This is a genomic window from Streptomyces sp. NPDC013455 (assembly GCF_040632975.1).
Lineage (GTDB): Bacteria > Actinomycetota > Actinomycetes > Streptomycetales > Streptomycetaceae > Streptomyces.
Genome location: NZ_JBEYCX010000013.1, coordinates 1 through 57671, shown reverse-complemented (window position 1 = coordinate 57671; position 57671 = coordinate 1). Strand labels below are relative to the sequence as shown.

The window sequence follows — 57671 nt, the reverse complement described above, 5'->3', positions numbered from 1 at the left end:
TGTCGCGCTCCACGCACCAGACGTGATGTTCCGTCAGATGCGTGATCCGGCCGGCCGCGCGATACCGGTCGAGGCCGGACCGCAGCCGCTCCCAGGTGCGCCACTGGTGGTGCAGGGTCCGGGGCCGCCGGGCGCCGAGCGCGTCGGCGGGCTGCCGGTAGAACTGTCCGCCCGCCTGGCCGGCCGCGTCGACGAGGGTCACGTGCACGCCACGGGCGGCCGCCGCCAGGGCCGCGGCCAGCCCCGCGGGGCCGGCGCCGACGACGGCGAGGCGCGGCCGCTCAGCCATGGTCCCCTCCCACGCCCTCCGGCCGTACGCCACGGTGTCCCGTGTCCTCCGGCCGTACGCCCCCGTGTCCCGTGTCCTCCGGCTGCACGCGGCTGTGTCCCGTGTCCTCCGGCCGTACGTCGCCGTACCCCGTCCCCTCCTGCGTGCGGATCGCGTCGCCCGCGTGGACCGGGACCAGGCAGGCGCGCTGGTTCGGGCGGCCGTTGACGGTGACCAGGCAGTCGAAGCACACGCCGATCCCGCAGAAGACCCCGCGGGGCCGGCCCGTGCCGCGGGTGCCGCGCCAGGCCGTCACGCCCGCCGCCCACAGGGCCGCCGCGACGGTCTGCCCGGGCAGCGCCGTCAGGGGCCGGCCGTCGAAGGTGACGGTGACCGCCGGGCCCGGCCGGGCCCGTGCCAACTCGAGGGGATTCACGGCGCGTCGCCTCCGTCGGTGTCGAACCGTTCCGGCCGGAACGGTGTGAGGGCCGGCTCCGGGGTCTTCCCGGTGAGGGCGTGGGCGATCAACTGCCCGGTGGCGGGAGCGAGTCCGATCCCGGCGCCCTCGTGCCCGCAGGCGTGGAACAGGCCGGGCGCCCGCGGGTCGGGGCCGATGGCCGGCAGGTGGTCGGGCAGGTACGGCCGGAAGCCCGCGTACGTCCGCAGCGCGCGGACCCGTTCCAGGAACGGGAACAGCCCGACCGCCCCGGCGGCGAGCGCCCGTACCGCGGGCAGCGACACCGTGCGGTCGAAGCCGACGCGTTCCCGGGTCGCGCCGATCAGCACCGGACCGGCGGCCGTGCCCTCGACGACCGGGGAGCTGCGCAGCGCGGCCGAGTCGCTGGCCACGTCGGCCACGTAGTCGGCCGCGTAGACCTTGTGCCGGACCATCCGCGGCAGCGGCTCGGTGACCAGGACGAAGCCGCGCCGGGGGAGGACCGGCAGCCGGACGCCCGCGAGCGCGGCGAGCTCGCCTCCCCAGGTGCCGGCCGCGTTCACCACGGCCGGTGCGTGCACGTCGCCCCGGTCGGTGCGGACGCCGTACACCGTGCCGTCCGCCCGGCGCAGCACGCCCGTCACCGTGCGCCCCGCATGGAACCGGGCGCCGGAGGCGCGGACCAGGTGGGCGGCGGCCAGCGCGGGCATCACCTGGGCGTCCTGGGGGTAGTGCACCCCGCCCGCCATGCCGGGTGCCAGGTGCGGTTCGAGTCCGGCCAGTTCGTCCGCGCCGACCGGTACGGCCGTGACGCCGGCGGTGCGCTGGCGCGCGGCGAAGCCGCGCAGCGCGGCCAGGGTCTCCGCGGTGGCGGCGACCACGAGGCCGCCCTTGGGTTCGTACTCGATCGCGGCGCCCAGCTCGCGTGCCAGCTCGGCCCACAACCGGGCCGACCGCAGGGCGAGTTCGAGTTCCGGGCTCGGTGCCTTGTCGGAGACGAGCAGGTTGCCCTCGCCGGCGCCGGTGGTGCCGCCGGCCACCGGGCCGCGGTCCACCAGCCGTACGTCGAGTCCGGCGCGCGCGGCGTACAACGCGCAGGCGGCGCCCACCATTCCGGCCCCGACGACCACGACATCGCAGGTCGGTCGCTTCGTCACGGCCAGTACTATGTCACATGTTTCTGTCGCTGAGGAGACCCCGATCTCCAGGCGTGGACGCCCCCTTGACGTCGCAGGAAGGCGGATCGACACTCGGGACGGGAATCCTAGTGAACAGGTAGGGAATCATGGCGCGCCGCGAAACGGGCACCGGCCGGGCCGGCCGGACGCCGTCGCGCGCACCCCTGCTCACCTCCCGCCGGCACATCGACCTCCAGCGCGTGTGCAGCGCCATCAGCCGCCACCGCTGAGCCGGGCGCCCGCACGCCCGCCGACCGGCCGGCCCCGCGCCGGTGCGCCCGTCACCACGCCCACGACCCGGGGAGACCCATGTCCCTCACTCCGCTCGCCGCCGCCCCGTCCGCCCGCCGCGCCGCCCCCGTCTTCCGCGGCCGCATCGGCGGGGACCCGCGCGGCGGCCACTACGCCGTGCCGCACCGCTACCGGCTCCACCTGTCGACCGCCTGCCCCGACGGACTGCGCCTCGCCGTCGGGCACAGCCTGCTCGGCCTGGACACCAGCTGTCCGGTCACCCTGCTGCCCGCCGTCCCGGACTGTCCCGGCGGCGGCCACGCGGCACTGCGCCCGCTGTACGAGGCCAGCGCCCACCACTACACCGGCCCCGCGCTCGCGCCCGTCCTCGCCGACGACTGGTCCGGACGCATCGTCAGCACCCACACCCCCGACATCCTCCGCGACCTGGACCGGTTCCGGCCGGGCGGCCGCGCCCGGCTGTACCCCGACGGACTGGAGTCCGTGATCGACGCCGTCGAGCGGATGTGCGCCGAGGGCATCGAGGAGGCCGCGCAGCGCGCCGGGCGGGCCGGCGCCGACGCCGGCGAACGGGCCGCCGCGCTCGACACCCTGTTCGACACCCTGGGCCGGCTGGAGCGGCGCCTGGGCGGGGAACGGTACCTGGCCGACGACCGGCTGACCGCCGCCGACATCGAGCTCTGGGTGACCCTCGTGCAGCTCGACACCGTCCACCGCTGCCACCTCGACGCCTCCGCCGTGCACCGCATCGCCGGCCACCGCGCCCTGTGGGCCTACGCCCGCCGCCTGGCCGCCCACCCCGCCTTCGGCCGCCACCTCGACCTCGACGGCATCGCCCGCCGCCACCACGGCAGCTGCCGGGGACTGGAGGCCGCCGGAGCCGCCGTCCAGATCCTGGACTGGGCGGAACACGCGGCGGACACCCCGGACGCTCCACGCAGGTGAGAGCCCGTCCGCACCGTCCAGCCACCGGACGGCCGTTGACATTCGGACGGGCAACTGCCTTACTTACGGCCCAGAACGGTCATGAGCGTCAGCGCCAAGCCCTGGCTCGCTGACCGGCAACCCTCGCATCGCGGTGGGGTGCCCCAGGTGACGACCGGACCGGACGACGATCTCGGTAAGCGCGCGGCCCCACGCGGCCGGAACGACGACAGGTGACGCCATGTACGCAGCTCCCAGGACGGCCGCGAGCCGCCCCCAGGGCTGCGTACCGTCGTACGCCGGTCTCCTCGTCGCCGACCGCGCCGTCGATCTGCTCCGCGTGAACAGCGCACTGTGTACCGCACCGGGCTCCGCCCGCTGCCGGGGCTGACGCCTCCGCCCCCTCGCGTTCCCGCCGCACACCGTCGGTGTGCCGTGCCGTGCCGTAGCCCGCCAGACCCCGGTTCCGCGCCCGCCCGTGCGCCGCCTCGTGCCGTAGTGCCGTCGCGGCCCACGCCCGTCCGGCCGCGGCCCCGGGTGTCCGACTCCGCCGGAGCCCGCCATGAGCGACCCCTCAGGCGCCGCCGTCTCCCTCGCCGAGGCGCCGGCCCCGACCGACCCACCCGCGAAGGACTCCGGAGTCCCGCGGATCAGGCCACTGCGCCGGCCCGGCCGGTGGATCGTCACCGCCGCCGTCCTCGTGCTGCTCGCACAGATCCTGCACGGCCTGGTCACCAACCCCTTCTACCAGTGGCACCGCTTCCGCTACTGGTTCCTGCGCCCGGCCGTCCTCGACGGCCTCCTCGTCACCCTCGAAGTCGCCGCGCTCAGCGCCGTACTGGGGCTGCTCGGCGGCATCCTGCTGGCACTCGGCCGGCTCTCCGGGAGCCCGGTGCTGCGCGCGGTCAGCTGGACCTACACCTGGCTGTTCCGTTCGGTCCCGCTGATCGTGGTGCTGATCTTCCTGTACAACTTCGGCGCCCTGTACAAGACGGTGAGCCTGGGCGTGCCCTTCGGCCCGGCCTTCGTCACCTTCGACGAGTCGCGGCTGGCCACCGACATGACGATCGCCGTCATCGGCCTCAGCCTCAACGAGGCCGCGTACGCGGCGGAGGTCGTCCGCGCCGGCATCCTCTCCGTCGACCAGGGCCAGCACGAGGCGGCCGCGGCCCTCGGACTGCCCAGGGGCCGCCAGTTCCGCAGGATCGTCTTCCCGCAGGCCCTCAGGTCCATCACCCCGAACTACGTCAACCAGCTGATCGGCCTCGTCAAGAGCACGTCCCTGGTCTTCTACGTCTCTCTGCTCGACCTGTTCGGCACCGTGCAGGCCATGGGCAACACCTACCCCGGTGACGTGGTGCCGCTGCTGATGGTCGCCACCGTCTGGTACCTGATCCTCACCAGCGCCGTGTCGGCCGTGCAGTACCACGTCGAGCGCCACCAGGCCCGGGGCGCCACCGGCACCCCGCCGCCGACCCCGCTGCGCAAGGCCCGGGCCGGTCTGGCCGGACTGCGGGACCGGCTGCGCCGGGAGGCCGCCGTATGACCACCGCACCGACCCGCGCGCACCGCGGCCGCCGACGGCTGCCCTGACCCGCACCACCGCCCACGCCCCGGCGCCACCCTGTACGCCCCCACGACAGCACCCCCAAGCCCCCCACGGCAGCACCCCGCCCCCCACGGCAGCACCCCCAAGCCCCCCACGGCAGCACCCCCAAGCCCCCCACGGCAGCACTCCCACCACCCAGCAGAGCGAGACGAGGACAGCAACGCCATGCCTACCCACTTCCCCCGACGCAGCCTGATCCGCGGCATCTCGGCGGCGACCGCCGTCGCCGCCCTCGCCACCGGGCTCGCCGCCTGCGGGGGCGACGGCGAGGCCGCCACCACGACCCGCACCCCCGGCACGGTGACCGTGGGGCAGCTGTCCAACGGGGCCGCGAAAGAGACCGAGCTGAAGGTCTCCGAGGTCAAGTCCATCAGCGCCCGGCTGCCCGCCTCCGTCCGCGAGAGCGGCAAGCTCGTCATCGGCGTCGGAGCCCTGCCCTCGGGGTCCGCGCCGCTGAACTTCGTGGGCAGCGACCAGAAGACCCTCACCGGGTCCGAACCCGACTTCGGACGCCTGGTCGCCGCGGTGCTCGGCCTCGAACCCGAGATCCGCAACTCCACGTGGGAGAACCTCTTCGTCGGCCTCGACAGCGGCAAGGTCGACGTGGCCTTCTCCAACGTCACCGACACCGAGGAGCGCAAGAAGAAGTACGAGTTCGCCTCCTACCGCAAGGACGACCTGGCCTTCGAGGTGCTGAAGCAGAGCAGCTGGAACTTCGACGGCGACTACGAGAACCTCGCCGGCAAGACCGTCTCCGTGGGCTCCGGCACCAACCAGGAGAAGATCCTCCTGGAGTGGAAGGCCAAGCTCGCCCGGGAGGGCAAGAAGCTCACCGTCAAGTACTTCCCGGACCAGAACTCCACCAGCCTGGCGCTGAACAGCGGCAAGATCGACGCCTACTTCGGCCCGAACCCCGCGGTCGCCTACCGCGCGCGGCTCACCGCCAAGACGCCCCACCCGACCCGCGGCGCGGGCACCGTCTCCGGCGCCGGCGAAACACTCCAGGGCCTGATCGCGGCCACCGCCAAGAAGGACAGCGGACTCGCCGAACCGCTCGCCGACGCCATCAACCACCTCATCGAACACGGCCAGTACGCCAAGTGGCTGGCCGCCTACGGCCTCTCCTCCGAGGCCGTGACGAAGTCGGAGGTCAACCCGCCCGGGCTGCCCCTGACCAACTCCTGACCCACCGCGCGCGGTTAAGGTGCGGGCGCCGGGAACATCCGGCGCCCGGCGGGCGTTGTGGGTCGTGACGAGATGCGCCAGGCGGCCGCCGACCGGACCGCCGCGCCCGGCGGAGGGAGGTGTGCGGCCGTGACCCGAGTGCCCCCGCGGACCTGCCCGCCGCGCCCGCGGCCCTACCGCTCCGTCCGTCTGCACTCCCGGCCGCACATCGACCTCCAGCGCGTGTCCGCCGCGCTCTGTCGCCCCTGATCCCCCCACCCGGCCTCCCGGCCCGGGTCTCCTCCCACCGCGCTCGCACCGCGCCGACCCCCCGTGCCGCGAGCCGGTGTCTCTCGTACGGACATCAAGGAAGGCACCGACGTGTCCTCGACTCCCCTCACCCCCCTGCACCTCGCCGTCGCCCTGGACGGCACCGGCTGGCACCCGGCGTCCTGGCGCGAGCCGGCCGCCCGCCCCCGCGACCTGTTCACCGCCGGATACTGGACCGACCTGATCACCGAGGCCGAACGCGGCCTGCTCGACTTCGTCACCATCGAGGACGGCCTCGGCCCGCAGTCCTCACAGCCGCTGGCGCCCGACGAACGCACCGACCAGGTCCGCGGCCGGCTCGACGCGGTCCTCGTCGCCTCCCGCGTCGCCCCCCTCACCCGCCACATAGGACTGATCCCGACCGTGGTGGCCACACACACCGAGCCGTTCCACATCTCCAAGGCGATCGCCACCCTCGACTACGTGAGCGGCGGACGCGCGGGCCTGCGGGTGCAGACCACCTTCCGCCCGGACGAGGCCGCCCACTTCGGCCGGCGCACCATTGCCCGGATCGACCCCTCCGGCGGCCCGGACGCGCAGGCACTGATCACCGAACTGTTCGACGAGGCCGCCGACTACGTGGAAGTGGTGCGCCGGCTGTGGGACAGCTGGGAGGACGACGCCGAGATCCGGGACGCGGCGACCGGCCGCTTCGTCGACCGGGACAAACTGCACTACATCGACTTCGAGGGCCGCTTCTTCAGCGTCAAGGGCCCCTCCATCACCCCCCGGCCGCCGCAGGGCCAGCCGCTGGTCACCGCCCTCGCCCACCGGAGCGAGCCGTACCGGCTCGTGGCCCGCCAGGCGGACATCGGCTACGTCACCCCGCAGGACGCGGCGCAGGCCCGGGCGATCGTCGACGGGATCCGCGCCGAGCAGGAGGAGGCCGGCCGCGCCGGGGAGACCCTGCACGTCTTCGGCGACCTCGTCGTCTTCCTCGACGACAGCCGGGCCGCGGCGGCGGCCCGCCGGGACCGCCTCGACGCCCTGGCGGGCGAGCCCTACACCAGCGACGCCCGGATCTTCACCGGTACGGCCGCGGAACTCGCGGACCTGCTGGAGGAGTGGGCGGCCGGTGGCCTGACCGGCTTCCGGCTGCGGCCCGCGGTCGCCGGCCACGACCTGCCGGGGATCACCCGGGACCTGGTGCCGGAACTCCAGCGCCGCCACCGCTTCCGCAAGGCGTACGAGGCCGGCACCCTGCGCGGCCTCCTCGGCCTCGCCCGCCCCGCCAACCGCTACTCCGCAGCCGTCGCCTGAGCCGGGAGGACCGCACCCCCATGAGCAAGCCGCTGAAGCAGATCCACCTGGCCGCCCACTTCCCCGGCGTCAACAACACCACCGTGTGGAGCGACCCGGCCGCCGGCAGCCACATCGAGTTCAGCTCCTTCGCGCACTTCGCGCGGACCGCCGAACGCGCCAAGTTCGACTTCCTGTTCCTCGCCGAGGGACTCAGGCTGCGCGAACAGGGCGGCAAGATCTACGACCTGGACGTGGTCGGCCGCCCCGACACCTTCACCGTGCTGGCCGCGCTCGCCGCCGTCACCGACCGGCTCGGGCTGACCGGCACCATCAACTCCACGTTCAACGAGCCGTACGAGGTGGCCCGCCAGTTCGCCAGCCTCGACCACCTCTCCGGCGGCCGGTCCGCGTGGAACGTCGTCACCTCCTGGGACGCCTTCACCGGCGAGAACTTCCGCCGCGGCGGCTTCCTGCCGCAGGAGGAGCGCTACTCCCGCGCCCAGGAGTTCCTCGCCACCGCCAACGAACTGTTCGACTCCTGGCGCGGCGACGAGATCATCGCCGACCAGGCCACCGGCACCTTCCTCCGGGACGCCCGGGCCGGTGCCTTCGTGCACCGGGGGCGGCACTTCGACATCCACGGCCGGTTCAACGTCCCGCGCTCCCCGCAGGGCCGGCCGGTCGTCTTCCAGGCAGGCGACTCCGAGGAAGGCCGCGAGTTCGCCGCCTCCAGCGCCGACGCGATCTTCAGCCGGTACGCCACGCTGAAGGAAGGCCGGGCCTTCTACACGGACGTCAAGTCCCGTCTCGCCGCGTACGGCCGCCGCCCCGACCAGCTCCTCATCCTGCCCGCGGCCACCTTCGTCCTCGGCGACACCGACCAGGAGGCCGCCGAACTCGCCCACGAGGTCCGCCGGCAGCAGGTCAGCGGTGCCACCGCCATCAAGCACCTGGAGTTCGTCTGGAACCGCGACCTGTCGGCGTACGACCCGGAGGGACCGCTGCCCGACGTCGACCCGGTGGTCGCCGACGAGCACATCTCCCGGGGCCGCGCCCAGGTGCGGATGTACCGCGACCCGGTCGCCATCGCCCGCGAGTGGCGGCAGCTCGCCGAGGCGAACAAGTGGTCCATCCGCGACCTGGTCATCAACACCGGCAACCGGCAGACCTTCGTCGGCGCCCCGGCCACGGTCGCCCGGACCATCAACGAGTTCGTGCAGGCCGACGCCTCCGACGGCTTCATCCTCGTCCCGCACATCACCCCCGGCGGACTCGACGCGTTCGCCGACACGGTGGTGCCGCTGCTCCAGGAGCGGGGCGTCTTCCGCGCCGACTACGAGGGCACGACCCTCCGCGACCACCTGGGCCTCGCCCACCCCGACGCCGGCACCACGGCCGAGCGGGCCGCCTCGTGAACCGCCCCGCCCACCCCCTCGGCACGCACCCGCCGGACCCCGCCACCGGCGTGCCGGCCCGGCCCCGGCCGGCACCGGCTCCCGCCGGGCAACCGCCGCGGGCCACGCCCTGAGCGGGGCACGACGGCGTGGGCGTGGACGTCACCTCCCCCGTAGGTGACGTCCACGCCCGCTCCCCCGGTGCCGGACCGTGGTGCTGCGCCGTCCGTGTGCCGTCACCAGCACATGACCGCCGTCTCCCCCGACCCCCACGTGGAGTACAGGCGTATCCGGACGGCATAGCGGCGGCCCTTCACGAGCCGGACCCGGACGGCGGCGTTGTCCGGCGTGCCGCCGTCGTCCCGGCCGGCGAGGAAGCGCGGCTCCCCTCCGCGCTCCTCGAAGACCACCAGCACGGTGTCGGCGTCGCCGAAGGTGCCCACGGTGTAGTCGCGGGTCTCCGGCGGCTCGACGGTGAAATCGGCCTGCCCGCCCGGCCCGAGGCAGAGCGGCGCGGACCGGAACGGCACCAGCGCGTCCGGCGCGTCCGGCCGGGCGGGCGGGTACCAGCGGAGCACGAACTCCTTGTCGGCCGGGGAGAGGGTGCCGGGCGGGCGCAGCCCCCCGCGGTACTGCTCCGGCTCCAGCACCAGCCCCGGTCCGATGGGCAGCGTCATGACCGACTGCGGATCCCACACCGAGCCGTCCGCCTCACAGGCGTCCAGCCGGCGCAGGACGTTCGTGTCCGTCGTCTCCCGGCTCCAGAAGTTCGGCGGGCCCGCCAGCTCGGCGTACACGGCCTCGTCGTCCCAGTGGAGCCCGGCGTACGGGCTCTGGTGCTCGTGCACCATGCCGAGCGCGTGCCCGATCTGGTGCAGGACCGACCCGCGCTCCGCGGGCGCGGTCACGTCCCAGCCGAGGTTCATGGTGCGCTCGCCCCGGCCGACCGACAGCGCGTCCCGGCCGACCGCCGACCAGGACCCGGCACCGGACTGGAACCCGACCCGCAGCTCCGCCTCGTGACGGTCGCCGACCTCGGCGAAGGTGATGCCGATGCCGAGGTCCTGCCACTCGCGGAAGCATCCGCGGACCACGTCCCGCTGCTCCTCGCAGCCGGCCCACGGCACCCGGCGCAGCTCCCCGGTCCCGGGGACCGGGATGACCGAGGCGTCGGAGCGGGCGTCGAGGAAGCAGTAGTGCAGCACGGTGCCGTTGACCCACATCCGCCGCCCGGCGAGCAGCGCGCCCAGCCGCTCGGCCGTCAGTCCCGGTGCGGAGCACGGGACCGGCTGCCGCGGTAGCGAGCAGAGGCGTCGGGTCATGCGGCCAGCGTGCCCGCCCCCCGTGGCAGGACGCCTGAGTCGGGGGCTACTCAAGTCGCCCTGTATCAGATGTGAGTACGCGCGCTCATGATGGTGTGACGACTTACGAACAGGACGCGAAGACCCTGGAGCTGCCCTGGCCGTTCACCGGCCGGACGGACGAACTGGAGCTGGTGCGCGGCGCCCTGGCCGGCGGCCGCCCCGGCATCGTGGTCACCGGCCCGGCGGGCCACGGCAAGACCCGGCTGATCACGGAGGCCGTCCGGGGCACGGACCACGCCCGGGTGACCGGCACGCCCGAGGCCCGGGACCTGCCCCTCGCCGCCTTCGCGCACCTGCTCCCCGACACCGCCTCGCTGCACCGCGCGGTCCGGATCCTGTCCGGCCTGCGGCTCCTCGTCGTGGACGACGCCCAGCTGCTGGACGAGACCTCCGCCGCGCTGGTCCACCAGCTCGCCGTGCACGGGCGCACCCGCCTGGTCGTGGCCGTGGCGGACGGCGTGCCGGCCCCCGGCGCGGTCTCCCGGCTGTGGAGCGGCGAGCTGCTGCCCCGGCTGGCCCTCGATCCGCTGCCCCGCGAGGACACCGCCCAGCTGCTCGCCGGCGCCGGCCTGGAACCGCTCACCGTACGCCGGCTGTACCAGGCGTGCCGGGGCGACCTGCGGCTGCTGCGCGACCTGGTCACCGCGCTCACCGGGTCCGGCCGGCTGACCCCCGTCCCGGGCACCGGCGAGCGGGCCTGGCGCGGTGCGCTGCCGGTCACCCCGGCCGTCCGTGAGCGGCTCGCCCCCGTCCTGGAGCGGTCCGGCTCCGGCGAACGCGAGGTCCTCGAACGCCTCGCCTTCGCCGAGCCGCTGCCGCTGGCGCCGGACGGGCTGCCGCTGGACGTCCTGGAACGCCTGGAAGCGGACGGTCTGGTCCAGGCCGACGAACAGGGCGCGGTCACGCTCGCCCACCCCCTGCACGGAGCCGCGCTGCGCGCCACCACCGGCCGGCTGCGCGCCCGGCGCCTGGCCCGCCCCGCCGGGGCGCACCTGCCCGCCCTGGCCGCCGAACAGCGCGCACTGGAGCTGCGGATGGAGCGGCTCGACGTCCGTCCGGTGCCGGCACCGGTGGGGGAGTGGCTGGTCGCGGAGGGCGGAGTGCTGCCGGCCGGGTACGCCGCGGTCCGCGCCCGGTTCGCGCGCCTGCGGGGGGAGCTGCGGGAGGCGGCGGCCTGGGCCCGGGAGGGGCTGCGGGAGAACCCGGCGGACGCCGGATGCCGCACCGAACTCCGCGCGTCCCGAGGGGAACCGGACGACGAGGCCGAGCCGGACGGCGTCCACGCGCGCTACACCGCGGTACGTCTCGGCGCGCCCCAGCGGGCCGTCGGACTGCTGCCGGCCGGCAGTGTGTTCGCCCGGCACGCGGAGGCGCTGGCCCGCGGGGATGGGGCCGCGCTGGACCGGGCGGCGCAGGCCCTGGCCGAGCAGGGCTTCCTGCTGTACGCGGCGGAGGCCCACGCGCAGGCCGTACGGGCGCACCGCGATCCGCGGGCCGCGCGCCGCTCGCGGACCCGGGCGCTGGCGCTCGCCCGGCGCTGCGAGGGCGCCCGTACGCCCGCCCTGGCCGGACTGGTCCTCGGCGAACTCACCGTCCGCCAGCGGCAGATCGTCACGCTCGCGGCCGCGGGGCTGAGCAACCGCGAGATCGCCGAGCGGCTGACGCTGTCGGTACGGACCGTCGGCAACCACCTCTACAGCGCGTACACCCGGCTCGGCACGGGCGACCGGGGGGCGCTGCCCTGGCTGGTGGAGGTGCCCGAGCGGGAGACGGCCTAGGGGGCGTCTCGCCGATCATCCCGGGCTCCCGGCGCGGAGTGCTTGCGGCCAGGCAGCGGACGGGCCGTTCCTCCCGGCGCCGGCGATGCCCGACGGCTCGGTCGCACGGGTGGCGGCTGACGGGGTGTCGGGCCGCCGTGGTGGCGTGACCGACGGCTGAGCGGGTGGATGGCGGGGAACGTAGTCCTGTGACGGTAAGTTACAGAGGTTGACTCTTCGTGAATATCCGGGTGGGACTGACTGAGGAAGCTGACGATGTGGCCACTGGCCGGACAAGGTACCTCTCCTGGTCGCGACACAGGAGGCCGGATGCGGAGCGGCGCGGCATCACGGCGAACACCGGTGGTGAGGGCTGCCGTGGCGCTCGCCCTGGCGGGTGTGCTCTACAACAGCTGGGTGCTCGAGCTGGCGTTGCCCACCGGCATCGACCCGCGCCACGCGTACGTCAGCGAGCTCTACGCGGCGGGCCAGCCGTTCCGCGCGCTCTTCGGCACGGTCGAGGTCCTCTGCGCCGTGCTGGTGGGCGTGGGGGCATGGCGGACGCGCACGCTCGCGGCGGGCTCGCGCGCCGAGGCCGCAGGCTGGTGGGCGCTGGTGGCTTTCGCGGCATGGTCGGTTGCGGACGTGGCCGTGCCGATGGGGTGCGCGCCGTCCGTGGACGTCGGCTGCCGGGCCGTTCACCCCTGGCACACGGTGACCAGCGCGTTGGTCCACTTCAGCCTGTTCGCCTCCATGGGGCTGCTCATCGTGGCGGCCAGGACGGGGCGTGAAGGGCTGCGGCCGGTCCGGCGGTGGGGGCCGTGGCTGCTGGCCGGCGCCCTGGTGAGCGCGCTGTGCACGGTGGGTGCGCTGCTCGGTCTGCCCGGGTGGCATGGTGCGGCGCAGCGGGTTCACCTCCTCCTGGTCGGCGTGTGGCTCACGCTGCTGGCCGGATCGGGACGAGACAGGCCCGGGCGCGCGCTGCGGGCCGGCGAGCCTGCCGGCTGATGGCCGGTGTGCTGGAGGGACTCGCTGCCGCCTCCGCCGCCACCGTCTGTTTCGGCGTGGCATCGGTCGTCCAGGCCCGTGGTGCGCGTGCGGATCAGCACGGGCGGGGCCGTGGTCTGAGGCTGGCGGCCAGGCTGGTGCGGTCCTGGCCGTTCCTTGCCGGCGCGGGCCTGGACGTGGTCGGTTTCGCATTCAGTGTGCTCGCTCTTCGCAGTCTGGCGTTGTTCGTCGTACAGGCGGTGACCAACGCCAGCCTCGCCGTGACGGCCCTGGCGGCGGTCTGGCTGCTCGGCATCAGGATGCGCGCCCGGGACAGCGCGGCGGTCGCCACCGTGGTCGTCGGCCTCGTTCTGCTCGCCTTCGGGGCGGGGCGTGAGGGCGCTACGTCCGCAAGCCTGTCCTTCGACCTGGTGCTGCTGGCCGCACCGCTGGCCGCGCTGGCACTCACCGCGCTCGCCGCCCGCCTGCACGGCGACGGGGCAGCGGTGGTCCTCGGTGCCCTCTCCGGCATCGGATTCGGCGTCACCAGCCTGGCGGTCCGGGTGATGGACACCTCGAGCGCCGGAGCGCTCCTCACCGACGTGGCGACATACGCCCTGATCCTCGGGGGACTCGGCGGATACATCAGCTACGCACTGGCGCTGCACCACGGATCGGTGACCGCGGCAACCGCCTCCGGCACGCTGGTGGAGGTCTTCGTCCCCGGCCTGGTCGGCATTCTGCTCCTGCACGATGAACCCCGGGCCGGATACGGCTGGCTGGCCCTGACCGGGGTCGTCGTCGCGACCGCCGGCACCATCGCCCTCTCCCGATTCGGTGAGGTCCGCCCCTGACCAGCCCGCAGCCGCCCATCTCCCGGCCGGGCCGAGGCGGACCGGCCGGCGGCGCCGGCGTGCTGCGAACGACCGGCGGCCGGATGCGTCAGGCCGCGCCGAAGGCCGCGAACGCCCAGCCCGTCGCCTGGTGCACCGCGTCCCCGGGCAGGGACGCGCGGGCGTCGAGGAGGGCCTCGGCCAGGGAGAGACCCGCGTCCAGGCCCTTGTGCAGGGCGAGCATCAGCGGCACCACGGCCGCGTCGTTGACCGGCGCGCTGCTCGCCACCACGCCGGCCGTGCCCAGCGGCAGCAACGCCGTGACCAGCCCGAGGAGTTCGTCGGCGCCCACCGAGGCGAGGCGGGCCGTGTCGCAGCTGGACAGGATGATCCGGTACGGGCTGCGGGCCAGGCGCTCGAAGTCGTGCACGATCAGCGGGCCGTCGGCCATCCGCAGCGCGGAGAACAGCGGGCTGTCCGCGCGGAACGTGCCGTGCGCCGCGAGGTGCGCGAGGCCCGCGCCGTCCAGCTCCGCCAGCACCCGGGGGACCTGGGCGTCGTCGCCCTCCAGCACCGTCGCCGAGCCGTACCGGCCGGCCAGTTCGGGCACCTCGGCGCCGCCCGTCGCCAGCCCGGGGCCGCGCACCAGCACGGGCCGGCCGTCCGGCGGCGGCGCCGTCTCCCGGGCGCGCAGCCAGCTGCCCGCCGACGGCGACACGCTGAGCACCCGCTCCCGCAGCGCCGGCAGCAGCGCCCACGGCACCTGGTGCAGCGCCCCCGGGGGAACGATCACCACCGGGCCGGAGCCCAGCTGCGGTACCGCCCCGGCCAGCAGCAGCTCCTGGAGCCGCCGCCCGGCCGCCTCCACCAGCGGCAGCCGCGCCTCGGCCCCCGGGTGTGCGAGCCGGCGCAGCCCGGCCTGGACGTGCTGCGCCTCGGCGACCGCCTCCGCCAGCGGCCCGCCGACGAACCGCCGCACCTTCCCCCGCCCGCACAGCAGGACGTGCACCCGGCCGTCGACCACGGCCAGCTCCACCAGCCGTCCGTCACCCAGCCGGTCCAGCAGCCGGGTCACGTCGAACCGGTCCCCGGCGTCGGCGGCGGCCCCGCCCATGTGCCGGGTGCGGGAGCGGATCTCCCGCTCCAGGCGCCGCTGTTCGCGCTCCAGCGCCGGCACCGGGCGGCCCCCCATCCGGGCGGCCTCCGCGCGGGCCGCGATCTCCCGGTAGGCGGTCAGCCCGCTGAGCAGCGCCGGATCCTCGGGCGGACGGGTCGGCGGCGCGCACAGCACGGTCGCCCGCCACCGCTCGCTCCACCCCAGCAGCCGCCGCGGACTGCCCTGGGCGAGGCTCACCTCCTGCGCCAGCGCGGCCAGTTCGGCGCCCTGCGCGGTCGCGTGGGCGCGCAGCTCCGAGGCGCCCAGGGTCATCCGGTGGTCGTCCAGCACGTCCAGGCCACGCCGGCACGCCTCCAGCACCCCCCGCCGGGAACCGGCCGCCCGCGCCCGCAGCGCCTGTGCCACCCAGCCCGTCATCCGGGCCGGCGGCGGCCCGCCGTGCCGGCTGCGGGCCGCCACCGCCAGATGCCGTTCCGCGTCCGCCCGCCAGCCCAGCGCCAGCGCGATCCGGCCCGCCAGCAGCGCGGCCTGCGGCGCGGCCGGCGAGCCGAAGGCGGCCAGCCGCTCGGCGACCCGCGCCGCGTCCGCGACCATCCGCCCCGACCGGCGCCCGGCGGCCACCCGCGCCTCGATGAGGACCAGCCGGGCGTGCGTCTCCCACCAGCCGCGGCGCTGCGCGGCGAACAGCCGTACGGCGACGGCGGCGCGCGCGATGGCGGTGTGCGCGTCCCCGGCCGAGCGGGCGGCCCACGAGGCGGCGAGCAGCAGCTCGGCCTTCCGGGTGGACTGCCCGCCGATCCGGTCCAGCAGCGCGATCGCCGCGTCCGCCTCGGCCAGCGCCTCCGGGGCGAGCCCCGCCGCCATCAGCACCTCGCAGCGCCGGATCGACAGGTTGTACGTGGGGGTGCCCAGCTTGGCGTAGCGCTCCTCGGCCTCGTCCAGCAGCCGCAGCGCGGCCGGTATGTCCCCGGACCGGAACGCGGCCAGGCCCCGGCTCTCCACCGCGTCGGCCTTGTCGTGCTCCTGGCCGGTGGTGTCCCACAGCCGTTCCGCGGCCGTGAAGTCCGCGGCGGCCCGGTCCACCGCGCCCAGCGCCAGGTGCACGGTGGCCCGCAGGGTCAGCGCCCGTGCGGTCCAGATGTCGTCGGTGACCTGCCGCAGCACCGGCAGCGCCCGCCGTACGTCCTCCAGCGCCTCCCGGTGGTGCCCCAGCACCCACCACACGTAGGCCCGCCGGTACAGCACCCGCGCCCGGGTGTGCCCGCTGCCCCGGGCGACCCCGCGCTCGAAGGAGGCGAGGCCCTGCCGGGTGCGCCCCGCGTGCACCAGTGCGACCCCCAGCGTCGCGAGCACATCGGCCTCCCGGTCGGCCGACTCGGCGCGCGCGGCCAGGTCCCGGGCCCGCCGCAGATGCCGCAGCGCGATCCGCAGATCGCCGAAGTCCCGCTGCCAGATGCCGAGCACCTGGTGGGCGACGCTCGCGTGCACCGGCGACGGACCGGTTCGCAGGACGTGTTCCGCGCGTGCCCGCGCCTCGCCCGGATCGGCGAACACCATGGGCAGCAGTTCGAGAACCGACTCGCTTCCCGCTGTCACGTCTCGCATGGTAGTGGCCTGCTGTATCAGACGGTGACCCCACGGCTCTCACTGTCGAGCACCGTCTTGAGGGGGAGGACTCGACATGGCACCACAGCGATTCCACGAGCAGTTCCACCACATCCAGCGCGCGCTGCCGGACGTCCCGCTCACCATGGGACCGGACGACTCCGCCGGGCTCCTGTACGAGAAGGGGGTCGTCCTCGTCCGGGACGGCGAGGAGGCCCGGTTCGTCGAGGACACCGTGCGCACCCACTTCACCGAGACCGCCGGTCTCGTCCCCGACCACGTCCGCCGCCTCGGCCCGCAGGCGGGCCGCACCGGTTTCACCCGCATCCGGGTCGGTGACCCGGCGGAGGGCGAGGACACCGTGCCGCACGCCCTGGGCGCCGTGCGCGCGGCGGAGGGCCGCCAGGGCCGCCGGCTGGCCGGCCGCAACCACGTGATGCACATCGCGGTCAACGCCTGCCCCGGTGACGAGCCGGTGCCCGCCGCGCGCACCGAGCCCGCCAACCCGGCACCCGCCGAGGAGAGTTACGACCCGGCCGGCGCGGTCGCCGTCCTCGTGATCGACACCGGTCTGGTGCACGACCACCTCTCCTACCCGCTGCTCGCGCACACCACGGGCGACGCCCAGCTGACCGAGACCGACGGCGAGGGCGTGCTCCACCAGTACGTCGGCCACGGCACGTTCATCGCCGGCGTCCTCGCCGCCGTCGCGCCCAACACCGACATCACCGTCCGGGGCACGCTCAACGACGCCGGTGCCGTCCTGGAGTCCGACTTCGCCACCCGGCTCTTCGAGGCCGTCGACCGAGACGGCTGGCCGGACGTCATCAGCCTCTCCGCCGGCACCCCCAGCGAGCACACCGACGGCCTGATCGGCCTCGACGGGTTCATGGCCGAACTGCGCGACCAGCGCACCCTGCTGGTGGCCGCCGCCGGCAACAACGGCAGCGACGTGCCGTTCTGGCCCGCTGCCTACGCGTCCCTGCCCGAGTACGCCGACAGCGTGCTGTCGGTCGGCGCCCTGCGCTCCGACGGCGAGGCGGGGGCCTGCTTCACCAACCACGGCCCCTGGGTGCGCGTCCACGCCCCCGGGGAGCGCCTCATCAGCGCCCTGACCGGCTTCGCCGTCCCGGTGCCGTACGTCTACCAGCACTCCACCTACGACACCTGCCGGTTCGGTGCCGACTACGCCTGCACCTGCCAGTACCCGCGCCACACCGGTGTGCTGAGCGAGGGCCGCGAGCCGACCGGCGGCAAGCCGGACCAGGTCATGTTCGACGGTCTCGCGCAGTGGAGCGGCACCTCCTTCGCCACCCCGGTCGTCGCGGGACTCGTCGCCGCCCGGATGACGGCGCACGGGGAGCGTGACCCGCGCACGGCCGCTGCCCGGTTGCTCGCGGCCGCCACCGACCGGGTCGACGTGCGCGGGGCGCACGTCCCGGCGCTACGGCCGCCGACCTGGCGCCCCGTCCCGGCCGCGATCCCGGCTCTGCCCGCATGAGGGCCGGAACCCTCCGCTCCGCGGCGTACGATGACGTGCCGTACACAAGGGGTGGAGCCGTGGACCGAACAGAGGTCGGCGCGTTGGTCCAGTCCGCCGTCGACGGGGACGCCGCGGCCTGGAAGGCGCTTGTGGAAGGTATGAGTCCGCTGGTGTGGTCGGTGGTGCGCGCACACCGGCTGTCGGAGGCCGACGGGCACGAGGTCTTCCAGACCGTGTGGTTCCGCTTCGCTCAGCACCTGGGCCGGATCCGGGAACCCGACAAGGCCGGTTCCTGGCTGGCCAGTACGGCCCGGCACGAGTGCCTGAAAGTGCTCAAGAGCCTGGCGCGGCTGACCCTGACCGACGATCCGCGGGTGCTGGACCGGGCCAGCGAGGACCGCACGCCGGAAGAGACGCTGATCGAGTCGGAGGACGCGGCGGACCGGGCCGAGCGGCTGCGCCGGCTCTGGCAGGAGCTGGACGCACTGGGCGAGCGCTGCCGGCAGCTGCTGCGCGTGCTGATGGCCTCGCCCCCGCCCAGCTACGGGGAGATCTCGGCCGCGCTCGGTATCGCGGTCGGCAGTATCGGCCCGCTGCGCCAGCGCTGTCTGCGCCGGCTGCGGGCCCGGATGGACGCACGAGGTGCGGTGTGAACGGCGACGACAACCGGTTCCCGGAACCGGACGCGGACGACGGCGCGTTCGCGGACACGCTGCTGGAGGAGGAGCTGCGCCAGGCCGCGGCCGTCCTGGACCCGGTGCCCGCCGAGCTGCTCCAGACGGCCCTGGACGCCTTCGCGCTGCACGACCTGGAGGCCCGGCTCGCCGAGCTGACCTTCGACTCGCTCGTGGACGCGCTGCCGGTCCGCGGAGTCATGGACCCGCCCCGGATGCTGACGTTCCGCGCGGGCGAGGTGAGCGTCGACGTGGAGGTCACCCCGGACGGGCTGATCGGCCAGGTGCTGCCGCCCCAGTCGGCGCGGATCGAGGTGCTCGGCGGCCCGCAGACCGCCCGCCCGGTCACCGCCGACACCCTCGGCCGGTTCACCAGCGACATACCGCCGGCCGGCCCGTTCGCGCTGCGGCTGCGCACCGGCGCCGAGGTGATCGTCACGGAGTGGCTGCGCGCCTGAGTCCCCGCGGCGGGTGAGCGACCCGGCTCGCCCGCCCGGGCGCCGGCCACCGGACTCGCCACAGGGGGCACCGGTCGGGCCGGGACTTTCGCCGGACGGCTGCGAGTCGCCGGTCAGGCCGGGGGCGCTTCCGCCGGACGGCTACAGGGCGTCGATCAGGGCGGCCAGGGCGGTGGCGAGGCGTTCCAGGCCCGGCCCGGCCGGTCCGCCCGGCTCCGTCATGTAGGTGTCCCGGCGGATCTCCACCATCAGGGCGCCGACCCGGGCGTCCGTGCCGTGGAACTCCAGCGGTACGTACGTCCCGGCGAACGGGCTGTCCAGGCCAGTCCCCCCGCAGCCGGCGAACGCCACGCGGGCGGCCTCGGTCAGTTCCGGCGGGGTGTGGAAGGCGTCCGTGCCCAGGCACACCGGCGGGCGCGGCCCGGCGCCGTGCAGCTCGTAGGGGAGCGGCGCGGCCGGGTAGGAGTGCACGTCGATGACGACGGCCCGCCCGGTCGCGGCCAGCCGCCCGGCCACCGCCTGGGTCATGGCCGCCGCGTACGGCCGGAAGAAGCGGTCGAGCAGCGGCTCCGGGTCGGTGTCCGCGGGCCGCAGCTCGCGCCGGTGCGTGGTCCGCGTGTACACGGCGCCCATGCCGGCGGCCAGCATCTCCTCCCGCTCGTCCGGGAACCGCTCCGGGTCCACCACCAGCCGCGACAGCCGGTTCACGAACCGCCAGGGCCGCAGACCGGCCAGCGCGGCGGCCCGCTCGGCGAGCTCGGCGGTGTGCGCGTCGGTGATGTGGTCCAGCTCCCGCTCCAGCTCGGCGTCGTCCAGCACGATGCCGGCCCGCACCTCCCGCGGGACGGCCCGCGACGAGTGCGGCACGTGCAGCAGCACGGGCGAGTCGGCGGCGCCGGGGAGGAGTTCGAACGACGGGACGGTGGAGGTCACGGGCTGCTCCAGGGGCGTTGTCAGTGGCGTGGTGCACCATCGACGTGTCGGATCGGCAACGGGCCGGCCGGCACCGGGCGAGGGGCGGCGAGGGGTGGACACGGGCATGCCGATCGGCAACACCCAGGTGGCGGGGTACGCGTTCCTGGCGGCGCTGTACGAGGACGGCTACTACCCGGACCGGGCGCTGGACAAGGGCCGGGCGGTCCTGCTCGCCCTGTGCGAGCGCATCGAGGCGGAGCGGCCCGCGGATCTAGGGGCGCTGTACCGGCTGACGCATGCCGCCACCGAGGAGTTCAACGCGCTGGAGGAGGACTTCGAGGAGGCCGGCAGCGAGATCGAGACCGTGGCCCGCGAGGAGATAGCCGGCGATTTCCGGTTCGTCGCGCGGGCCTACGGCTTCCCGGACGCCGACGTGGAGGAACTGATCGCCCCCCGGGAGTGGTGAGCCGGTGAGCGCCGTACGGGGGGCCGTACGACGGCCCCGCCCCGGCCGGGCAGTGCCGACCGGGGCGGGGACCTCAGGGCCGTCGGGCCGCGGGCGTCAGCTCAGGGACGCGAGCGCCTCGTTCCAGGTGGCCGACGGGCGCATGATCGCGTCCGCCTTGGCCTTGTCGACCTGGTAGTAGCCGCCGATGTCGGCCGGCTTGCCCTGGACGGCGATCAGCTCGTCCACGATCTTCTGCTCGTTCGCGGCGAGCGTCTCGGCGAGCGGGGCGAACGCCTTGGCCAGGTCGGCGTCCTCGGTCTGCCCGGCCAGCTCCTGCGCCCAGTACAGGGAGAGGTAGAAGTGGCTGCCGCGGTTGTCGATGCCGCCGACGCGACGGGTCGGGGACTTGTCCTCGTTGAGGAAGGTCGCCGTGGCGCGGTCCAGGGTGTCGGCGAGCACCTTGGCACGGGCGTTGCCGGTGGCCTGCGCGTACTGCTCGAAGGACGGCACCAGGGCGAAGAACTCGCCGAGGGAGTCCCAGCGCAGGTAGTCCTCCTTGACCAGCTGCTGGACGTGCTTCGGCGCGGAGCCGCCGGCGCCCGTCTCGAACAGGCCGCCGCCCGCCATCAGTGGGACGACCGACAGCATCTTGGCGCTGGTGCCGAGCTCCAGGATGGGGAAGAGGTCGGTCAGGTAGTCGCGCAGCACGTTGCCGGTCACCGAGATGGTGTTCTCGCCGCGGCGGATGCGCTCCACCGACAGCTTGGTGGCCTCCACCGGGGACAGGATCCGGATGTCCAGGCCCTCGGTGTCGTGCTCCGGCAGGTACTGCCGGACCTTGGCGATCAGGTTGGCGTCGTGGGCGCGGCCCTCGTCCAGCCAGAACACGGCCGGGTCGCCGGTGGCGCGGGCGCGGGTGACGGCCAGCTTGACCCAGTCGCGGATCGGGGCGTCCTTGGTCTGGCAGGCGCGGAAGATGTCGCCCTGCCCGACCGGCTGCTCGATCAGGGCGTTGCCGGCCTGGTCGACCAGGCGGACCGTGCCCGCGGCCGGGATCTCGAAGGTCTTGTCGTGGGAGCCGTACTCCTCGGCCTTCTGCGCCATCAGGCCGACGTTCGGGACCGAGCCCATGGTCGAGGGGTCGTAGGCGCCGTTGGCCCGGCAGTCCTCGATGACGGCCTGGTAGACACCGGCGTAGGAGGAGTCCGGGATGACGGCGAGGGCGTCGTGCTCCTGGCCGTCCGGGCCCCACATGTGGCCGGAGGTGCGGATCATCGCCGGCATGGACGCGTCGATGATGACGTCCGACGGCACGTGCAGGTTGGTGATGCCCTTGTCGGAGTCCACCATGGCGAGGGCCGGGCCCTCGGCGATCTCGGCGTCGAAGGAGGCCTTGATCTCGGCGCCCTCGGGGAGGCTCTCCAGGCCCTTCAGGATGCCGCCGAGGCCGTCGTTCGGGGTGAGGCCGGCCGCCTTGAGGGTCTCGCCGTACTTCGCGAACGTCTTCGGGAAGAAGGCGCGCACCACGTGGCCGAAGATGATCGGGTCGGAGACCTTCATCATCGTGGCCTTCAGGTGCACGGAGAACAGGACGCCCTCCTCCTTGGCGCGGGCGACCTGCGCGGCGAGGAAGGCGTTCAGCTCGGCGACGCGCATGACGGACGCGTCGACGACCTCACCCTTCAGGACCGGCACGGACTCCTTCAGGACGGTGGTGGTGCCGTCCTCGCCGACCAGCTCGATCCGCAGCGCGCCGTCCTCGGCGATCACCACGGACTTCTCGGTGGAGCGGAAGTCGTTCTCGCCCATGGTCGCCACGTTGGTCTTGGACTCGGAGGTCCAGGCGCCCATGCGGTGCGGGTGGGTCTTGGCGTAGTTCTTCACCGAGGCCGGGGCACGGCGGTCGGAGTTGCCCTCGCGCAGCACCGGGTTGACGGCGGAGCCCTTGACCTTGTCGTAGCGGGCGCGGATCTCGCGCTCCTCGTCGGTCTTCGGGTCGTCGGGGTAGTCCGGCAGCGCGTAGCCCTTGCCCTGGAGCTCGGCGACGGCGGCCTTCAGCTGCGGGATGGACGCCGAGATGTTCGGCAGCTTGATGATGTTGGCCGCGGGGGTCTTGGCCAGCTCGCCCAGCTCGGTCAGCGCGTCGGGGATGCGCTGGTCCTCGTTCAGGTACTCCGGGAAGACGGCGATGATGCGCCCGGCCAGCGAGATGTCGCGGGTCGCCACGGACACACCGGCCTGCGAGGCGTACGCCTGGATCACCGGCAGGAACGAATGCGTCGCCAGGGCCGGGGCCTCGTCTGTGTAGGTGTAGATGATGGTCGAGTCAGTCACCGGGTGCTCCGCTCCACGTCTGCAACATTGCTCGACATCAAGATATCTCGTGATCGGGGTCGGCTCGACAGGGGTCCTGACCCGAAATCGCGCCGTCCTCCATCTCGCGCGCGATCCAGCGGCAGATCACGTCGACCACGTACACGTGTTCGGTGCGGGTGAGTGCGCGGCCCTTGGGGATGCCGTGCCAGCGCTGGAGGCAGGTACGGCAGCAGGTGGCGGTCGCGTGCTGGGCCACGAAGACCGGGTGACCGCGGTACGGCGTCTGCCGGCCGTCCTTGCGCGGCTCGGCCGGCGCCAGCCGCTGGGCGATCAGGTCGTAGGCGTGCCGGCGCAGGGTCGCCGGCCCTTTCAGCCCGGCCGTCGCCCGGTCCCGTCCGCGCAGGTGGAACCTCGCCCGGAACGGCTGGCGGGCGAGGGCGTCCAGCCGCTGGTCGAGCGCGCGGGGGCCGGCGGCGTCCGGCCCGGCGGACGGCTGCCCCGGCGAGGCGGGGGTGGGGGAGGAGGTCATGGCGCTGTCGAGCGTAGTCCGCGGGCGAGCCGTCCGCCGACACGGTGCGCGGGGGCGGCCGAGCGGGGATGCCGGCGGGGTCCGGCGGCGCGGTGGGCGGTTCGGGGTGACGCCGGTCAGGGCGCTGCGGCCGCTCGCTGCCAGGGGCCGGGGCCCGTGCCCCGGCGCCAGGCTTCCAGATCGTCGCCGTTCACGCAGACGATCCCGCACTGGAGCGCGTACTCGAGCGCGGGTGCCGTGAAGTCGCTCGTGGTGACCACCGCGGCGACATCGGCCTCGTGGATGGTGAAGCAGGTCCCGCCGAAGCGCTGCATGTCCTGCGAGCCGACCTTGTTGTCGTCGCAGTACTGCTTGCACTGGATGACCAGGCGCCGCCCGTCCGGGGTGACCGCCACGACGTCCGCGCCGAGGTCGCCGGCTCCGCCCACCACCTCCACGTCGCGGCAGTCGCCGCGGACGCACAGCTCCGCTATGGCCTGCTCGAAGGCGTCGGGATCCAGTTCGGCGTAGTCGGCCACCACGAGGGGCGAGGCGGGCTCGGTGACCGGTGCGGGGTCCGCGGACGGCTCGATCGGCGCGCCGGTCACCGCCGTCGCGGCGGCCGCCTCGTGCGGCGCCGGGACGCGGAGGCTGTCGGAGGCCCTGTCGGCGGCCTCCTCCAGGGCCAGGGCGGCCCGGCGCGCATATCTGGCGGCGGAGAACCGGCGCCACCTGGAACGGAACCTCAGTGCGGCGGCCAGGCCGAGCACCGTCAGCACACCGGCCCACAGCGGGCGGCGTTCGACCACGTCGGCGGCCGTACGCGCCAGGAACGCCAGGACGCACAGGATGATCGCGAGCAGCAGGAAGAACATCGCGGTGCTGCGCAGATCGAAGCGCCGGCGGCGCTCCGCCCGTCGAACCTGGCGCACGGGTATGGTCATGCCGGCCTCCTCCTGACAGCGACGAAGATCTCTGGCTACGCATGCCCAAGATCTCCGCCCGCTCCCACGGGTGTCCCCGCGCACCGCGACGCACCGCCCGCGCCACCGGCCGTGGCGTGGGCGGTGCGTCGCGATGCGCGCCTCCTCCTCCCGCGCCGTCCGCGGTCACCCGCGCCGAAGGGGGACCGGCGCGGTCCTCACGGGCGGCAGGGGCGGCGAGGCCGGGTCCGGCGGCCGCTACATGCAGACGCCGTTGCAGGGCTTCGTGTAGAGCGTGCCGCAGCCCCAGCTGCTGGCGTTGCAGTTGACCGGCCCGCACCTGTAGCAATACGCGTCGCTCATATTGCAGTTGCAGTCCGGCCTGCGCAGCTCGAGGCCGTCGTCCGGGCCGAGGCGGGCGAGGAGGGCGGCTGCCTCGGCGAGGCCGAATGCGCGGCGCGCTCGTTCCGCCAGAGCGTCCAGCTCGGCGCCGTGCCGACCGGGTTCGTCGAAGACCCTGGGAGTCAACTCCGTCAGGCCGGCCATCACCTGCTGTTGAGCGGCCGACAGCTTCGGGCGTGCACGGCGGTAGGCGGCGAAATGGTCCAGCCAGGCCCGCGACCGCTCCTCGGGCGTCAGCACCTGGAAGATCGCTCGTCGGTACGTGACCGGGTGACGGACGATCTCCGCGTAGGTCCGTGGCAGTGTGCCCATGTTCGCGCGTACCCAGGCGGCGGCCTTCGCGGGTTCCGAGGCCGTGGCGAAGGCGGGGGTCTGCCCGGCCGTCGACAGGCCGACCGCGGCGACGGCACCACCGACGAGGTGGAGGAACCTCTTGCGGCTGACGGGGCTCGCGCTCCCCGGCACACGGCCCTGGCCGCGGGTGACCTGTTCCCGCAGCGCGCCCAGCGCCTGCAGGACACGAACGGTCGAGCGCACACCGAGCCGGCGTGCGAGCGCCAGGGACAGCGCGGGCCCGGTCCAGGCCCGCACGTCCTCGCCGCGGACGCGGAGTAACGTCGGCTTCCAGTCCGGTTCGGGGCCCGGACAGCGTCGGCGCCACTCCTGCACCCGGGGGTGCGACAGCGGCAGTACCTCGAACTTGTCGTCGCTCGCTTCGGCCACGGTGGCGGACACGGCGGAACACGTACCGCACGATGCGTCGAAGGCGAGGACCCAGCGTTCCGTCGGGATGTGCTGCACGTGACTCACGGACCCTCCAGATGGCTGCGGGATGGTGAGGCGGAGCAGGCGACGCAGCGAGGGCCCCGGATCGGCATCCTTCCCCGCTGCTCGCCGGACCTGGACAGGAGGATGCCGCGAGGTCGGGGGCCCGGCAATGGGGACGGGCCGCCCGGCGCGGGTTTGACGGGTATTGGACGGCGCTGAAGCGGGCGACCTGTACGGACACCGGAACGCCGCCCGGCCGCGACGGCCGGAACGCCCCGGGCGCCATCGAGCCAGGCGCTCGCCCCGGGCGGTGGTGCGGCCTGGCCCGGTCGCGAACGGGCCACGTGCGCCCGCCCACCAGGCCGCACCACACCCGCCCGTCTGCCGCGCGAGGCGAAGTGCGTGGTCGGGCTGACCGGCGGCCCGGAGGGGCGGTTTCGGACAGGCCCTAGTCGACGACCGTCGCCCCGCCGACCACGTCCTCGCCACTCCGCTGCTGCGGGATCGTCACCGAGCCCGGCTGGAGGGAGACCGTGCGGGTGGGGGCCGGGATGCGGATGCCCTCCTGACGGTAGCGGCGGTGCAGGCGCTTGATGAACTCGTGTTTGACGCGGTACTGGTCGCTGAACTCGCCCACGCCGAGGATGACCGTGAAGCCGATGCGGGAGTCGCCGAAGGTGTGGAAGCGGATGGCCGGCTCGTGGTGCGGTACGGCGCCCGGGACGTCCGTCATGACCTCCGTGACCACCTCCGCGGTCACCCGCTCCACGTGCTCCAGGTCGGAGTCGTAGCTCACGCCGACCTGCACCAGCACGGTCAGCTCCTGCTCCGGGCGGGTGAAGTTGGTCATGTTCGCCTTGGCGAGCTGGCCGTTGGGGATGACCACCAGGTTGTTCGACAGCTGGCGGACCGTCGTCTGGCGCCAGTTGATGTCCACGACGTAGCCGTCCTCGCCGCTGCTCAGCCGGATGTAGTCACCCGGCTGGACCGTCTTGGAGGCGAGGATGTGGATGCCGGCGAAGAGGTTGGCGAGGGTGTCCTGGAGCGCCAGCGCGACGGCCAGGCCGCCCACGCCCAGGGCGGTGAGCAGGGGCGCTATGGAGATGCCGAGGGTCTGGAGGACGACCAGGAAGCCGATCGCCAGCACCAGGACGCGGGTGATGTTGACGAAGATGGTCGCCGAGCCCGCCACCCCCGAGCGGGACTGCGTGACCGTATGGACCAGGCCGGCGACCACGCGGGCCGCGGAGAACGTCACCACGACGATCAGCCAGACCTGGAGCACCTGGTCGACATGGTCCTGGACGGACCGGGTGAGCGGCAGCACGGCCGCCGCCACCGCCGCGCCGCCCGCGATCGCCGCCCAGGGGACGACCGAGCGCAGCGCGTCCACGACGACGTCGTCACCGCTCCAGCGGGTCCGCTTGGCGTGCTTGGCGAGCCAGCGCAGCAGCGTGCGCGACATGAAGGCGAGCACCAGGCCCGCCGCCAGGGCGATGCCGGCGACGACGAGGTCGTCCAGGGTCAGCGCGCGGTTCACCGGTCACCTCCGGGGCGCGGAGCCGCTGCGGGGAAGCGGTTGTGAGGTCTCGTCACGATGTCACCTGCTCGATGTCCGGGATGTGCGACCGCGCCGGCCGACGGAACTCCGGTGGCCGGCGCGCTCGTTCATCCTGCCGTATCCGGCGCACCAGTTCGTACCGGGACCGGTGCTCTTCGAGCGGGGCTCAGACGATGCCCTCCGCGAGTTCCGCCTGGTCACGGTCGCTGCCGTACGCGGCGGTGGTGGGCGTGCCGTACGACCGGCGGGCGACGTACCACCAGACGCTGGCGAGGACCAGGACCACGGCGAGGGCGACGGAGGCGTAGTTCATCGTGTCGACCGTGACCGGAGACGCCTGCGGCAGGCAGAACAGGACGGTCACGCACGCCACCCACACGACCGCGATCCAGCCGATCGGTCTGCTCCAGCGGCCCAGTTGCCACGGCCCCGGCTGGAACCGGTCCCCGGCGCGCAGCCGCAGGAACACCGGGATGGCGTAGGCGGGGGTGATGCCGATGACGTTGATGGCGGTCACCGCGTTGTAGGCCGTGGCCGAGTACAGCGACGGCAGGGCGAGCACGCAGGCCACGACGACGGACAGCCAGACGGCGGCGACCGGCGTCTGGGTGCGGCCGCTCACCTTGCGCCACAGGTGCGAGCCGGGCAGCGCCCCGTCCCGGCTGAACGCGAACACCATCCGGCTGGCCGCGGCGACCTCGGCGTTGCCGCAGAACAGCTGGGCGATGATGACGACGAGCAGCAGCGCGCTTGCGCCGTCGGTGCCGAGGCCGTCGAGCAGGATCTGAGCGGGCGGCACGCCGGTCTCGGTGGTGCGCGTGCCGTCGTAGTCCTGGATGGCGAAGGTCAGTCCGGCCAGCAGCACGAAACCGGCGAGCCAGGACACCCAGATGGCGCGGACGATGCCGCGGGAGGCGGCCACCGAGGCGTGCGAGGTCTCCTCCGACAGGTGGGCGGAGGCGTCGTAGCCGGAGAAGGTGTACTGCGCGAGCAGCAGGCCGATCGCGGCGACGTACAGCGGGTTGTCCCAGCCGGTCCCGTTGACGAACTCGGTGAACACGAAGGACGGCGACTGGTGGTGGTCCGGGACGATCGCCAGCGCGCCGACGATCAGGGCGACGCCCGCCAGGTGCCACCACACGCTGATCGAGTTGAGCAGGCTGACCAGGCGGACACCGAACAGGTTCAGCACCGCGTGCAGCAGCAGGATGGCGCAGAAGATGAGCATCGTCTTGCCGGGGGTGGGTTCGAAGCCCCACTGGAGGTTGGCGAACGCGCCGGTGAACAGGGCGGCGCCGTAGTCGATACCGGCGATCGCGCCGAGCAGCCCGAGCAGGTTCAGCCAGCCGGTGTACCAGCCCCAGCGCCGGCCGCCGAGCCGGTCGGCCATGTAGTACAGGGCGCCCGAGGTCGGATAGGCGCTGGTGACCTCGGCGAGCGCGAGACCGACGCACAGCACGAACAGGCCGACTCCGGCCCAGCCCCACAGCATCACGGCGGGGCCCCCGGTGTTCAGGCCGAAGCCGTACAGGGTCATGCAGCCGGACAGGATCGAGATCACCGAGAAGCTGATGGCGAAGTTGCCGAACCCGCCCATGCGGCGGGCCAGCACGGGCCGGTAGCCGAGTTCGCGCAGACGCTGCTCCTCGTCCTGCTGCGGCAGGCCGGGGGAGAGGGTGGGCGACGGATCGGGGGTGGGGGACACGCGGGGACCTCCGGAGGATCATCAACGGGTGGGTCGAACGGGGACGTTCGGGGTGGAGCCGAGGAGTGTTCCGGGTGGTGCTGGTGGTGCTGGTGGTGTTCTTTCGCGGCAGTGGTGGTGCCGTGGTGCGGGCGGTGCAGGTGGTGTTGCGGGTGGTGCGAAGAGGCGTTACCGGCGGTGCGGGTGGTGTGTCCGGTGGTGCGGAGGAACGATCCTGGCGGTACGCAGGGTGTTCCAGGTGGTGCGGTGAAACGCTTCGGCGGGTTGTAAAACGCTTCGGCGGGTGGCCAGGAGTGTCACGGCCGGTACGGAGGAGCGTCCTCGGGGGAGAGGGGCGCGGGGCGTCCCCGGGTCGGTGCCGGGCCCGGTCAGGGGCCGGAGCCGTCCGTCGCGGCCCGGCAGCGGTCCCTGGCCTGGACGAAGACCTCCACCGCACGGTCCCGGTCCGGGGTGCGGTACATCCAGGGCGGGGGCGTGAAGTAGGGGCCGATCGCCTCGAACACCCGCGCCGCGTCCGGGAACTGGAGGGACCCCCACAGCGCGTGGGCCAGGTGGTTGAGATCGATCACCGAGCGCTCGCCCGGCTCGGTCGGCTCGAACCAGGAGTGCAGTGCCCGGCGCGCCTCGCGGGCCGCCTCCTCCACCACCCAGTGCAGGTCGAGGGCCGCGTCGTGACCGCTGTCCCGGCGGTAGCGCTCCACCCGGACGTACAGCGGCAGCAGGTGCAGCGCCGAACCGGGCGGGGCCTGGCCGGCGGCCCACTGCGCGTACCCGGCGGCCTCCGCGAGCCGGCCCGAATTGCCGCGCACGTACAGGAACTGCAGCATCCGGTGGTGGGCCTCGCGGTTGAACGGATCGCGCCTGCCGGCCTCCGCCAGCAGCCCCCAGGGGCCCGGCGGCAGCATCGGTTCCGGCGCGCGGGCCCGGTGCTCCTCCCAGCGCTGTTCGGGATCGAGCTGGGCCAGCGCCAGCAGGCACACCCAGGGCACCGGGTCCTGCGGGGCGGCCGCGGTGGCGGACTGGGCGGCGTCCCACGCCTCGATCCACAACTCGTGGGTACGGCGGTGCCGTTCGCGCCGCGCCCGCAGCGCGCGCTCCACACCGACCCGGGCGTGCATCACCGTCGCGTGGATGCTGCCGGGCTCCTCGGCCAGCCAGGCCCGCACCACGTCGGTGCCGGCCGCGGCCGCCGCCAGCACCTGGGTGCGCTGGGTCCACCGAGACCACTGCGTGGTCTCCGCGAGCAGGGTGCGCATGGCCATCCAGCGGCCGGTGCGCAGGTCCTGGAGCGCGCTGCGCAGCGCCTGGTCGGGGCCGGCGGGGTCGTAGGAGGGGCGGGCTCCGTCTCTGACCATCAGCCGCCGGCCCCCGTCCTCCGGCGTACGGACGAGGTGGCGGGGTGACGTTGCAACAGCCCTCCCCTGGGCGGTGATGGAGATGTCTCGGGTGGTCGGCGGTCACTATAGAGGGGCGGGTACCGAGGTACCATTGTTGCCAAGTCAACCATTGTGCAAGGCCAGTTGCCCGCGGTCGGTCACGGAGCGGAAGAGCTTGACTCCGGGCCGGTACGGCGGCAGGCTGGCGCGGTGATCTTCACGGCCGCAGCGGAGGACGCGCGATGACGGGGCCGGTGCTCGCCGTCGACCAGGGCACGTCCGGCACCAAAGCCCTCGTGGTCTGCCCGGAACGCGGCGTCCTCGGCACCGGTTTCGCCGAGGTGCGCCCCCGGTACCTGCCCGGCGGCCTGGTCGAGGTGGACCCGGCGGAGCTGTACGACTCGGTGGTCGACGCCGGCCGGCGCGCGCTGGCCGAGGCCGGCGAGGACGTCGTGGCGCTCGGCCTCGCCAACCAGGGCGAGACCGTCCTCGCCTGGGACCCGGCCACCGGCCGCCCGCTGACCGACGCCCTGGTGTGGCAGGACCGGCGCGCGGAGACGGTCTGCGCGGAACTCGCCGGGCACGCCGAGGAGCTGCGGCAGCTGACCGGCCTGCCCCTCGATCCGTATTTCGCCGCGCCGAAAATGGCCTGGATCCGCCGGTACCTCACCCGTGAAGGCGTCGTCACCACCTCCGACGCGTGGCTGGTCCACCGCCTCACCGGCGCCTACGCCACCGACGCCGCCACCGCCGGCCGCACCCAGCTGCTGGACCTGGACCGCGTCGAATGGTCCGCCCGCGCCCTCGACCTCTACGGCCTGGCCGGCGAACGCCTGCCCGAGGTCACCGACGCGGCCCAGCCGGTGGGCACCACCACGGCGTTCGGCCCGGAGATCCCGCTCACCGGACTGATCGTCGACCAGCAGGCCGCCCTCCTCGCCCAGCGCGTCACCGCGCCCGGCTCCGCCAAGTGCACCTACGGCACCGGCGCGTTCCTGCTCGCGCACACCGGCCCGAGCCCCCGGCGCGGCGGCTCGGGCCTGGTCAGCTGCGTGGCCTGGCGGCTCGCCGGAGAGACCGGCTACTGCCTGGACGGCCAGGTCTACACGGCCGCCTCCGCCGTCCGCTGGCTCACCGGCCTCGGTGTCATCTCCTCCGCCGCCGACCTGGACCCGGTCGGCGGCAGCGTCCCCGACAGCGGCGGGGTCACCTTCGTCCCGGCCCTCGCCGGACTCGCCGCCCCCTGGTGGCGCGGCGACCTGCGCGGCTCCCTCACCGGACTCGGCCTGGACACCACCGCGGGACACCTGGTGCGCGCCCTGTGCGAGGGCATCGCCGCCCAGGTCGCCGAACTCGCCGACGCCGCCGCCGGCGACCTGGGCGCACCCCTGGACACGCTCCGCGTCGACGGCGGCCTCACCCGCTCCGCGCTGCTCATGCAGACCCAGGCCGACCTGCTCCAGCGCCCCGTGGAGGTGTCCGCGCTGCCCGACGCCACCGCGCTCGGCGCCGCCGTCCTCGCCCGCCTCGGCGCGCACCCCGGGCTGAGCGTCGAGGACGCCCTGCCCGACTGGAAACCGGCCGCCGTGTACGAGCCCCGCCTCCCGGCCGACCTGGCCGCCGAACGCCGCGCCGGATTCCGGGCCGCCGTCGCGGACCTCCTCCGCCCGTGACGGTCACCGCGGACGGCCCGCTGCCGGCACGGACGTACGACGTGGCCGTCGTCGGCGCCGGTGTCGTCGGCTGCGCCGTCGCCCGTGAACTCGCCCGCCACCCGCGGCTCGACATCGCCCTGGTCGAGGCACAGGACGACGTCGGCCAGGGCACCTCCAAGGCCAACACCGCCATCCTGCACACCGGTTTCGACGCCCCCCCCGGCACCCTGGAGGCCCGGCTGGTCCGCGAGGGGTACGCACGGCTCGGCGCCTACGCCGCCGAGACCGGCATCCCCGTCGAACGCGTCGGCGCCCTGCTGGTCGCCTGGGACGAGGAGCAGCGCGCCGCGCTGCCCCGGCTCGCCGAGAAGGCCGGGCGCAACGGCTGCCACGACACCCGGCTCCTCGGCCCGGACGAGCTGTACGCCCGCGAGCCCGGCCTCGGCCCCGGCGCGCTCGGCGCCCTGCACGTCCCCGGCGAGAGCATCATCTGCCCCTGGACGACGACCCTCGCCTACGCCACCCAGGCGGTCCGCGCCGGAGCCGACCTGCACCTGAACACCGCCGTACGCGGGACGACGTGGGCGGACGGACACCGGCTGACCACCTCCCGGGGCGTCCTGCGCGCCCGCCACCTGGTCAACGCGGCCGGACTGCACGCCGACACCCTCGACCGCGCCCTCGGCCACCGGGACTTCACCGTCACCCCGCGCCGCGGCCAGCTCCTGGTCTACGACAAGCTCGCCCGCCCCCTCGTACGGCACATCCTGCTGCCGGTGCCCACCGCCCTCGGCAAGGGCGTCCTGGTGGCACCCACCGTCTACGGCAACGTCCTGCTCGGGCCCACCGCCGAGGACCTGCCCGACAAACGGGCCACCGGATCCACCGCCGAGGGGCTGGCCGCGCTGCGCGACAAGGGCCGGCGCATCCTGCCGGCCCTCCTGGACGAGGAGGTCACCGCCGTCTACGCCGGGCTGCGCGCCGCCACCGAGCACGAGGACTACCGCATCACCGCGCACCCCGAGCAGGCCTGCGTCACCGTCGGCGGCATCCGCTCCACCGGCCTCACCGCCTCCCTGGCCATCGCCGCCCACGTCGTCCGGCTGCTGGCCGGCACCGGGCTCGACCCCGGACCGGTGCGGGAGCCGGAGCCGGTGGCCATGCCGAACCTCGGCGAGGCGTTCCCGCGCCCCTACCAGCGGCCCGACCTCATCGCCGCCGACCCCGAGTACGGCACGCTCGTCTGCCACTGCGAGCGCGTCTCCCGCGGGGAGATCCGCGACGCCCTCGCGAGCACGGTCCCGCCCCGCACCCTGGAGGGCCTGCGCCGCCGTACCCGCGCCCGGGCGGGCCGCTGCCAGGGGTTCTACTGCGGTGCCGCGGTACGGCGGCTGTTCGAGCAGGAGTCGTCCGCGGGGGGCCGGGCATGACCGGGACGCGCCACGTCGACGTACTCGTGGTCGGCGCCGGGCCCGCCGGGCTCGCCGCCGCCGCGCGGCTGGCCGCCGCCGGTGCCGGGCGCGTGGAGGTGCTGGAGCGCGAGGCCGAGCCCGGCGGAGTGCCCCGGCACTGCGCGCACGGCGGGTTCGGCACCCGGACCCGCCCGCTGACCGGCCCCCGCTACGCCCGCCTGCTCACGCGGGCCGCCGAGCGGGCCGGCGCGGCACTGCGCACCGGGGTGACGGCACTGGACTGGGCGCCGGCGGGCGGCGTCCTCAGCGCCGTGGGGCCCGGCGGGCCGGAGACCATCGAGGCGCGGGCGGTCATCCTCGCCACCGGTGCCCGCGAGCGCCCGCGCAGCGCCCGGCTCGTCCCCGGCACCCGCCCCGCCGGTGTCTACACCACCGGTGAACTCCAGCAGGCGGTCCACCTGTTCGGGCAGCACATCGGCACCCGCGCGGTCGTCGTCGGCGCCGCGGACGTCTCCTACGCGGCGGCCGGCACCGTCCGCGCGGCCGGCGCCCGGGTCGTCGCCCTGGTCACGGAACACCCGCGCGCCCAGACCGGCCGCGCCCGCGCCCAGGCGGCCCGGCTGTGCCACGGCGTCCCGCTGCTCACCGGCACCACCGTCACCGAACTCCTCGGCCACGGACGGCTGTCCGGCGTCCGCGTCCGCCACCACGACGGCCGTACGGCCGTACTGCCCTGTGACACCGTGGTGTTCACCGGCGACTTCGTCCCCGAGCACGAACTGGCCCGGCGGGGCGGGCTCGTCCTGGACCCGGGCACCCGCGGCCCCGCCGTCGGCGCCGCCCTGCACACCTCGCGCCCCGGTGTCTTCGCCGCCGGCAACGTCCTGCACGCCGTGGAGCCCGCCGGCACCGCGGCCCGCGAGGGCGTCAGGGTGGCCGGAGCCGTCCTGGACTTCCTGGCGGGCGCGCCCTGGCCGGAGCCGGGCGTGCCGGTGGCGGTCGAGGCGCCGCTGCGCTGGATCGCCCCGAACCGCGTCACCCCGGCCGCCGGTCCGGTCCGCCACCACGTGCTGCGCACCGCCGTCCCGCTGCCCCGCCCGGTCCTGTACGTCCGCCAGGACGGCCGTCTGCTGCACCGCGAGCGGCTCACCACCGGCACCGCCCTGCCCGACCGCACCCTGACCCTCACCACCCGCTGGCACGACCGTGTCGACCCCGGGGGCGGACGGGTCCGGGTGAGCACCGGCTGAGACCGCCCCGGGGCGGACGGGCACGCGTGAGCTCCGGTCGGGGCCGGCCGCGGCGGCGGACGGGCACGCGTGAGCTCCGGCCGGGGCCGGCCGCGGCGGCGGACGGGTCGCGTGAGCTCCGGCCGAGCGGTCCGGTCCGGCTTCGGGAGGGGCGGTTCAGGAGTCCGCGAACGATCCGTGCCGTCCGGCCCCGGACGCGAACCGGGCGGCGCCCCCGACACCCTCGGCCAGCGCTCCCATGCCGTACCGGAGCTCGCCGCGCAGCGCCGTCTCCTCGTCCTGCCCCTCCTGGTCCAGGACCGAAGCCCGGTCGCCGCGCAGGCAGGACTGCGGGAAGCGGGCGATCTCCGCCGCCAGCGCCTCGGCCTCGGCGCGGGCGCGCCCGGTCGGGACCAGCCGGTTCGCCAGCCCCATCGCGTACGCCTCGGCGGCCGGGACCGGGCGGCCGGTGAGGATCAGGTCCAGGGCCCGGCCGGTGCCGATCAGCCGGGGGAGCCGTACCGTGCCGCCGTCGATCAGGGGCACGCCCCAGCGACGGCAGAACACCCCGAACACGGCGTCCTCCTCGGCCACCCGCAGATCGCACCACAGGGCCAGCTCCAGGCCGCCGGCCACCGCGTGTCCGGCCACCGCCGCGATCACCGGTTTCGACAGCCGCATCCGGGTCGGCCCCATCGGCCCGTCCCCGTCCGGCGCCACCCGGTTGCCGCGCTCCGTGCCGATCGCCTTCAGGTCCGCCCCCGCGCAGAAGGTGCCGCCCTCACCCCACAGCACCGCCACGCGGGCGGTCTCGTCCGCCTCGAACGCCCGGAACGCCGCAGCCAGTCCGGCCGCCGTCGGGCCGTCCACCGCGTTGCGGGCCTCCGGCCGGGAGAGGACGACCGTGGTGACGTGACCCTCGCGTTCCACGCGGACCGGCACGATGGGTGCTCCTTTACCGAGTGCGGCTCCCCGAGCGCGGCTTACGCTGTGCGGCTTCGCGCGTGCGGCTGGAAGGACCCACTGTGCCTCAGATGACCTTCCACCGCACCAGCGCCCCGAGCGTCAGCGCCCCCGGCACCAGCGGCAGCCACACGGTGATGATCCGGTAGGCCAGCACCACCGCCGTGGCCACCGAAGCCGGGCCGCCCACCGCGATCAGCGCCACGATCAGGGCGGCCTCCACGGAACCCAGCCCGCCGGGGGTGGGCACCAGGGCCACCGCGACCGTCGCGGCGAGGTAGGCGAGCACCATGTGCGCGAGCGGCACCGGCAGCCGCAGCGCCTGCCCGACCGCCGCGAGACCGGCCGCCTGGAGCGCCGGGAAGGCCAGCGCGCCGCCCCACAGCGCCAGCGCGCGGGCCGGCCGGGTGTGCACGGACCGGGCCTCGCCCACGGCGTCCCGCACGAAGGCGAGCAGGCGCGTGCGCAGCCGCCGGGCGAGCGCCAGGACGGCCCCCGCGACGACGAGCAGGCCGGCCGCGCCCAGCAGCAGCGGCAGTACCGAGCCGGCCGGCAGCAGGGGGCCGAGCCGCAGCGCGCCCGGGAAGGCGACGAGCAGCGCGGCCAGCAGGCCGAGCCGGCCCACGCCCTCGGCCAGCAGATACAGGGCGAGCGCCGCCGAGGACCGGGCGAGCGGCACCCCGCACACGGTCATGAAGCGCAGGTTCACCGCGCCCGCTCCGAGCCCGGTCGGCAGCAGGTGGTTGGCCGCGCCGGCCGCGAACTGGGTGGCGAGCAGCCGCCCCTTGGGCAGTGGCTGGACCACCGCGCCCTGCCGGGTGAAGGCGGCGGCCACCCAGGTCAGGCAGGTGGCCGCGACCGCCGCGAGCAGCCATGGCCAGGAGGCGGTGCGCAGCTGGCCGAAGCCCTCGGCGAGCACCGGGCGGTGCCGTACGGCGGCCACCGCGACCAAGGCGAGCGGCACCAGGCACAGCACCTGGCGGACGGGGGGACGACGGGGGGACCGCCGGGGGAGTCGTCCGCGGGGGAGCGGGGGGAGCGGGGGGAGCGGGACGGTGGTCACATCGGCACAGGTTCTCCGTGCCGCGTCAACGGCGGGTGGCGGAATCGGGGACGGCGGCTTACGGGGTCGGGTCGTCGGCACCTCGGGGCGCCGGGACGCCGGTCCGGGTGAATACGCGCGGACATTGACCTCAAGGATGCTTGAGGTTCTACGGTCTCCTGCATGAGCATGGAGACCACCGCCTGGACGCAGCTGCACAGCGTGATGAACGCGCAGTCCGAGCGTCGCCCGTTCGCCCGCGCCACCTTGCGCCGCATCGCCTCCTTCGCCCGCCCGCACCGGGCCGGCATCGTCCGCTTCGTGCTGCTGGGGGTGGTGACCGCGCTGCTCGCGGTCGCGACCCCGGTCCTCGCCGGCCGCGTCGTCGACGCGATCGTGGCGGGGCACGACTCCGGCACGGTGGTCCGGCTCTCCCTGCTGATCGCCCTGGTCGCGCTCGCGGAGGCGGGGCTCGGCATCCTCGGCCGGCGCCTGTCGGCGACGCTCGGGGAGGGACTCATCCTCGACCTCAGAACGGCTGTGTTCGATCATGTGCAGCGCATGCCTGTCGCGTTCTTCACACGTACGCGTACGGGCGCGCTGGTCAGCCGTCTCAACAACGACGTGATCGGAGCCCAGCGGGCGTTCGCCAACACCCTCTCCGGTGTCGTCAGCAACCTGGTCACCCTGGTGCTCACCCTCGCGGTGATGCTGACCCTGTCCTGGCAGATCACCCTGCTCGCGCTGGTGCTGCTGCCGGTGTTCGTGCTGCCCGCCCGCCGCATGGGCAGCCGGATGGCCCGCATGCAGCGGGAGGCGGCGGCGCTGAACGCGGCCATGGGCACCCGGATGACCGAGCGCTTCTCCGCCCCCGGCGCCACCCTGATCAAGCTGTTCGGGCGCCCGGAGGAGGAGTCGGCGGAGTTCGCGGCCCGCGCCCGCAGGGTGCGGGACATCGGGGTGCGCACGGCCACCGCCCAGTCCCTCTTCATCACCTCCCTCACCCTGGTCTCCGCCCTCGCCCTGGCCCTCGTCTACGGCCTGGGCGGCTGGTTCGCGCTGCGCGGCACCCTGGAGCCCGGGGCGGTGGTCGCCCTCGCGCTGCTGCTGACCCGCCTGTACGCCCCGCTGACCGCGCTGGCCGGGGCCCGGGTCGAGGTGATGAGCGCCATCGTCAGCTTCGAGCGGGTCTTCGAGGTGCTCGACCTCAAGCCCCTCATCGCCGAGCGGCCGGACGCCCGCGAGGTCCCCGAGGGCCCGGTGGCCGTGGAGTTCGAGGACGTGCGCTTCGCCTATCCGTCCGCCGACCAGGTCTCCCTCGCCTCCCTGGAGGAGGTCGCCGCGCTCGACACCCGGGGCGGCTCCGAGGTCCTGCACGGCATCTCCTTCCGCGCCGAACCCGGCCGGACCATCGCCCTCGTCGGCTCCTCGGGGGCCGGCAAGTCGACCATCGCACAGCTGCTGCCGCGCCTGTACGACGTCGACGCGGGCGCGGTCCGCGTCGGCGGGGTCGACGTCCGGGACCTGACCGCCGCGTCCCTGCGGGCCACCGTCGGCATGGTCACCCAGGACGGACACCTCTTCCACGACACCGTCCGCGCCAACCTGCTGCTGGCCCGGCCCGGCGCCACCGACGACGAATTGTGGGACGCCCTCGGCCGGGCCCGCCTCGCCGAGGTCGTACGGTCCCTGCCGGACGGTCTGGACACCGTCGTGGGCGAGCGCGGCTACCGGCTCTCCGGCGGCGAGCGCCAGCGCATGACCATCGCCCGGCTGCTGCTGGCCCGCCAGCGCGTGGTCATCCTGGACGAGGCCACCGCCCACCTGGACAACACCTCCGAGGCGGCCGTCCAGGAGGCGCTCACCGAGGCGCTGGCGGGCCGCACCGCCGTGGTCATCGCCCACCGCCTGTCCACGGTCCGGGCCGCCGACCAGATCCTGGTGGTCGAGGCCGGGCGGATCGTGGAGCGGGGCGGGCACGAGGAACTCCTCGCCGCGGGCGGCCGGTACGCCGAACTGCACCGCACCCGGTTCGCGGCAGGGGCCGACGAGGTACCGGCCGTCTGAACCGGCGGCGGCTCCGGGGGGCCGGGTCCGTGACCGGCGTCGACCCACCCGATCGGGTGGCTCCGGACCTGCCGGGGCACCGAACAACGTGTGAGCACGGCCGACCTGGATACGCGGTCTGCACGGCAGCCCCGTCCGTCCGGAAGGTCACCCCTGTCATGACCAGCGCATCCCGGCCCGGCCACCACTCCGAGGTCACCCTCCGGGTCAACGGAAAACCGCACACCCTGCGCGTCGACCACAGGCGCGTCCTGCTGGACCTGCTCCGCGAGGACCTGGATCTCACCGGGTCCAAGAAGGGGTGCGACCACGGCCAGTGCGGTGCCTGCACCGTGCTGGTCGACGGCCGCCGCCTCAACAGCTGCCTGCTGCTCGCCGTGACCCTCGACGGCAGCGAGATCACCACCGTCGAGGGCCTGGGCGGGGACGGCGAGGAGCCGCACCCGCTGCAGCGGGCCTTCCTGGACCGTGACGCCTTCCAGTGCGGCTACTGCACCCCCGGCCAGCTCTGCTCCGCCCTCGGCATGCTCGCCGAGGCCGCGGCCGGCCACCCCTCCCACGTCACCGACCCGCACGCCACCGACTCCCTCCCCGCCAACCCCGCCGCCCTCCCGCCCGTCACGCTGGACCGGGCCGAGATCCGCGAACGGATGAGCGGCAACCTGTGCCGCTGCGGCGCCTACCCGCGCATCGTCGAGGCGATCGAGGACGTGATCGAGTGAACGGCTTCGGATACCTCAGGCCCGGCACCCTCCAGGAGGCCGTGGAGGCGTACGCCGCCCACCCCGGCGCCCGCTACCTCGCCGGCGGCACCAACCTGGTCGACCTGCTGAAACTCGGCGTCGAGCGGCCCACCGTCCTCATCGACGTCCGCCGGCTGCCGCTGGACACCATCGAGGAGCTGCCCGACGGCTCCCTGCGGATCGGGGCTACGGTGCGCAACAGCGACCTCGCCGCCGACCCGCGCGTGCGCGCCCGCTGGCCGGCCCTGTCCCAGGCCCTCCTCGCGGGCGCCTCCGGACAGCTGCGCAACGCCGCCACCACCGGCGGCAACCTGCTCCAGCGCACCCGCTGCCCCTACTTCCAGGACCTGGACAAACCGTGCAACAAACGGGAGCCGGGCAGCGGCTGCGCCGCCCTCGACGGCGTCCACCGCGACCACGCCGTCCTCGGGCACTCCCCGCACTGCATCGCCACCCACCCGTCCGACATGGCCGTCGCCCTGGCCGCCCTCGACGCCCAGGTGGAGCTGTACGGCACCGACGGCGGCCGGCGCCTGCCGGCGGCCGACTTCCACCGGCTGCCCGGCGAGCACCCCGAGTGGGACACCTGGATCCGCCCCGGCGAACTGATCACCGGCGTGCTGCTCCCGGCCGCCACGGCCGGCGTGCCGTCCGCCTACCGCAAGGCCCGCGACCGGGCGTCGTACGCCTTCGCCCTCGCCTCCGTGGCCGTCGTCCTGCGGGTCGCGGACGGGGTCGTCGACCAGGTGGGCGTCGCCTTCGGCGGCCTCGCCCACCGCCCCTGGCGGGCCCGGCACACCGAGCTGGCCCTGCTGGGCGCCCCCGCCACCCCCGCCGCCTTCGAAGGGGCCGTGGCGCTGGAACTCGCCCACGCCGAGCCGCTGCGGGACAACGCCTACAAGATCCCCCTCGCCCGCAACCTCGCCCTGGACGTCCTGCACCGCCTCGCCCCCGCCCCCGCACCCGCCTGAGCCGCAGCCGCCACAGGAGGACCCCATGACCGGCACTGCCCTGGGCGCCCCCGCCGAGCGCCGCGAAGGGCGCCAGAAGGTCACCGGCGCAGCCCGGTACGCCGCCGAGTACCCGCTGCCCGGCCGCGCCCACGCCTGGCCCGTGCCCGCCGCGGTCGCCCGCGGCCGGGTCACCGCCGTCGACACCTCGGCCGCCCTCGCCCTGCCCGGCGTCCTCGCCGTGCTCACCCCCGGCGACGCACCCCTGCCGGCCGAACCCGAGGACCGCACGCTCGCCGTCCTCCAGGGCCCCGAGGTGCCGCACCGGGGCTGGTGCGTCGCCCTCGCGGTCGCCGAGACCCCGGAGACCGCCCGCGCCGCCGCCCGCGCCGTCCGGGTCACCTACGACACCGCACCCCACGACGCCGGCTTCACCGAGCACCACCGGGACGCCTACCCGCCGAAGGAGGCGGGCGGCCAGCCCGGCCGCGTCGAGTACGGCGACCCGGACACCGCCTTCGCCGCCGCCGACGTCCGCGTCGACGTCACCTACCGGGTGCCGCCGCTGCACAACCACCCCATGGAACCGCACGCCAGCACCGCCCACTGGGACGGGGACCGGCTCACCGTGTACAGCTCCAGCCAGGGCGGTACGACCGTGCGGGAGACACTCGCCCGGATGTTCCGGCTGCCCGAGGAGCGGATCACGGTCGTCGCCGAGCACGTCGGCGGCGGCTTCGGCTCGAAGGGCACCCCCCGCCCCGACGTCGTCCTCGCCGCCCTGGCCGCCCGGCACACCGGCCGGCCCGTCACCGTCGTCCACCCCCGCCGGCAGCTGCCCACCACCGTCGGCCACCGCGCCCCCACCGTGCAGCGTCTGCGCCTCGGCGCCCGCCCGGACGGCCGGCTCACCGCCCTGCTGCACGAGGCGACCACCCACACCTCCCGCGTGAAGGAGTTCGTGGAGTACGCCGCGCTCGTCTCCCGCACCATGTACGCCACCCCCAGCCTGCGCAGCTCCCACCGCGTCGTGCCGCTGGACGTGCCCACCCCGTCCTGGATGCGGGCCCCCGGCGAGGCACCCGGCATGTACGCCCTGGAGTCCGCCATGGACGAACTCGCCCACGCGCTGGGCATGGACCCGGTGGAGCTGCGCGCCCGCAACGAACCGGAGCGGGAGCCGGCCGGCGGCAAACCGTTCAGCAGCCGGCACCTGGTGGAGTGCCTGCGCGAGGGCGCCCGGCGCTTCGGCTGGGCCGAGCGCGACCCGCGCCCCGGCGTCCGCCGCGAGGGCCCGCTGCTCATCGGCACCGGCGTGGCCGCCGCCACCTACCCCGTTCAGGTGTCCCCGTGCACCGCCACCGCCGAGGCCCGGCCCGACGGCACCTTCGTCGTCCGGGTCAACGCGGCCGACATCGGCACCGGGGCCCGGACCGTCCTCGCCCAGATCGCCGCCGACGCCCTCGGCGTCCCCCTGGAGCGGGTGCGCACCGAGGTCGGCCACAGCGATCTGCCGCCGGCCCCGCTGGCCGGCGGCTCCTCCGGCACCGCCTCCTGGGGATGGGCCGTGCACGAGGCGTGCGCCCGGCTCGCCGCCCACCCCGACGAGGGGCCGACGGTCCGCGTGGACACCACGGGGAAGGCCGACGCCGACAGCCCCTACGCCCGGCACGCGTTCGGCGCCCACTTCGCCGAGGTCGCCGTCGACACCGTCACGGGAGAGACCCGGGTCCGCAGGCTGCTCGGGATCTTCGCCGCGGGCCGCATCCTCAACGCCCGCACCGCCCGCTCCCAGTTCACCGGCGGCATGGTCATGGGCCTCGGCATGGCCCTCACCGAACACAGCACCCTCGACCCGGCGTTCGGCGACTTCGCCGAGGCCGACCTCGCCTCCTACCACGTGCCCGTCCACGCCGACGTTCCGGACATCGAGGCCGACTGGATCGAGGAGCACGACCCCCACCTCAACCCCATGGGCAGCAAGGGCATCGGCGAGATCGGCACCGTCGGCACCGCGGCCGCCCTCGGCAACGCCGTCCACCACGCCACCGGCATCCGCTTCCGCACCCTCCCCCTCACCCCCGACCGGATCCTCGCCGGCCTGCTGTCCGAAGGCTGACGGTGGACGGGCCCACCTGGGAGTACGAGGGCTACCGGCCCGCGGAGGAACGCCTGCGGGAGTCCCTGTGCACCCTCGGCAACGGCTACTTCGCCACCCGCGGCGCACTGCCCGAGTGCACCGCGGACGACGTCCACTACCCCGGCACCTACGCGGCCGGCTGCTACAACCGGCTCACCTCCGAGATCGCCGGGCGCCGGGTCGAGAACGAGGACATGGTGAACCTGCCCAACTGGCTGCCGCTGCGCTACCGGCCCGCGGGCGGAACCTGGCTCACCCCCGACACCGCGCCCGTCACCGAGCACCACCAGATCGTGCACCTGGACCCGGGCCTGCTGGAGCGCCGCACCCGCTACCGGATCGGCGGCGGCACGCTGCTCGTCCGCCAGCTCCGCCTGGTCCACCTGGGCGATCCCCACCTCGCCGCGCTGCGCACCGAGTTCACCGCCGACGGCCCCACCCTGGACCTGGAGGTCGAGGCCGCCCTGGACGGCAGCGTCACCAACGCGGGCGTCACCCGCTACCGGGACCTGGACGGCCGGCACCTCACCCACGTCCACGTCGGCACCTCCGCCCCCGGCACGGTCTGGCTGCGCTGCCGTACCCGCACCTCCGACATCCGCTTCGGACTGGCCGGCCGGCTGACCGCCGCGGCCGACGTCACGCACGTGAACGAGACCCACCGCGCCGTCCAGCGGCTGCGCCTGCGCCTGCCGCCCGGCCGCACGGCCACCGTCGACAAGACCGTCGCCCTGCACACCTCCCGCGACCCCGCCATCAGCGACCCGCTGCGCGCCGCCGTCGACCGGGTCGCCGCCGCGCCCGGCTTCGACGCGCTGCGCGAGAGCCACTGCGCGGCCTGGGACCAGCTGTGGCGGCGCACCGCGCTCGACGTGCCCGGAGAGGCGGGCAGCATCCTGCGCCTGCACCTGTTCCACCTCCTCCAGACCCTCTCGCCGCACACCGCCGACCTGGACGCCGGCGTGCCCGCGCGCGGACTGCACGGCGAGGCGTACCGGGGCCACGTCTTCTGGGACGAGCTCTTCGTCCTGCCCTACCTCAACCTCCACCTCCCCGAGGTCTCCCGCGCCCTCCTGCGCTACCGCCACCGCCGGCTCGACGCCGCCTGCCGGGCGGCCGGGGAACTCGGCCGGCGCGGCGCGCTCTACCCGTGGCAGAGCGGCAGCGACGGCCGCGAGGAGACCCAGCAGCTGCACCTCAACCCGCGGTCGGGCCGCTGGCTGCCGGACCACTCCCGGCTCCAGCACCACGTCGGCTCGGCCGTCGCCTACAACGTCTGGCAGTACTGCGAGGCCACCGGCGACACCGACTTCCGGTACGGCGAAGGCGCCGAGATGCTGCTCCAGATCGCCCGCTTCTGGGCGACTTCGGCGGCCTGGGACGACCACCTCGGCCGGTACCGGATCCGGGGCGTGGTCGGTCCCGACGAGTACCACGACGCCTATCCCGGCGCGCTCCGGCCGGGCCTGGACGACAACGCGTACACCAACGTCACCGCCGCCTGGGTCCTCACCCGCGCCGTGGAACTGCTGCACGCCCTGCCCGAGCCGCGCCGCCGCGAGATCGCCGACCACATCGGCCTGGCCGAGGACGAGCCCGCCCGCTGGGAGGAGGTCTCCCACGGGCTGCACATCCCCTACCACGACGGAGTGATCAGCCAGTTCGACGGCTACGGCGACCTCGCCGAACTGGACTGGGCCGGCTACCGCAGGCGGTACGACGACATCCGGCGCCTGGACCGGATCCTGGAGGCGGAGGGCGACACCGTCAACCGCTACAAGGCGTCCAAACAGGCCGACGTCCTGATGCTCGGCTACCTCTTCTCGCCCCCCGAACTCCGCTCGCTCTTCGATCAGTTGGGGCACCCGCTGGACGAGCACACCTGGGCCGCGACCGTGGACGCCTACCTGCACCGCACCAGCCACGGCTCGACCCTCAGCGGCCTGGTCCACGGCTGGATCCTGGCCCGCGCCCGCCGGGCCGACGCCTGGAGCTTCGTGCAGGAAGCGCTGCGCGGCGACATCGCCGACCTCCAGGGCGGCACCACCGGCGAAGGCGTCCACCTCGGCGCCATGGCCGGCACGCTCGACCTCGTCCAGCGCGGACTGACCGGCCTGGAGACCCGCCGCACCGGGCTGTGCCTGGACCCCGTCCCGCTGCCCGAGCTGTCGTCGTACGGCTTCACCCTGCGCTACCACGGCCACTGGGGCGTGCGGCTGCGCCTGCGCAGCGGGCTGCTGGAGATCGCCGTACCGGACTCCGACCAGTCACCCATCGACATCCGCCTGCGGGACCGTGTGGTCCCGGTGCGGCCGGGGGAGAAGGCCCGGCTGGTGCTGCCCGACTGAAGGCGCCGGGCCGGCGCCGCGTTCCTCCCGGGGGAGGCCATCGGGCGCGCCCGGGTGGCAAGATGGTGGTCTCGTTCAGCGTAAGGGGGCGTCGGATGAGCCGGACGACTCGTTGGTTGCTCGTCATCGCCGGGTGCCTGACCGTGTTCGGGCTGTGTGTGCTGCTGGGTGACGTGCTGCTGCCGTGGGACCAGGCGACGAGGATCGGGACGGGCGCGGGTGCCGGCGCGGTGATCGCGGGCGTGCTGGGCGCCTGGGCGTCGTCGGCCATGGGCCCCTCGGCCCCGTCCGCGCCGCCCGCGTCCGCGCCGTCCGCGCCGCCCGTGAGCGGGCCGACGGCCTCGGGCGACCGGGCCGTGGCCACCCGGGACAATTCCGGGATCATCATCACGGGGGACAACGGCACCGTCCAGCGATGACCGGGTCACCCACACCACACGCCTCCGGCGGCCGCTCCGCCGCGGCGGGCCAGAGCTCCGGGGTGATCTCCACCGGCGACCGGGCACGGATCGAACAGCGCACCCTCGTCCTTCCTCCCGGAGCCCTGACCGCCGCGGTCCCGGACGAGGCGGTCGGCCGGCTGAACAACCTGCCGGCCCCGGACAGCCGTGTCTTCGAAGGCCGGGACGGCGCACTCGCCACCCTGCGCAACCTCCCGACGACCGGAACCGGCATCGTCACGCAGACCGTGCGCGGCATGGGCGGGGTCGGCAAGAGCACGCTGGTCCTGCACCACGCGCACGCGCAACTGGCCGAGGGCTGCGGGCCGGTGTGGTGGATGGAGGCCGCCTCGTCCGCCACCGTCACGGCCGGACTGGCCGCGCTGGCCACGAACCTCGACCCGGTGCACGCCGCGCTCCCGCTGGACGAGGCCGCGGCCTGGGCGGTGGCGTGGCTCCAGGGCCGCACCGGCTGGCTGCTGGTCTTCGACAACGCGGAGGACCCCGCCGACCTCCAGCCCTACCTCGGCCGGCTGACCACCGGCCAGACCATCGTCACCACCCGCCGCGACCTCCCCTGGCGCGACCTCGGCACCCCCCTGCGTCTGGACACCCTGACCCCCGAGGTCTCCGTGCGCGTGCTCCAGGAGATCACCGGCCGCCGTGCCGAGGAGGACGCCGCCGGCTTCGCCGAACTGGCCGCCGAACTCGGTCATCTGCCCCTGGCGCTCCAGCAGGCCGGGGCCTATCTCGCGCAGACCCGCGTCGGCGCCGCGCGCCACCTCGCGCAGCTGCGGGCCGATCCCGCCGGTGTGCTGGCCGCCACCGCTCCCGGTGATCCGCAGCAGCGCACGATCGCGCAGCTGTGGAGTGTCACCCTCGACACGCTGACCACCCGCGAGCCGCACGCGGTGCACCTGCTGCGGATCCTGGCGTACTGCGCGCCCGACCCCCTGCCCCGCCGGGTCCTGGCCGCCGCCCTGCCGACGCCTCACTCCGTCGACCAGGCGCTGGGCGTCCTCGCCGCGTACAGCCTCGTCACCCTGACCGACGAGACGGTCACCGTCCACCGGCTCGTCCAGACGGTGGTCCGCATCGACACACCGCCCCCGACGGCACCGGCCCGTCCCGGCCTCCTCCACCGCCTGCTGCGCCGCCGGCCGGAAAGACCGCCGCACCCGAGTGAAGCCACCGTCGCCCTGCTCCACGCGGCGATGCCCCCGGAGGTCCCCGAAGAGGTGGGCACGTGGCGGCACTGGCAGGAGCTGCTGCCGCACGTCCAAGCCGTCGGCGCGCACCGCGACGGTACGGAGCCCGTCGGTGAACTGGCCGACCTGCTCGGACAGGCCGCGTACTACCTGTGGGCCCGGGGCCAGGCGCGAGAAGCCCTGCCGCTGATGGAGCGGGTGTTGCGGATCACCGAGTCGGAAGTCGGCCCCGACCACCCGGACACGGCTCTCCGCCTGGGCAACCTCACCAGCACGTACAGCGCCCTGGGCCGTTACGCGGAGGCGCTGCCGCTGGAGGAACGGGCGCTGCGGATCACCGAGTCCGCGCTCGGCCCCGATCACGTCATGACCGCCGTCCGTCTGGGCAATCTCGCCGTCACGTACAGCGCCCTGGGGCGCCATGACGAGGCGCTGCCGTTGAAGGAGCGGGCCTTGCGGATCAGCGAGTCGGCGTTCGGCCCCTACCATCCGGACACGTCCTTGCGTCTGGGCAACCTCGCCAGCACGTACAGCGCCCTGGGGCGCCATGACGAGGCGCTGCCGTTGAAGGAGCGGGCCTTGCGGATCAGCGAGTCCGTACGCGGCCCCGACCACCCGGACACCGCCGTCTGCCTGGGCAATCTCGCCGTCACGTACAGCGCCCTGGGGCGTGACGACGAGGCGCTGCCGCTGGAGGAGCGGGCGTTGCGGATCAGCGAGTCGACCGTCGGTCCCGACCACCCGGACACGGCTGTCCGGTTGAGCAATCTCGCCGCCACGTACGGCGCCCTGGGTCGTCATGCCGAGGCGTTGCCCCTGCAGGAGCGGGCGTTGCGGATCAGCGAGTCCGCGCTCGGTCCGGGACACCCCAGAACGGCCATCCGCCTGGACAACCTCGCCGCCACCCACCTGGCCCTGGGCCGCCGGGCCGAGGCGCTGCGGCTCTTCGAGCGCGCGCTGCGGATCAGCGAGTCGGCGCTCGGTCCCGGTCATCCCGACACCGCCCTCCGCCGCGGGCACCTGACCGCCCGCCGCGCCTGCCCGGACGACGCGGCGGCCGGCGACCCGTAGACCGCCGGGCGGCACCGCGCGGGTCGGACGGTCACGGCCCGGACACACCGCCGTCCGCGATCTCGACGGCGACCGGACCTGCGGACCACCATGGGAGGGCGGTCGTGGGACGAGAGGAGTTGCCGCGGATGGGGGTGACCGACGGGCCGTTGCGCGTCCTGGCCGTGGACGACGAGCGGCCCGCGCTCGACGAGCTGCTGTACCTGCTGGGGGAGGACCCGCGGGTGGGGACGGTCGTGCCGGCGGCGGAGGCGACCGAGGCGCTGCGGCGGCTGAGCCGGGCCCTGGAGGAGGGACCGGACGGCGGGGAGGGCTTCGACGTCGTCTTCCTGGACATCAACATCCCGGGGCTGAACGGTCTGGAACTGGCCAGGCTGCTGGGCGGGTTCGCCGCGCCGCCGCTGGTCGTCTTCGTCACCGCGCACGAGGACTTCGCCGTACGCGCCTTCGAGCTCAAGGCCGTGGACTACCTGCTCAAGCCGCTGCGCAAGGAGCGCTTCGCGGAGGCCGTGCGCCGGGTCGCCGAGCTGGTCGCGGCCGGGCAGGGACCCCGCCCGGCCGCCCTGCCCGCAGCCGCGCCCCCGGCCTCCGCCCCGAGTGACCAGGTGCCCGTGGAGCTGGGCGGGGTCACCCGTTTCGTGCCGCTCGCCGACATCACCCATGTCGAGGCACAGGGCGACTACGCGCGGCTGTACACCGGCCGCGGCAGCCACCTGGTGCGGATCCCGCTGTCCACGCTGGAGGAGCAGTGGCGCTCGCGCGGTTTCGTCCGGATCCACCGCAGCCGGCTCGTCGCACTCGGCCGGATCGAGGAACTCCGCGTGGACGGCGGCAACCTGTCCGTCCGGATCGGCGACCGGGTCCTCGCCGTGAGCCGGCGCAACGCCAGGGAGGTGCGGGACCTGCTGGCCGGCCGCGCGGCGGGCCGGGCACGCTGAGCCGGCCTCCGGCACCGTAGCCATCCGGCCACGCTGGCCGAGACGCGGCGGTGCCTCCACCTCGTGAACGGTGTCCGCCGTCCGTGGCATTGCTCACGTTCACACCGGCGCCGACGCGGGCAGGGCTGACCCCCGGAAAGGGCGGGGCGGCGAGCCGCCTTGTGGCCCGGTCCAGGGCGGGACTTGTGTGGGGGAATGGTGAACTGCGGCTGCGGCCGGGCGTGCTCCCGTTCAGTCGTCGAGGACCGTTAACGGGAGCGTCACAGCGATTCGTGGTACTTCATCGATTGAATACGTATGGTTGTGCGAAGGGATGTATGAGTAGGTGGCGGGTGCTTTATTTCTCGCCAGCCTTGTGACGTTCGTGCGCGACTGCGGTTCACCACACGAGTAGGTAACACGGACAACTGGGTCACAGGTCAGGGGGGTTACCTGATGGCGTTCGTCCATCCGGACCGTGCCAGGAGGCGGCTGCCGCGACGGGGCGGGCCCCGCAGACCGTCCGCCCCCGGAGCGTCGCGCACCGGACACTGACGCGCAGTCTGTGAGGTGCGCAATCATGCGGGACAGCGAAGGCGGGCGGACGCAGGGCACCCTTCGGTGCTCCTGGGCCGGCCCCCGGACCGCCCGGCCGGGGGGCAGGGCGCCCCCAGCGGGGCGAAGTGGCCGGATCACGTACGCGACGGGGAGATGCGATGAGCAGCGTACGCATGATCCGAAAGGAGCGGTCGACGGGTCCGAGCGGCACCCCACGAGTTCATCACGCCACCCGATTAAGAGGCAGAGGTTGTAGTGCCCCCGCGATATTCAGCCATATCCGAACAGACTCTCCTGGAATCGTCCACCGAACCAGGCCGTTCTATTGCACAATCCGCGCTGTTCTGGCTTGACGGACGGCTCGGCAAAAGCATCGAGTTGGCCGAGGCCGCGACGGAACCGGCCCAGGGGGAACGAGCCGGCCGCGCGGCCGCTCTCAAGGCGCGCATCTGGCACGCGACGCTGCTGACCCGCCTGGGCGGCCTCCGGCCCGCCGAACGACTCATCGCCGGCGAGGCGCCCGCCTCCTCGGGACCGCACCGGCCGGAGGTGCAGGCCGCACTGCTGCTGTGCCAGGCCGAGATCCATCTCGCCGGGGGGAGGCTCACCGAGGCGACGACGACGGCCGAAGCGGGTCTCCGGCTCGCGGGCCAGGCCGGGAGCCGGGGGCTGCCCCCGCGCGGGCACGTGGTCCTGGCCGTGTGCTCCGTGCGTTCGCTGGACCTGACGACCGGCCTGCTCTACGCCAACCGGCTGCGGGACGCGGGTCTGCTCGGTCAGGAGAACCTGATGCCGGGGCAGTGCGTCTGGGCCGCCGCCCAGGCCCTGGAGGCGCGCGACGGCCTGGAGAGCGTGGCCCACCTGCTGAAGGGCATCATCCACGACGAGGTGCTCGCCCGCGACCTGCTGGTGTCCCAGCCGGCGGCGGCCTCCTGGCTGGTGCGGGCAGGGCAGCGCCTCGGCGACGAGGACCTGGCCGAGCGGACCGTCCGCACCATGCGGCAACTCGCCGACGACAACCCGGAGTTCCGCAGCATCCAGGCGGCGGCCGAGCACGCCGCCGGGCTGTACGAGCGGGACGCGGACGCCCTGGAGGCCGCATCGGAGCGGCATCTGGACCCCTGGGCCCGGGCCTCCGCGCTGGAGGACGCCAGCCGCATGCGCGCCGCCCGGGACGACGAACGCGAGCAGGCCGTCGACCTCCTGCGGCGCGCGGCCGACGCCTACCTGGGCGCCGGAGCGTCCCGGGACCTGTCCCGGGTGCAGAGCCGGCTCCGGGAACTCGACGGTCACGGCGGCCGCCCGGCCCGGGGCCGTACCCGGGTCAGCCGGCTCACGGACACCGAGTTCGCGGTGGCCGAACTGGTCAGCCAGGGCCTCACCAACGGGCGGGTCGGCAGCCAGCTCTACATCTCCCCCCACACGGTGGCGTTCCACCTGAAGAAAATCTTCCGCAAGCTCGACGTGACCTCCCGCGTCGAACTGGCCCGCTCCTGGAACCGGATCCTGGTGGAGGAGGCCGACGACGGCCCCGCAGACTCCGAGCCAGGCTTCCTGGTGCGTCCCTCCATGGCCCGGCAGGCCGTGTAGCCACCCGTCGGCGCGGCACCGTCATGGCAGGTGACGGCTCCGCGCCCGCACCACCCCACCGGCCCTACCAACCTGAGGGATGCCGCCGCGGCGGTCCCCCGCCGTAGCCTCGACCGAGGGAGACCCCGACTTCCACGTGTCGAGCCGTCCCGCCGGCGTGCGCCGGCCGGAAGGGACCGGACGGGTTGCCGGAACAGCCACACCGACTGGCCAGGAGTCACACCATGACCCATCTTCTGCACATCGACGCGAGCATCCGCTCCGGCGAGTCCGTGACGCGGCGGCTCACCGCCGAGTTCGTCACCCAGTGGCGGCAGAACCACCCCGACGCCGGTTACACCTACCGCGACCTCGCCGCCGAGCCGATCTCGCACATCACGCACGAGGTCCGCGAGTGGCTCTTCGACCCGAGCGGGGACCTGCACGGCGTCACCCCCGAGGAGCAGGCGCTCACCGAGGCGCTGCACGCGGAGGTGCGCCAGGCGACCACGATCGTCTTCGGCATCCCGATGTACAACTACACGATCCCGTCGTCCGTCAAGGCATGGATCGACCGGCTCGTCACCCCGGCGCACATGGTGCCCCCGGGCGCCGAATCCGGCGCGCTGAGCGGCAAGACCGTCATCGTCGTCACCGCGCGCGGCGGCTCCTACGCCCCCGGTACCCCCCGTGAGGGCTGGGACTACCAGGAGCCCTACCTGCGGGCCGTGCTCGGCGCCATCGGTCTCGCCGACAACCTGCGCTTCGTGCACGCCGAGCTCACCTTCGCGGCGATCGTGCCCGCCATGGCGCAGCTCAAGCCGCTGGGCGAGAAGTCCCTCGCGGACGCCCGGGAGACCCTGCGCAAGCTCGCCGACTGACCTCTCGGCACCACCATGCGCGGGCGGGCGCACCCGGGGCGGCAGGGGTGCGGATTTCCGCGGGCCAGGTACGTTCGCACACACTGTGGGGAAGGTGCTTCATGAGCGAGTTGCTCTCCTACGAGGAAGTCTGGTCACGCACCCATCACTTCGACCCTCCCGCGATCTTCGACAAGCTCCGGGAGGAACGCCCGCTCGCGCGGATGGCCTATCCCGACGGCCACATCGGCTGGCTGGCCACCAGCCACCAGCTCGTCCGCGAGGTCCTCAGCGACCCCCGGTTCAGCCACAGCCTGGAGATCGGGCACTTCCCGGTCACCAAGTACGGCGCCCCCGTCCCGCAGTTCCCGGCGCTGCCCGGCATGTTCATCCACATGGACCCGCCGGACCACACCCGGTTCCGCCGCATGCTGGCACGGGAGTTCACCGTCCGGCGCATCGCGGAACTCACCCCGCTGGTGGAGACGGTGGCCGCCGAGCAGATCGAGGTGATGCGCGACCACGGCGCACCCGCCGACCTGCTGACCACCTTCGCCAAGCCGCTCGTCCTGAGGGTCCTGTCCGACCTGGTCGGCCTGCCCTACGAGGAGCGGGAACGGTACGCCGACGCGCCCGCCATCACCCACGACCCGGACGGTGACGCCGAGGAGTCGATGGCGGTCTACCAGCAGGTCGGCGCGCTGATCGGGGAGACCATCGAGCGCAAGCGCGCGCAGCCGGGCGACGACATCATCAGCCGGCTCCTGGCCGCCGGCGAGCTGACCGACGAGGAACTGGGCAACATCGTGGCCCTGTTGCTCTTCGCGGGTTACGAGACCACCGAGAGCGCTCTCAGTGTCGGAGTCATGGCGCTGCTGCACCACCCCGAGCAACTCGCCGCCCTGCGCGCCGATCCGTCCCGCGTGGACACGGCGGTGGAGGAGATCCTCCGCTACGTCACCGTCAACCAGTACGAGATCTTCCGGACCGCGCTGGAGGACGTCGAGCTGGACGGCCAACTGGTGAAGAAGGGGGAGACCGTCACGGTGTCCCTGCCGGCCGCCAACCGCGACCCGGCCAAGTACGGCTGCCCCGCGCAGCTCGACCTCGACCGTGACACCGCCGGACACCTGGCGTTCGGCCACGGCATCCACCAGTGCGTCGGCCAGAACCTGGCCCGCCTCGAACTCCGCACCGGCCTGCGCGCGCTGCTGGGGGCCTTCCCCGACCTGCGGGCGGCCACCCCGGCCGAGGAGGTCCCGCTGCGCACGCGCGGCTCCGTCTTCGGTCTGAAGAGCCTCCCGGTCTCCTGGTAGGCGCCGCCGGCCACGGGCACGGCCGCCGCCGTGCCCACCCGGACGCACGCCCGTCGCGCCGGCTCTCCGGCGCCACGGCGGCCCCCCGCGCGACGATGCGCGGTCCGGCCGCCACCGCACGCCCCGCACGCCCCGGACCGGCCTCCCGGCCGTCCGCGGCGGTGGGACCGGTCTCCCCGCCCGCCTCCCGCGGCGCGCACCGGCCGCTCCCGCTCCCTCCTCCGGGCGCCTGACCGCCGCGCGCACCGCGCGGCGCAGGGAGGCCCGCTCCCGTCGTTCCCGGACGACGGCCGGCTGTCCGATGCCGCACAGCCGCCCGCGCCGCGTCCGGCTCCGCCCCCGACCCGCTGCTCCCGGTACCCGCTGCCGCCCTGTGGAAGGAGTCCGAGGCGTGCGTCCCGACCTGGTCACACCGCTTGCGGTCACGCTGCACGAGCACGCTCTCCGCATCCCGGAGAAGGTCGCCTTCGCCGACGACCGGCGCGCGGTCACCTACGCGGAACTGGAGGCGAGGACGCGACGGATCGCCGGCCACCTGGTCCGCCTCGGGCTCCGGCGCGGCGACCGGGTGGTGCTCTGCCTCGGCAACTCCGTCGCCATGGTGGAGGGGTACCTCGCGGTCGTGCGTGCCGGGGGCATCGGCGTGCCGGTGAACCCTCGGTCCGCGCCGGCCGAGCTGGAGTACCTCCTCGCCGACAGCGGCGCGGGCTTCGTCCTCGCCGGAGCCGGCAGTGCAGTGACGTTTCTGCATCTGCTGTCGGACACCGCAACCGCCCCGACCGTCCTGGCCGCAGGGCCCGCCCCGGCCCCGCCGGGCACCCACTCCTACGACGACCTCGCACGCACCGAACCCGGCACACCGGCCCCCGACGACCTCGGCCTGGACGAGGTGGCCTGGATGTTCTACACGTCCGGCACCACCGGCCGCCCCAAGGGCGTGCTGTCCACCCAGCGCAACTGCCTCTGGTCGGTCGCCGCCAGCTACGTACCCATCCCGGACCTGCGCCGGGACGACCGGGTGCTGTGGCCGCTGCCGCTCTTCCACAGCCTGTCCCACATCGCCTGCGTGCTGTCCGTGACCTCCGTCGGCGCCACCGCCCGCATCACGGACGGCAGCTCCGCCGACGACGTCCTGGACCTGCTCCGCACGGAGCGCGCCACCTTCCTCGCCGGCGTGCCCACCACCTACCACCACCTTGTCGCCACCGCCCGCCGCACCGGCCTGGCCCTGCCCGACCTGCGCATCGGGCTCGTCGGCGGCGCCGTCACCGGCTCCGAGCTGCGCCGCTCCTTCGAGACCACCTTCGGCGTCCCGCTGGTCGACGCCTACGGCTCCACCGAGACCTGCGGCGCGATCACCATGAACCCGCCGGACGGCGCCCGCGTCGAAGGCTCCTGCGGCCTGCCCGTGCCCGGCGTCGACGTCCGCGTCGTCGACCCCGACACCGGACGCGACGTGCCCCCCGGGCAGGAGGGCGAGGTCTGGGTCAGCGGACCCAACGTCATGGTCGGCTACCACAACAGCCCCGAGGCGACCCGCACCGCCCTGCGCGACGGCTGGTTCCGCACCGGCGACCTGGCCCGCCGGGACGAGGCCGGCTACTTCACCGTCTGCGGCCGGCTCAAGGACCTGATCATCCGGGGCGGCGAGAACATCCACCCCGACGAGGTCGAGGCGGTCCTGCGCACCGCGCCGTCGGTCGCCGACGCCGGGGTCGCCGGAACGGCCCACGACACCCTCGGGGAGGTCCCCGTCGCCTGGGTCGTGCCCGGCCCGGCCGGCCTCGACCTGCCCGCCCTGCTCGACCACTGCCGCGCCCGGCTCTCCGCGTACAAGATCCCCGAGCGGATCCACGAGGTCGCGGACATCCCGCGCACCGCCTCCGGCAAGATCGTCCGCAGGCTGCTCGCCGCACAGCCGTACTGGCCCCGCCACACGGCCGACGGCCGGCACGGCACGCTCGTGAGCATCGCGTGGGTCCCCGCACCGGCCGGCACCGGCGGCGCACGCCCGGCCGTCTGCGCCGTCGTCGGGGAGGACACGGACGGACTCGTCGCCGCACTGCGCGCGGCCGGTGTCCGCGCCGCACACCACCCCGACCTGGCCTCCGCCGCAGCCGGTACGGAACCCGGCCCGACCCTCCTGCTGCCGCCCGCGCCCGCCACCGACCCCCGCGCCCACGCCCGCCTCCTCGTCGAACGGGTGACCGGCGCGCAGGCCCCCGAGGAGCTGGTGGTCCTGACCCGGGCGGCCACGCCCGCCGGCGACACCGCGCCCGACCCCGCGGGCGCCGCGCTGTGGGCCGCCGTACGGTCCCTGCAGGCCGGCGGACACCCGCGGACGACCCTGCTCGACCTGGACGCCGCGGCCCCGGACGCGGAGACGCTGCTCACCGCGCTCTCCACCCGGGAACCCCAGCTCGCCCTGCGCGGCGGCGAGTTGCTGGTACCCCGGCTGCTGCCCGCCCCCGTCCGCGACCGGCCGTGGCCCGCCCCCGCCCTCGCCCGCCCCGGAACCGTCGTCGTCACCGGCACGGACACCCCCCTCGGCGCCGCGTTCGCGCACCACCTCGCCACCGTCCACCAGGCCCCCCGCCTGCTGCTCGTCCACGCCCCCGGCACCACCCGACCCGACCCGGACGCCTGGCCCGCCGGAACCCACGTCACCAGTGTCGGCGCCGACGCCGCCGGCCTGCGCGAGGCCCTGGCGGACGCCGGGGCCGTCACCGCGGTGGTGCACACCGCCGACAACCCCGGCCTGGCCGTCACCCTCGGCCGACTCGTGGACGACACGGCCCGGTTCATCACCGTCACCGACGCGTCCGCGACCCTCGGCGCACCCGGTGACCCGGACCGGGCGGTACGCGCCGCCCTCACCGAAGCCGTCACCCGCGCCCGCCCGGCCGCCGCCACCCTCGTCCGCACCACCGACGGCGAGGACGCCGCCCGGCGCGCCGACCTCCTCGCCGCGTTCGACGTCCTCCTCACCGGCGACGTCCCGGCCCTCCTCGCCCCCCGCCCGGCACCCCCCGACCCGGCCCGGCCGGTACCCGCGCTCCTGCGCGCCCTCACCGAGCCGCCCGGTCCGCAGGCCCGCCCCGACGCCGACGTCACCGTCGGCCTGCGCGCACGCCTGACCGGCCTGGACGAGCGAGCCCAACTGGACCTCCTGGAAACCCTGGTCCGCGAGCAGGCCGCCGCCGTCCTGCACGGCCCGGACGCGGCCCCCCTCCCGGCCGGCCGCTCCTTCCGCGACCTGGGCCTGACCTCGGTCGCCGTCGTCGCCCTGCGCGACCGGCTGACCGAGCACACCGGGCTGCGACTGCCCACCACCGTGACCTTCGACCACCCGACCCCGCAGGAACTCGCGGCCCACCTGCGCACGGGGATCCTCGGCCTGGACGACACCCCCTCCCCGGCGGAGCGGCCGGCCGCGGACACCGACCCGCAGGAGCCCATCGCCGTCGTCGGCATGGCCTGCCGGCTGCCCGGTGGCGTCGACTCGCCCGACGCGCTCTGGCAGTTGCTGGTCACCGGCCGGGACGCCGTCTCGGACTTCCCGGCCGACCGCGGCTGGGACCTCGACGGCCTCTTCGCCCACGACCCCCTGGAAACCGGCACGTCCTACGTCGCCCAGGGCGGCTTCCTGCCGGACGCCGGCCTGTTCGACGCGGGCTTCTTCGGCATCTCACCGCGTGAGGCCCTCGCGATGGACCCGCAGCAGCGGCTGCTGCTGGAGACGTCCTGGGAGGCGCTGGAGCGGGCCGGCATCGACCCCCGCTCGCTGAAGGGCACCGACGTCGGTGTCTTCGCCGGCGTCATGGCCCAGCAGTACGGCCACGGCGGCGAGGTCCCCGCGGAACTCGAAGGCTTCGTGACCACCGGCACGGCGTCCAGCGTGGCCTCCGGCCGGGTCGCCTACGTGCTCGGCCTCGAAGGCCCCGCGGTGACCGTGGACACCGCCTGCTCCTCCTCCCTGGTCGCCCTGCACCTGGCCGCGCAGTCCCTGCGGCGCGGGGAGTGCGCCATGGCGCTCGCCGGCGGCGCCACCGTCATGGCCACCCCCGGCACCTTCGTGGAGTTCTCCCGGCAACAGGCGCTGGCCGCCGACGGCCGCTGCAAGTCCTACGCGGACGCGGCCGACGGCACCGGCTGGGCCGAGGGCGCAGGCGTCCTGGTCCTCGAACGCCTCTCACAGGCCCGCCGCAACGGCCACCGCGTGCTGGCGGTGCTCCGGGGCAGCGCGATCAACCAGGACGGCGCCTCCAACGGTCTGACCGCTCCGAGCGGCCCCTCCCAGCAGCGGGTGATCCGCAAGGCACTGGCCGACGCCCGGCTGACCCCGGCGGACGTGGACGCGGTGGAGGGCCACGGTACCGGCACCACCCTCGGTGACCCGATCGAGGCGCAGGCGCTGCTGGCGACGTACGGACGCGACCGCGAACAGCCCCTGTGGCTGGGGTCTTTGAAGTCGAACATCGGTCACACGCAGGCCGCCGCCGGTGTCGCCGGCGTCATCAAGATGATCCAGGCGATGCGGCACGGCGTCCTCCCCGCCACCCTGCACGTCGACGCTCCTTCCTCCCAGGTCGACTGGACGGCGGGCGCGGTCGAACTGCTCAGGGAGGCCCGGGAGTGGCCGCGGAACGCCGGCCGCCCGCGCCGGGCCGGCGTCTCCTCGTTCGGCGTGAGCGGCACGAACGCGCACGTGATCATCGAGCACGTACCCGAGGATCCGGCCCCCGAGCCGGCGGACCCGTACGACGGTCCGGTGCCGCTGGTGGTGTCGGCGGCTTCCGGGGGCTCGCTCGCCGGGCAGGCGGACCGGCTGGCCGCGTTCGCCGCCGGCACGGAGGTGTCCCTGGCGGATATCGCCGGGGCGTTGGTGACGCGGCGGGCGGTGCTGTCGGAGCGGGCGGTGGTCGTCGCCGGGTCGCGCGAGGAGGCGGTGGCGGGGCTGGGCGCGCTGGCGCGTGGTGAGTCGGCCGCCGGGCTGGTGACGGGTGACGCGGGAGTCTCGGGGCGGACGGTGCTGGTGTTCCCCGGGCAGGGCTCGCAGTGGCTGGGGATGGGCCGTGAACTGCTGGAGAGCTCTCCGGTGTTCGCGGAGCGGGTCGAGGAGTGCGCCCGGGCCCTGGAGCCGTGGACGGACTGGGACGTGAAGGCGGTCTTGCGGGGTGAGGTCG

Annotated in this window: 44 protein-coding genes, 1 pseudogene and 1 riboswitch (1 of these 46 running past the window's edge); of the genes and pseudogenes, 30 read left to right on the top strand and 15 right to left on the bottom strand. The window is 74.6% G+C overall.

Annotated features, from left to right (window positions below):
* From ABZ576_RS21370 to ABZ576_RS21360, 3 genes and pseudogenes are all read right to left on the bottom strand, one after another.
* Positions 1–289 carry the beginning of an NAD(P)/FAD-dependent oxidoreductase gene (locus ABZ576_RS21370; RefSeq protein ID WP_360742843.1) on the bottom strand. The gene continues 1109 nt to the left of window position 1, outside the view, so 289 of the gene's 1398 nt are visible here — the first part of the coding sequence; its start codon is at positions 287–289; its stop codon lies beyond the left edge, outside the window.
* Positions 290–407: 118 nt separating this feature from the next.
* A pseudogene (locus tag ABZ576_RS21365) lies at positions 408–704 on the bottom strand ((2Fe-2S)-binding protein); the annotation flags it as partial.
* Positions 701–1861 carry an FAD-dependent oxidoreductase gene (locus ABZ576_RS21360; protein WP_360742840.1) on the bottom strand — a complete coding sequence of 387 codons (1161 nt, stop codon included), beginning with the start codon at positions 1859–1861 and terminating at the stop codon, positions 701–703. The gene ABZ576_RS21360 and the pseudogene ABZ576_RS21365, both read right to left, overlap by 4 nt.
* Before the next feature lie 128 nt (positions 1862–1989).
* Here ABZ576_RS21360 and ABZ576_RS21355 point away from each other — a divergent pair, with 128 nt between their 5' ends.
* The 8 genes from ABZ576_RS21355 (at position 1990) to ABZ576_RS21320 (ending at position 8818) form a co-directional block, all read left to right on the top strand.
* On the top strand, positions 1990–2112 hold the full coding sequence (locus ABZ576_RS21355; protein ID WP_360742837.1) for a putative leader peptide: 123 nt from the start codon (positions 1990–1992) through the stop codon (positions 2110–2112).
* 79 nt (positions 2113–2191) lie between these two features.
* Positions 2192–3079: a glutathione S-transferase C-terminal domain-containing protein gene (locus ABZ576_RS21350; RefSeq protein ID WP_360742834.1), complete on the top strand. Its 888-nt coding sequence runs from the start codon at positions 2192–2194 to the stop codon at positions 3077–3079.
* Positions 3080–3156: 77 nt separating this feature from the next.
* A riboswitch (SAM riboswitch) is annotated at positions 3157–3267 on the top strand.
* A gap of 32 nt (positions 3268–3299) precedes the next feature.
* Complete coding sequence (locus ABZ576_RS21345; RefSeq protein ID WP_360742831.1) at positions 3300–3449, top strand: hypothetical protein; 150 nt, start codon at positions 3300–3302, stop codon at positions 3447–3449.
* A 171-nt stretch (positions 3450–3620) separates the two neighbouring features.
* The gene (locus ABZ576_RS21340) at positions 3621–4604 is read left to right on the top strand and encodes an amino acid ABC transporter permease (protein WP_360742828.1); all 984 of its coding nucleotides are present in this window, start codon (positions 3621–3623) and stop codon (positions 4602–4604) included.
* A 228-nt stretch (positions 4605–4832) separates the two neighbouring features.
* The gene (locus ABZ576_RS21335; protein WP_360742825.1) at positions 4833–5852 is read left to right on the top strand and encodes an ABC transporter substrate-binding protein; all 1020 of its coding nucleotides are present in this window, start codon (positions 4833–4835) and stop codon (positions 5850–5852) included.
* Positions 5853–5924: 72 nt separating this feature from the next.
* A complete protein-coding gene (locus ABZ576_RS21330) occupies positions 5925–6101 on the top strand; it encodes a putative leader peptide (protein ID WP_360742822.1) in 177 nt (58 codons plus the stop codon).
* 111 nt (positions 6102–6212) lie between these two features.
* Positions 6213–7421 carry an LLM class flavin-dependent oxidoreductase gene (locus ABZ576_RS21325; RefSeq protein ID WP_360742819.1) on the top strand — a complete coding sequence of 403 codons (1209 nt, stop codon included), beginning with the start codon at positions 6213–6215 and terminating at the stop codon, positions 7419–7421.
* Between the two features lie 20 nt (positions 7422–7441).
* Positions 7442–8818 (top strand): NtaA/DmoA family FMN-dependent monooxygenase, encoded by a 1377-nt coding sequence (locus ABZ576_RS21320; RefSeq protein ID WP_360742816.1) that lies wholly within the window; start codon positions 7442–7444, stop codon positions 8816–8818.
* 215 nt (positions 8819–9033) lie between these two features.
* On the opposite strand, the gene ABZ576_RS21315 is transcribed toward ABZ576_RS21320, so the two are convergent.
* Positions 9034–10119, bottom strand: coding sequence for a M12 family metallopeptidase (locus ABZ576_RS21315; protein ID WP_360742813.1), 1086 nt, complete (start codon positions 10117–10119; stop codon positions 9034–9036).
* Between the two features lie 95 nt (positions 10120–10214).
* Here ABZ576_RS21315 and ABZ576_RS21310 point away from each other — a divergent pair, with 95 nt between their 5' ends.
* From ABZ576_RS21310 to ABZ576_RS21300, 3 genes are all read left to right on the top strand, one after another.
* Complete coding sequence (locus tag ABZ576_RS21310; RefSeq protein ID WP_360742810.1) at positions 10215–11939, top strand: LuxR C-terminal-related transcriptional regulator; 1725 nt, start codon at positions 10215–10217, stop codon at positions 11937–11939.
* A 357-nt stretch (positions 11940–12296) separates the two neighbouring features.
* The gene (locus tag ABZ576_RS21305; protein ID WP_360742807.1) at positions 12297–12926 is read left to right on the top strand and encodes a DUF998 domain-containing protein; all 630 of its coding nucleotides are present in this window, start codon (positions 12297–12299) and stop codon (positions 12924–12926) included.
* Positions 12926–13759: a hypothetical protein gene (locus ABZ576_RS21300; protein WP_360742804.1), complete on the top strand. Its 834-nt coding sequence runs from the start codon at positions 12926–12928 to the stop codon at positions 13757–13759. The genes ABZ576_RS21305 and ABZ576_RS21300 overlap by 1 nt, the downstream gene beginning before the upstream one ends.
* An 88-nt stretch (positions 13760–13847) precedes the next feature.
* Here ABZ576_RS21300 and ABZ576_RS21295 read toward each other — a convergent pair whose 3' ends face one another.
* A complete protein-coding gene (locus tag ABZ576_RS21295) occupies positions 13848–16460 on the bottom strand; it encodes a CHAT domain-containing tetratricopeptide repeat protein (protein WP_360742801.1) in 2613 nt (870 codons plus the stop codon).
* Positions 16461–16536: 76 nt separating this feature from the next.
* Here ABZ576_RS21295 and ABZ576_RS21290 point away from each other — a divergent pair, with 76 nt between their 5' ends.
* The 3 genes from ABZ576_RS21290 to ABZ576_RS21280 are packed head-to-tail and all read left to right on the top strand — an operon-like array spanning position 16537 to position 19075.
* Complete coding sequence (locus ABZ576_RS21290) at positions 16537–17961, top strand: S8/S53 family peptidase (protein ID WP_360742798.1); 1425 nt, start codon at positions 16537–16539, stop codon at positions 17959–17961.
* Complete coding sequence (locus ABZ576_RS21285) at positions 17958–18596, top strand: sigma-70 family RNA polymerase sigma factor (protein ID WP_360742795.1); 639 nt, start codon at positions 17958–17960, stop codon at positions 18594–18596. Before ABZ576_RS21290 ends, ABZ576_RS21285 begins: the two co-directional genes overlap by 4 nt.
* Before the next feature lie 59 nt (positions 18597–18655).
* Positions 18656–19075: a hypothetical protein gene (locus ABZ576_RS21280; protein WP_360743363.1), complete on the top strand. Its 420-nt coding sequence runs from the start codon at positions 18656–18658 to the stop codon at positions 19073–19075.
* Between the two features lie 141 nt (positions 19076–19216).
* Here ABZ576_RS21280 and ABZ576_RS21275 read toward each other — a convergent pair whose 3' ends face one another.
* Positions 19217–20008, bottom strand: a complete 792-nt coding sequence (locus tag ABZ576_RS21275) for an N-formylglutamate amidohydrolase (RefSeq protein WP_360742792.1) — start codon at positions 20006–20008, stop codon at positions 19217–19219.
* Between the two features lie 106 nt (positions 20009–20114).
* Here ABZ576_RS21275 and ABZ576_RS21270 point away from each other — a divergent pair, with 106 nt between their 5' ends.
* Positions 20115–20456 (top strand): DUF5713 family protein, encoded by a 342-nt coding sequence (locus tag ABZ576_RS21270; protein WP_360742789.1) that lies wholly within the window; start codon positions 20115–20117, stop codon positions 20454–20456.
* Between the two features lie 96 nt (positions 20457–20552).
* On the opposite strand, the gene ABZ576_RS21265 is transcribed toward ABZ576_RS21270, so the two are convergent.
* The 7 genes from ABZ576_RS21265 to ABZ576_RS21235 all read right to left on the bottom strand — a co-directional run bounded on the left by ABZ576_RS21265 (position 20553) and on the right by ABZ576_RS21235 (position 29976).
* Complete coding sequence (locus ABZ576_RS21265) at positions 20553–22772, bottom strand: NADP-dependent isocitrate dehydrogenase (protein WP_360742786.1); 2220 nt, start codon at positions 22770–22772, stop codon at positions 20553–20555.
* Between the two features lie 37 nt (positions 22773–22809).
* Positions 22810–23283 carry a DUF4186 domain-containing protein gene (locus ABZ576_RS21260; protein ID WP_360742783.1) on the bottom strand — a complete coding sequence of 158 codons (474 nt, stop codon included), beginning with the start codon at positions 23281–23283 and terminating at the stop codon, positions 22810–22812.
* A gap of 116 nt (positions 23284–23399) precedes the next feature.
* A complete protein-coding gene (locus ABZ576_RS21255; protein ID WP_360742780.1) occupies positions 23400–24206 on the bottom strand; it encodes a restriction endonuclease in 807 nt (268 codons plus the stop codon).
* Positions 24207–24443: 237 nt separating this feature from the next.
* Positions 24444–25397: a bacteriocin fulvocin C-related protein gene (locus tag ABZ576_RS21250; protein ID WP_360742777.1), complete on the bottom strand. Its 954-nt coding sequence runs from the start codon at positions 25395–25397 to the stop codon at positions 24444–24446.
* 406 nt (positions 25398–25803) lie between these two features.
* Positions 25804–26895 carry a mechanosensitive ion channel family protein gene (locus ABZ576_RS21245; RefSeq protein ID WP_360742774.1) on the bottom strand — a complete coding sequence of 364 codons (1092 nt, stop codon included), beginning with the start codon at positions 26893–26895 and terminating at the stop codon, positions 25804–25806.
* Positions 26896–27082: 187 nt separating this feature from the next.
* On the bottom strand, positions 27083–28621 hold the full coding sequence (locus tag ABZ576_RS21240) for an amino acid permease (RefSeq protein ID WP_360742771.1): 1539 nt from the start codon (positions 28619–28621) through the stop codon (positions 27083–27085).
* A gap of 368 nt (positions 28622–28989) precedes the next feature.
* On the bottom strand, positions 28990–29976 hold the full coding sequence (locus ABZ576_RS21235; RefSeq protein WP_360742768.1) for a hypothetical protein: 987 nt from the start codon (positions 29974–29976) through the stop codon (positions 28990–28992).
* 263 nt (positions 29977–30239) lie between these two features.
* Here ABZ576_RS21235 and ABZ576_RS21230 point away from each other — a divergent pair, with 263 nt between their 5' ends.
* From ABZ576_RS21230 to ABZ576_RS21220, 3 genes are read left to right on the top strand one after another with little or no spacing between them, the layout of a single operon-like run.
* Positions 30240–31670 (top strand): FGGY family carbohydrate kinase, encoded by a 1431-nt coding sequence (locus tag ABZ576_RS21230; RefSeq protein ID WP_360742766.1) that lies wholly within the window; start codon positions 30240–30242, stop codon positions 31668–31670.
* Positions 31667–33082: an FAD-dependent oxidoreductase gene (locus ABZ576_RS21225; protein ID WP_360742763.1), complete on the top strand. Its 1416-nt coding sequence runs from the start codon at positions 31667–31669 to the stop codon at positions 33080–33082. Before ABZ576_RS21230 ends, ABZ576_RS21225 begins: the two co-directional genes overlap by 4 nt.
* Positions 33079–34314: an FAD-dependent oxidoreductase gene (locus ABZ576_RS21220; protein WP_360742760.1), complete on the top strand. Its 1236-nt coding sequence runs from the start codon at positions 33079–33081 to the stop codon at positions 34312–34314. Before ABZ576_RS21225 ends, ABZ576_RS21220 begins: the two co-directional genes overlap by 4 nt.
* Before the next feature lie 156 nt (positions 34315–34470).
* On the opposite strand, the gene ABZ576_RS21215 is transcribed toward ABZ576_RS21220, so the two are convergent.
* Both ABZ576_RS21215 and ABZ576_RS21210 read right to left on the bottom strand, forming a co-directional pair.
* Positions 34471–35235, bottom strand: coding sequence for a crotonase/enoyl-CoA hydratase family protein (locus tag ABZ576_RS21215; protein WP_360742757.1), 765 nt, complete (start codon positions 35233–35235; stop codon positions 34471–34473).
* An 88-nt stretch (positions 35236–35323) separates the two neighbouring features.
* A complete protein-coding gene (locus tag ABZ576_RS21210) occupies positions 35324–36220 on the bottom strand; it encodes a lysylphosphatidylglycerol synthase transmembrane domain-containing protein (RefSeq protein WP_360742755.1) in 897 nt (298 codons plus the stop codon).
* Positions 36221–36487: 267 nt separating this feature from the next.
* On the opposite strand from ABZ576_RS21210, the gene ABZ576_RS21205 reads away from it, so the two are divergent.
* The 12 genes from ABZ576_RS21205 to ABZ576_RS21150 all read left to right on the top strand — a co-directional run.
* A complete protein-coding gene (locus ABZ576_RS21205) occupies positions 36488–38365 on the top strand; it encodes an ABC transporter ATP-binding protein (protein ID WP_360743360.1) in 1878 nt (625 codons plus the stop codon).
* 158 nt (positions 38366–38523) lie between these two features.
* On the top strand, positions 38524–39087 hold the full coding sequence (locus tag ABZ576_RS21200) for a 2Fe-2S iron-sulfur cluster-binding protein (RefSeq protein WP_360742752.1): 564 nt from the start codon (positions 38524–38526) through the stop codon (positions 39085–39087).
* The gene (locus tag ABZ576_RS21195) at positions 39084–40079 is read left to right on the top strand and encodes a xanthine dehydrogenase family protein subunit M (RefSeq protein ID WP_360742749.1); all 996 of its coding nucleotides are present in this window, start codon (positions 39084–39086) and stop codon (positions 40077–40079) included. The genes ABZ576_RS21200 and ABZ576_RS21195 overlap by 4 nt, the downstream gene beginning before the upstream one ends.
* Positions 40080–40104: 25 nt before the next feature.
* A complete protein-coding gene (locus ABZ576_RS21190; protein ID WP_360742746.1) occupies positions 40105–42177 on the top strand; it encodes a xanthine dehydrogenase family protein molybdopterin-binding subunit in 2073 nt (690 codons plus the stop codon).
* Positions 42178–42179: 2 nt separating this feature from the next.
* Positions 42180–44546 carry a glycosyl hydrolase family 65 protein gene (locus ABZ576_RS21185; protein WP_360742743.1) on the top strand — a complete coding sequence of 789 codons (2367 nt, stop codon included), beginning with the start codon at positions 42180–42182 and terminating at the stop codon, positions 44544–44546.
* Between the two features lie 95 nt (positions 44547–44641).
* The gene (locus tag ABZ576_RS21180) at positions 44642–44965 is read left to right on the top strand and encodes a hypothetical protein (RefSeq protein WP_360742740.1); all 324 of its coding nucleotides are present in this window, start codon (positions 44642–44644) and stop codon (positions 44963–44965) included.
* The gene (locus ABZ576_RS21175; protein ID WP_360742738.1) at positions 44962–47265 is read left to right on the top strand and encodes a tetratricopeptide repeat protein; all 2304 of its coding nucleotides are present in this window, start codon (positions 44962–44964) and stop codon (positions 47263–47265) included. Before ABZ576_RS21180 ends, ABZ576_RS21175 begins: the two co-directional genes overlap by 4 nt.
* 128 nt (positions 47266–47393) lie before the next feature.
* Positions 47394–48203 carry a LytTR family DNA-binding domain-containing protein gene (locus ABZ576_RS21170; protein WP_360742735.1) on the top strand — a complete coding sequence of 270 codons (810 nt, stop codon included), beginning with the start codon at positions 47394–47396 and terminating at the stop codon, positions 48201–48203.
* 915 nt (positions 48204–49118) lie between these two features.
* Positions 49119–50330, top strand: coding sequence for a LuxR C-terminal-related transcriptional regulator (locus ABZ576_RS21165; RefSeq protein ID WP_360742732.1), 1212 nt, complete (start codon positions 49119–49121; stop codon positions 50328–50330).
* A gap of 224 nt (positions 50331–50554) precedes the next feature.
* Positions 50555–51190, top strand: a complete 636-nt coding sequence (locus ABZ576_RS21160; RefSeq protein WP_360742729.1) for an NAD(P)H-dependent oxidoreductase — start codon at positions 50555–50557, stop codon at positions 51188–51190.
* Positions 51191–51291: 101 nt separating this feature from the next.
* Positions 51292–52485, top strand: a complete 1194-nt coding sequence (locus tag ABZ576_RS21155) for a cytochrome P450 (RefSeq protein WP_360742726.1) — start codon at positions 51292–51294, stop codon at positions 52483–52485.
* Positions 52486–52876: 391 nt separating this feature from the next.
* Positions 52877–57671 (top strand): beta-ketoacyl synthase N-terminal-like domain-containing protein (locus tag ABZ576_RS21150; RefSeq protein ID WP_360742723.1); only part of this gene is annotated, 4795 nt, incomplete at its 3' end.

Coding starts and splice junctions, on each gene's coding strand:
- ABZ576_RS21355 (WP_360742837.1), top strand. CDS start 1,990: ATGGCGCGCCGCGAAACGGGCACCGGCCGGGCCGGCCGGACGCCGTCG.
- ABZ576_RS21350 (WP_360742834.1), top strand. CDS start 2,192: ATGTCCCTCACTCCGCTCGCCGCCGCCCCGTCCGCCCGCCGCGCCGCC.
- ABZ576_RS21345 (WP_360742831.1), top strand. CDS start 3,300: ATGTACGCAGCTCCCAGGACGGCCGCGAGCCGCCCCCAGGGCTGCGTA.
- ABZ576_RS21340 (WP_360742828.1), top strand. CDS start 3,621: ATGAGCGACCCCTCAGGCGCCGCCGTCTCCCTCGCCGAGGCGCCGGCC.
- ABZ576_RS21335 (WP_360742825.1), top strand. CDS start 4,833: ATGCCTACCCACTTCCCCCGACGCAGCCTGATCCGCGGCATCTCGGCG.
- ABZ576_RS21330 (WP_360742822.1), top strand. CDS start 5,925: ATGCGCCAGGCGGCCGCCGACCGGACCGCCGCGCCCGGCGGAGGGAGG.
- ABZ576_RS21320 (WP_360742816.1), top strand. CDS start 7,442: ATGAGCAAGCCGCTGAAGCAGATCCACCTGGCCGCCCACTTCCCCGGC.
- ABZ576_RS21315 (WP_360742813.1), bottom strand. CDS start 10,119: ATGACCCGACGCCTCTGCTCGCTACCGCGGCAGCCGGTCCCGTGCTCC.
- ABZ576_RS21300 (WP_360742804.1), top strand. CDS start 12,926: ATGGCCGGTGTGCTGGAGGGACTCGCTGCCGCCTCCGCCGCCACCGTC.
- ABZ576_RS21295 (WP_360742801.1), bottom strand. CDS start 16,460: ATGCGAGACGTGACAGCGGGAAGCGAGTCGGTTCTCGAACTGCTGCCC.
- ABZ576_RS21290 (WP_360742798.1), top strand. CDS start 16,537: ATGGCACCACAGCGATTCCACGAGCAGTTCCACCACATCCAGCGCGCG.
- ABZ576_RS21285 (WP_360742795.1), top strand. CDS start 17,958: ATGAGGGCCGGAACCCTCCGCTCCGCGGCGTACGATGACGTGCCGTAC.
- ABZ576_RS21270 (WP_360742789.1), top strand. CDS start 20,115: ATGCCGATCGGCAACACCCAGGTGGCGGGGTACGCGTTCCTGGCGGCG.
- ABZ576_RS21260 (WP_360742783.1), bottom strand. CDS start 23,283: ATGACCTCCTCCCCCACCCCCGCCTCGCCGGGGCAGCCGTCCGCCGGG.
- ABZ576_RS21255 (WP_360742780.1), bottom strand. CDS start 24,206: ATGACCATACCCGTGCGCCAGGTTCGACGGGCGGAGCGCCGCCGGCGC.
- ABZ576_RS21235 (WP_360742768.1), bottom strand. CDS start 29,976: ATGGTCAGAGACGGAGCCCGCCCCTCCTACGACCCCGCCGGCCCCGAC.
- ABZ576_RS21230 (WP_360742766.1), top strand. CDS start 30,240: ATGACGGGGCCGGTGCTCGCCGTCGACCAGGGCACGTCCGGCACCAAA.
- ABZ576_RS21220 (WP_360742760.1), top strand. CDS start 33,079: ATGACCGGGACGCGCCACGTCGACGTACTCGTGGTCGGCGCCGGGCCC.
- ABZ576_RS21205 (WP_360743360.1), top strand. CDS start 36,488: ATGGAGACCACCGCCTGGACGCAGCTGCACAGCGTGATGAACGCGCAG.
- ABZ576_RS21200 (WP_360742752.1), top strand. CDS start 38,524: ATGACCAGCGCATCCCGGCCCGGCCACCACTCCGAGGTCACCCTCCGG.
- ABZ576_RS21190 (WP_360742746.1), top strand. CDS start 40,105: ATGACCGGCACTGCCCTGGGCGCCCCCGCCGAGCGCCGCGAAGGGCGC.
- ABZ576_RS21180 (WP_360742740.1), top strand. CDS start 44,642: ATGAGCCGGACGACTCGTTGGTTGCTCGTCATCGCCGGGTGCCTGACC.
- ABZ576_RS21175 (WP_360742738.1), top strand. CDS start 44,962: ATGACCGGGTCACCCACACCACACGCCTCCGGCGGCCGCTCCGCCGCG.
- ABZ576_RS21170 (WP_360742735.1), top strand. CDS start 47,394: ATGGGGGTGACCGACGGGCCGTTGCGCGTCCTGGCCGTGGACGACGAG.
- ABZ576_RS21160 (WP_360742729.1), top strand. CDS start 50,555: ATGACCCATCTTCTGCACATCGACGCGAGCATCCGCTCCGGCGAGTCC.
- ABZ576_RS21155 (WP_360742726.1), top strand. CDS start 51,292: ATGAGCGAGTTGCTCTCCTACGAGGAAGTCTGGTCACGCACCCATCAC.